Annotated in this window: 45 protein-coding genes and 10 pseudogenes (1 of these 55 running past the window's edge); 1 reads left to right on the top strand and 54 read right to left on the bottom strand. The window is 45.8% G+C overall.

Annotated elements, in window-relative coordinates:
* The 49 genes and pseudogenes from DXA97_RS22145 to DXA97_RS09505 form a co-directional block, all read right to left on the bottom strand.
* Window positions 1-3,281, bottom strand: partial view of a class I SAM-dependent methyltransferase gene (locus DXA97_RS22145; protein WP_347561547.1) — the 5' portion only. The gene continues 334 nt to the left of window position 1, outside the view; 3,281 of the gene's 3,615 nt are visible here — the first part of the coding sequence; it begins with the start codon at window positions 3,279-3,281; its stop codon lies off the left edge, out of view.
* A 14-nt stretch (window positions 3,282-3,295) separates the two neighbouring features.
* A complete protein-coding gene (locus tag DXA97_RS09725) occupies window positions 3,296-3,664 on the bottom strand; it encodes a hypothetical protein (protein ID WP_005340528.1) in 369 nt (122 codons plus the stop codon).
* A complete protein-coding gene (locus tag DXA97_RS09720; protein ID WP_106765261.1) occupies window positions 3,661-3,879 on the bottom strand; it encodes a DpnD/PcfM family protein in 219 nt (72 codons plus the stop codon). Before DXA97_RS09720 ends, DXA97_RS09725 begins: the two co-directional genes overlap by 4 nt.
* A 27-nt stretch (window positions 3,880-3,906) precedes the next feature.
* A pseudogene (locus DXA97_RS09715) lies at window positions 3,907-4,802 on the bottom strand (hypothetical protein).
* A gap of 50 nt (window positions 4,803-4,852) precedes the next feature.
* Complete coding sequence (locus tag DXA97_RS09710) at window positions 4,853-6,784, bottom strand: NlpC/P60 family protein (protein WP_347561546.1); 1,932 nt, start codon at window positions 6,782-6,784, stop codon at window positions 4,853-4,855.
* A gap of 84 nt (window positions 6,785-6,868) precedes the next feature.
* The gene (locus DXA97_RS09705; RefSeq protein WP_106765265.1) at window positions 6,869-9,250 is read right to left on the bottom strand and encodes a VirB4-like conjugal transfer ATPase, CD1110 family; all 2,382 of its coding nucleotides are present in this window, start codon (window positions 9,248-9,250) and stop codon (window positions 6,869-6,871) included.
* 92 nt (window positions 9,251-9,342) lie between these two features.
* Window positions 9,343-9,855, bottom strand: a complete 513-nt coding sequence (locus DXA97_RS09700) for a PrgI family protein (protein WP_106765267.1) — start codon at window positions 9,853-9,855, stop codon at window positions 9,343-9,345.
* Between the two features lie 12 nt (window positions 9,856-9,867).
* Window positions 9,868-10,278 (bottom strand): DUF4313 domain-containing protein, encoded by a 411-nt coding sequence (locus DXA97_RS09695; RefSeq protein WP_118719814.1) that lies wholly within the window; start codon window positions 10,276-10,278, stop codon window positions 9,868-9,870.
* A gap of 12 nt (window positions 10,279-10,290) precedes the next feature.
* Window positions 10,291-11,133, bottom strand: coding sequence for a hypothetical protein (locus DXA97_RS09690; RefSeq protein ID WP_008120647.1), 843 nt, complete (start codon window positions 11,131-11,133; stop codon window positions 10,291-10,293).
* 54 nt (window positions 11,134-11,187) lie between these two features.
* The gene (locus DXA97_RS09685; protein WP_040894197.1) at window positions 11,188-11,568 is read right to left on the bottom strand and encodes a hypothetical protein; all 381 of its coding nucleotides are present in this window, start codon (window positions 11,566-11,568) and stop codon (window positions 11,188-11,190) included.
* 266 nt (window positions 11,569-11,834) lie between these two features.
* On the bottom strand, window positions 11,835-12,374 hold the full coding sequence (locus DXA97_RS09680; RefSeq protein ID WP_227701393.1) for a helix-turn-helix domain-containing protein: 540 nt from the start codon (window positions 12,372-12,374) through the stop codon (window positions 11,835-11,837).
* A gap of 123 nt (window positions 12,375-12,497) precedes the next feature.
* Window positions 12,498-14,693 (bottom strand): VirD4-like conjugal transfer protein, CD1115 family, encoded by a 2,196-nt coding sequence (locus tag DXA97_RS09675; protein WP_077326140.1) that lies wholly within the window; start codon window positions 14,691-14,693, stop codon window positions 12,498-12,500.
* Window positions 14,694-14,699: 6 nt separating this feature from the next.
* On the bottom strand, window positions 14,700-15,818 hold the full coding sequence (locus DXA97_RS09670; protein WP_004611534.1) for a PcfB family protein: 1,119 nt from the start codon (window positions 15,816-15,818) through the stop codon (window positions 14,700-14,702).
* A complete protein-coding gene (locus DXA97_RS09665; RefSeq protein ID WP_077326142.1) occupies window positions 15,818-16,222 on the bottom strand; it encodes a hypothetical protein in 405 nt (134 codons plus the stop codon). The genes DXA97_RS09670 and DXA97_RS09665 overlap by 1 nt, the downstream gene beginning before the upstream one ends.
* A gap of 9 nt (window positions 16,223-16,231) precedes the next feature.
* Entirely contained in the window at window positions 16,232-17,416 is a 1,185-nt protein-coding gene (locus tag DXA97_RS09660) for a hypothetical protein (protein ID WP_118719812.1), read from the bottom strand.
* A gap of 29 nt (window positions 17,417-17,445) precedes the next feature.
* A complete protein-coding gene (locus tag DXA97_RS09655) occupies window positions 17,446-18,888 on the bottom strand; it encodes a relaxase/mobilization nuclease domain-containing protein (RefSeq protein ID WP_330417506.1) in 1,443 nt (480 codons plus the stop codon).
* Complete coding sequence (gene mobC / locus DXA97_RS09650) at window positions 18,875-19,207, bottom strand: plasmid mobilization relaxosome protein MobC (protein ID WP_055262787.1); 333 nt, start codon at window positions 19,205-19,207, stop codon at window positions 18,875-18,877. Before mobC ends, DXA97_RS09655 begins: the two co-directional genes overlap by 14 nt.
* A 4-nt stretch (window positions 19,208-19,211) precedes the next feature.
* Window positions 19,212-19,733, bottom strand: coding sequence for a multidrug transporter (locus tag DXA97_RS09645; protein WP_117947323.1), 522 nt, complete (start codon window positions 19,731-19,733; stop codon window positions 19,212-19,214).
* A gap of 393 nt (window positions 19,734-20,126) precedes the next feature.
* Window positions 20,127-21,103: pseudogene (locus DXA97_RS09635) on the bottom strand (DUF3991 and TOPRIM domain-containing protein).
* 4 nt (window positions 21,104-21,107) lie between these two features.
* Window positions 21,108-21,647 carry a JAB domain-containing protein gene (locus tag DXA97_RS09630; protein ID WP_117947321.1) on the bottom strand — a complete coding sequence of 180 codons (540 nt, stop codon included), beginning with the start codon at window positions 21,645-21,647 and terminating at the stop codon, window positions 21,108-21,110.
* 109 nt (window positions 21,648-21,756) lie between these two features.
* On the bottom strand, window positions 21,757-22,752 hold the full coding sequence (locus DXA97_RS09625; RefSeq protein ID WP_117947320.1) for a DUF5688 family protein: 996 nt from the start codon (window positions 22,750-22,752) through the stop codon (window positions 21,757-21,759).
* A 73-nt stretch (window positions 22,753-22,825) separates the two neighbouring features.
* Entirely contained in the window at window positions 22,826-25,558 is a 2,733-nt protein-coding gene (locus DXA97_RS20860) for a SpaA isopeptide-forming pilin-related protein (protein ID WP_243107611.1), read from the bottom strand.
* A 35-nt stretch (window positions 25,559-25,593) separates the two neighbouring features.
* Window positions 25,594-27,600, bottom strand: a complete 2,007-nt coding sequence (locus tag DXA97_RS20855; RefSeq protein WP_243107610.1) for a prealbumin-like fold domain-containing protein — start codon at window positions 27,598-27,600, stop codon at window positions 25,594-25,596.
* Window positions 27,597-28,202: a thioester domain-containing protein gene (locus DXA97_RS20850; protein ID WP_243107609.1), complete on the bottom strand. Its 606-nt coding sequence runs from the start codon at window positions 28,200-28,202 to the stop codon at window positions 27,597-27,599. Before DXA97_RS20850 ends, DXA97_RS20855 begins: the two co-directional genes overlap by 4 nt.
* 91 nt (window positions 28,203-28,293) lie before the next feature.
* Window positions 28,294-29,082 carry a hypothetical protein gene (locus tag DXA97_RS09615; protein WP_118629987.1) on the bottom strand — a complete coding sequence of 263 codons (789 nt, stop codon included), beginning with the start codon at window positions 29,080-29,082 and terminating at the stop codon, window positions 28,294-28,296.
* Window positions 29,083-29,317: 235 nt separating this feature from the next.
* Window positions 29,318-29,491: a hypothetical protein gene (locus tag DXA97_RS09610; protein ID WP_182436856.1), complete on the bottom strand. Its 174-nt coding sequence runs from the start codon at window positions 29,489-29,491 to the stop codon at window positions 29,318-29,320.
* Window positions 29,492-29,496: 5 nt separating this feature from the next.
* On the bottom strand, window positions 29,497-29,946 hold the full coding sequence (locus DXA97_RS09605; protein ID WP_118629954.1) for an ATP-binding protein: 450 nt from the start codon (window positions 29,944-29,946) through the stop codon (window positions 29,497-29,499).
* 8 nt (window positions 29,947-29,954) lie between these two features.
* Entirely contained in the window at window positions 29,955-30,875 is a 921-nt protein-coding gene (locus DXA97_RS09600; RefSeq protein ID WP_118629989.1) for a ParM/StbA family protein, read from the bottom strand.
* 51 nt (window positions 30,876-30,926) lie between these two features.
* Window positions 30,927-31,181, bottom strand: a complete 255-nt coding sequence (locus DXA97_RS09595) for a hypothetical protein (protein WP_004611518.1) — start codon at window positions 31,179-31,181, stop codon at window positions 30,927-30,929.
* Entirely contained in the window at window positions 31,168-31,317 is a 150-nt protein-coding gene (locus DXA97_RS09590; RefSeq protein WP_227081570.1) for a hypothetical protein, read from the bottom strand. The genes DXA97_RS09595 and DXA97_RS09590 overlap by 14 nt, the downstream gene beginning before the upstream one ends.
* A 270-nt stretch (window positions 31,318-31,587) precedes the next feature.
* Window positions 31,588-31,710: a hypothetical protein gene (locus DXA97_RS21560; protein ID WP_004611516.1), complete on the bottom strand. Its 123-nt coding sequence runs from the start codon at window positions 31,708-31,710 to the stop codon at window positions 31,588-31,590.
* Window positions 31,711-31,863: 153 nt separating this feature from the next.
* A complete protein-coding gene (locus DXA97_RS09585; protein ID WP_181983922.1) occupies window positions 31,864-32,148 on the bottom strand; it encodes a DUF6462 family protein in 285 nt (94 codons plus the stop codon).
* A 3-nt stretch (window positions 32,149-32,151) separates the two neighbouring features.
* Window positions 32,152-32,610, bottom strand: coding sequence for a DUF6462 family protein (locus DXA97_RS09580; RefSeq protein WP_004611514.1), 459 nt, complete (start codon window positions 32,608-32,610; stop codon window positions 32,152-32,154).
* A gap of 8 nt (window positions 32,611-32,618) precedes the next feature.
* Window positions 32,619-32,840 (bottom strand): DUF6462 family protein, encoded by a 222-nt coding sequence (locus tag DXA97_RS09575; RefSeq protein ID WP_005340583.1) that lies wholly within the window; start codon window positions 32,838-32,840, stop codon window positions 32,619-32,621.
* Window positions 32,841-33,079: 239 nt separating this feature from the next.
* Entirely contained in the window at window positions 33,080-34,699 is a 1,620-nt protein-coding gene (gene lysS, locus DXA97_RS09570; protein WP_118719810.1) for a lysine--tRNA ligase, read from the bottom strand.
* Window positions 34,700-34,772: 73 nt separating this feature from the next.
* Window positions 34,773-35,256 (bottom strand): annotated as a pseudogene (gene greA, locus DXA97_RS09565) (transcription elongation factor GreA).
* Window positions 35,257-35,552: 296 nt separating this feature from the next.
* Window positions 35,553-36,521 (bottom strand): tRNA dihydrouridine synthase DusB, encoded by a 969-nt coding sequence (gene dusB, locus DXA97_RS09560; protein ID WP_118719808.1) that lies wholly within the window; start codon window positions 36,519-36,521, stop codon window positions 35,553-35,555.
* Window positions 36,518-36,676: a hypothetical protein gene (locus tag DXA97_RS20155; protein WP_182436858.1), complete on the bottom strand. Its 159-nt coding sequence runs from the start codon at window positions 36,674-36,676 to the stop codon at window positions 36,518-36,520. The genes dusB and DXA97_RS20155 overlap by 4 nt, the downstream gene beginning before the upstream one ends.
* A 3-nt stretch (window positions 36,677-36,679) precedes the next feature.
* Window positions 36,680-37,014: pseudogene (locus tag DXA97_RS09555) on the bottom strand (DUF6145 family protein); the annotation flags it as partial.
* Window positions 37,015-37,182: 168 nt separating this feature from the next.
* Entirely contained in the window at window positions 37,183-38,157 is a 975-nt protein-coding gene (gene pfkA / locus DXA97_RS09550; protein WP_118719806.1) for a 6-phosphofructokinase, read from the bottom strand.
* Window positions 38,158-38,299: 142 nt separating this feature from the next.
* On the bottom strand, window positions 38,300-41,767 hold the full coding sequence (locus DXA97_RS09545; protein ID WP_118719855.1) for a DNA polymerase III subunit alpha: 3,468 nt from the start codon (window positions 41,765-41,767) through the stop codon (window positions 38,300-38,302).
* A gap of 185 nt (window positions 41,768-41,952) precedes the next feature.
* Complete coding sequence (locus DXA97_RS09540) at window positions 41,953-42,210, bottom strand: HPr family phosphocarrier protein (protein WP_118543791.1); 258 nt, start codon at window positions 42,208-42,210, stop codon at window positions 41,953-41,955.
* A gap of 83 nt (window positions 42,211-42,293) precedes the next feature.
* Window positions 42,294-43,248 (bottom strand): annotated as a pseudogene (whiA, locus tag DXA97_RS09535) (DNA-binding protein WhiA).
* 12 nt (window positions 43,249-43,260) lie between these two features.
* Window positions 43,261-44,117, bottom strand: a pseudogene (gene rapZ / locus DXA97_RS09530) (RNase adapter RapZ).
* A 12-nt stretch (window positions 44,118-44,129) separates the two neighbouring features.
* Complete coding sequence (gene murB, locus DXA97_RS09525; RefSeq protein WP_118719804.1) at window positions 44,130-45,038, bottom strand: UDP-N-acetylmuramate dehydrogenase; 909 nt, start codon at window positions 45,036-45,038, stop codon at window positions 44,130-44,132.
* Window positions 45,039-45,137: 99 nt separating this feature from the next.
* Window positions 45,138-46,060 (bottom strand): annotated as a pseudogene (gene hprK, locus DXA97_RS09520) (HPr(Ser) kinase/phosphatase).
* Between the two features lie 125 nt (window positions 46,061-46,185).
* A pseudogene (gene uvrC, locus DXA97_RS09515) lies at window positions 46,186-48,095 on the bottom strand (excinuclease ABC subunit UvrC).
* A gap of 84 nt (window positions 48,096-48,179) precedes the next feature.
* Entirely contained in the window at window positions 48,180-48,725 is a 546-nt protein-coding gene (locus tag DXA97_RS09510) for a DUF1653 domain-containing protein (protein ID WP_118719802.1), read from the bottom strand.
* Window positions 48,726-48,751: 26 nt separating this feature from the next.
* Window positions 48,752-50,356 carry a putative glycoside hydrolase gene (locus DXA97_RS09505; RefSeq protein ID WP_118719800.1) on the bottom strand — a complete coding sequence of 535 codons (1,605 nt, stop codon included), beginning with the start codon at window positions 50,354-50,356 and terminating at the stop codon, window positions 48,752-48,754.
* Window positions 50,357-50,587: 231 nt separating this feature from the next.
* Here DXA97_RS09505 and DXA97_RS09500 point away from each other — a divergent pair.
* Window positions 50,588-52,065 (top strand): annotated as a pseudogene (locus tag DXA97_RS09500) (DUF1846 domain-containing protein).
* Between the two features lie 81 nt (window positions 52,066-52,146).
* Here DXA97_RS09500 and DXA97_RS09495 read toward each other — a convergent pair.
* The 5 genes and pseudogenes from DXA97_RS09495 to infB form a co-directional block, all read right to left on the bottom strand.
* Window positions 52,147-53,100: a bifunctional riboflavin kinase/FAD synthetase gene (locus DXA97_RS09495; protein WP_118719798.1), complete on the bottom strand. Its 954-nt coding sequence runs from the start codon at window positions 53,098-53,100 to the stop codon at window positions 52,147-52,149.
* Window positions 53,101-53,102: 2 nt separating this feature from the next.
* A pseudogene (truB, locus tag DXA97_RS09490) lies at window positions 53,103-54,097 on the bottom strand (tRNA pseudouridine(55) synthase TruB).
* Entirely contained in the window at window positions 54,097-55,065 is a 969-nt protein-coding gene (locus tag DXA97_RS09485; RefSeq protein ID WP_118719794.1) for a bifunctional oligoribonuclease/PAP phosphatase NrnA, read from the bottom strand. The pseudogene truB and the gene DXA97_RS09485 overlap by 1 nt, the downstream one beginning before the upstream one ends.
* Window positions 55,066-55,080: 15 nt before the next feature.
* Entirely contained in the window at window positions 55,081-55,446 is a 366-nt protein-coding gene (gene rbfA / locus DXA97_RS09480) for a 30S ribosome-binding factor RbfA (protein ID WP_118531946.1), read from the bottom strand.
* 132 nt (window positions 55,447-55,578) lie between these two features.
* The coding region (gene infB / locus DXA97_RS09475; RefSeq protein ID WP_118719787.1) for a translation initiation factor IF-2 at window positions 55,579-57,671 on the bottom strand (2,093 nt) is incomplete at its 5' end.

Here is a 57,671-nt window from a genome sequence, read left to right as displayed (position 1 = left end):
GCCAGATACTTTCGGATAGTAGGATTTGCCTTATCAAGTGTTCCCTTTGTGGTAATCACCGCAACCATGCCTCCCGGTCTTACCTGGTCAAGTGCTTTTGCCAGAAAATAATCGTGGATACGGAAGTTATACTTGTTGTACTTTGGATCAAATACCTTGTAATCACCAAATGGCACATTTCCGACAACCACATCAAAGAAGTTATCCGGATATGTGGTATTCTCAAATCCTGTGATACTGATATTGGCATTCTGATAAAGCTGCTTTGCAATTCTTCCTGAAATGCTGTCAAGCTCCACCCCATACAGCTTACTTCTCTGCATAGGTGCCGGCATACTTCCAAAAAAGTTACCGATACCCATAGATGGCTCTAATACATTGCCGCCTCTGAAACCAAACTGGACAAGTGCCGAGTTCATGCACATGGCAATCTCCGGTGAAGTATAAAAGGCATTGTTTACTGTTGCCCTTGCAGCACTGTATTCCTCATCGGATAAAAGTTCTTTCAGCTCTGCATATTCTTTGCTCCAGCCTGCGTTTTCCTCGTCAAATGCCTGTGACAGTCCGCCCCATCCGACAAACTTCGACAGAACTTTCTGCTCCTCCGGTGTGGCAAGCCTGTTTTCTGATTCTATCTGCTTTAAAGTGCGGATTGCATCCATATTCCACTGATATCTGGTCTTGGCACCGCCTTTTTCCATTTCCCAGAGATTGTAGTGGAAGTTGTGTTTTTTCTGTACTGCATCATCTGAAACCACATGTCCATTCTCATCAATCTTGGTTTCCCAGCCATTCGCTATTGCTCTTTCCCTGGTTTCAAGACGGTTGGCTTTTACACTATCCTCGATATCAAAGAATCTCTTATAGACCGGATTCATCTTATCCCTGTCAGCCTTCTGTTTTGTCTCCTGATAATACTTCTTCTGGTCTTCTCCACAGTAAAATGGCTGTTTTACCATATAGGATAAAATCTCGTATAACTCACGCCAGTCGAGTGCACCTTCCTTACGCACACCATTCCTGTTCTTATAGCTGATCTTCACATAACCGCTTCTGATTGAGTACTCCACAAGACCATACTTATTGTTGGAATATGCCTTTCTTTCTGCATTATCTGTCCCTAATGCAATATCCCTGATAAGGTCAAGTTTATTGGGCATAAATGCAAAATCAGACTGCACCACATCCATAAGGAATGCCCTAAACGGAGTGTAGCAGCTGCAATCTGTTACAAGAATCTCCGCCACATCACGCAGGTCTTCATCAAGCTCTGCAATACGCTTGGCATAATCAATCGGTGTAATATACTGAAGCTCTGATGGATCTTTTTCAGTTGTTTCAGCTTCTATCTCTGCACCATATTCTGCCTGTGTTACCATGCGGTCTTCATCGGCAGTGTCATGTGGTGTCATGCCTTTTGCACTTACATAATCTCTGTTAGAAGCATAGCTCTCCGGCTCATCCGGTATTGCATAATCATCAATCTCTGCTTCTGCCTCCTCCGGTTCCACTTCCCGGTATTCGGCATCAATGACCTCATCATCCTCACGGAGTCCGTCCATCGCAAGCTCATCAATACGAGGTGTCTCAGGCTGGTATTCCCCTGTAAGAATAAGTACACCAAGCTCTTTTTCGATATCTTTCCACGAAACATATCCTTCAACCTCTCCATCCTCATCTCGCCATTGAAAACGCAGTCCATTCCCATGAAATGTGTCATATCCGTGCAGTCCTAGTCCGTCAACCGGCCAGCCTGCACCTCCCTGACCATACTCTGCTTTGATACGCTTTGCCCTGGTTCCTGCATCAATCTCTGTTTCAAAAATCTTGCATACCCTGCCCTTGCCACCGATAAAACCTGTACCTCTCATAAGCACCTGTTTGATATACTCACCTGGTACTATTGCAGACTTTTTTGGATTCAGGTAATTATATTTACCTGCTAATGCAGCTTTTCTGTCCTGCTCGAACTGACGCATAAACTGATTATTGTTTTCGTCCTCAGTATGAATGGTGCCAATGCTTGCCTGCCCGTTCTGGTCGAAAAAAAAGGAAGCCTGTGTATATTCGGCTTCCTTACTAACACCCAATGAATTGATTTCATCAAGTTCCCTATTCAGTTCTGTATCCTCAGATTCTAGTGGAATCGCATCACTATCTGATGGAGTACCACTTCCTCTGCCTGCATCTTCGCCTGCTCCCTTATCTTCCACATCTCCATTGTCGATGACGGATTCTGTGGCTTGTGCTTCGCCAGATACTGCATCTCTAACTGGTCGTACAGCTGGTTCGCTTCCTCCTCTACCGCTGACATCTTCTCGTACATCTTCCCGAATCTCATCAGCGTCTTGTATCTTGCCGGCTCGTTCTCCTGAAGATAACTCATCGCCATCCTTCCGTATTTGCCCAGCTTCGTGAGATCCTCCGTCTCGTCCGGCATCTCTATCTGCGGGTAAAGCAGTCCGTCCACTTCCTTGTAAGCCATTTCTTCTAACATATCCAATTCTCCTTTCGCTCTCGATTGCCTTTAAGTTACGACTAAATTCTCTAAGAACACTACAGGAGACATCGCATACAATGGAACCAAGACGGTAAATGATCTCTTCGTCTTTGATATTTACGATCTGACTAAAATCCTGTTCTTGCACAGATAAGTCAAATCCGCATCTCGTCCCTACAGCATACATGACACTTGTATATACAAGCTGCTCCATGTCCATTTCCTGCTGTAAGCCATTGCGTTTCTTACTTTCTTCCTTTATCACACTACCTGATAGCTGCATAAGCTCGGTCATTCGGTCTCCGAACTCTTCTTTTATTATAAGCCAAACATCTGTTCCTGTAAACTGTTTTAATATATTTTTTAGAGACTCCCTGTCGCTGTTATCGTACTGCTCAATCTGACCTTCTGACACAAGAAAATCCACATAATCCTTAAGATTTTCTCCCTCAAGGTCCCATGTCAGTTTGACATTCTTCCCTCCGGTATCACTGATATCAAAGATATATCTCATGCGTGGATTCAGTGCCCTTGATGGGAAGATAGCACAGCCTTTCGCACCACGCTTTACATATCTTCCCACCTTTTTCCAGGTATCATAATCTGCCATGAGTGTGCTTTTTTCCGGAGGTCTCTGAGCTGTTACCATAACGATATTGTCAAATTCATAGCGGTATAACTGACCTGCAACCTTTAACACATCCTTCCAGTTCTTTTCTGATCTTGTGATGTTACCAATTTCAGAATCGTATATCGCTTTGACCTTCATATCAACGCCCATACCTTTGTCCTCCTCTACTTAAACATCTCTGCAAACAATCCCTTAAATAGCTTTAACTCATCCTTATCCAGCTCGATTGCAAATTCATTGTCGATTGCCTGTTTTTCGCATTTATCCTTTTTCTTTGCAATCTTACGCACCACACGAAGAATCACATAGCACTCCTTGGACTTTGCAATGCTCTGTTTAAAGGTCAGCTCATCCTCATCGACTGACTTCTGTGTCTGATAGATAATCTCTTTTAACTTATCATTGATACCATCTACTTCCTCAAGGGAAATAATAACGGATGCCTTAGAAGCACCCGATCTGTCCCACTCCTTATGAAGTTCCTTTACTAAAAACTCCATGTTCTTAATTACTGTTGTTGAATCACTTTTCATCTTGCTTTTCCTCCGTTTTCTTTTAATGAATAAGGGAGCTGACCTTCGCTGATAGGCGCAAAATCAACTCCCTTCATGTCCTCTGCTCCAAGGACTATCTGCTCTGCATAATACATATCCATTGCCTTATTGATGGCATCGTCAAGCGACTCTGCCTTTACTTTCTGTACTCGTGAAAGCACTTCTTTTATCTCAACATCAAATTCCTGTTCCATATGATATCGCCTCCTGTAAAAATCTCATCACCGGCTCTTTTCTTCCTTTACCTGTCTTTCCTTAAAGCCTTCATCGTACTTTCCATCTTCCAGCCTGTCGTAAAAACAGTCCTCTTCAATCGTTCCAAAATCCTCATACATCTGGTGAAGGAAGTCATTCTGCAGCTTCTTCGGTACATCATCATCCTTTGACATATCCTGATAAAAATAGAACTTCTGCTTTAGCTTTGCCCTGTAATCATAGATATCCTCTATCTTTTCCGGTGTGCCATACTCCCTCTTGCATGCCTTGAAATTTGTAGTTGAAAGTGTGGAACCTAGATAAATGCCATGCTCCCACGATACCCCGATTGTGGTATTGTCCTTTGTAGGCTTCTCATCCTTCGGATAACGCTTATACTCTGTCGCACCAAGGGCGATTGTAAGAGAACCTGACTTCATATCCATCACCACAAGATTTCTTGGTGATAATGCTTCAAGCACCATGTAATCATGGTCATTGAAGTTATGAAATGTCTGTCCCCTTTCAAATGAGCGGTTCTCCATTTCATAATGCAGGTTAAAATCATCCACCCAGCCTTATCGGTCATTCCAATCTCCTTAAGCTTTGCAACACATTCATAAGAACTGGCTTCTTTATCAAACCGAAATTCTTTGGAATCGTTATAAAATCCCTGAAGAAAGTGTCCCAGCTGAATATCATCCAGACAGAATCTCGCAGATACCGTTACATTTGCTGCCCTGTAATACTCTGTGAAGTTATCTGGTTTACCAAGCGTCCTTCCAAGCTGCAACAAATTGTCTGCAAGCTCTGACATGTCATCAACTGCTATAAAACTCTTATAATCATCCAGAGTCATCAGCATATTTGTCTCTGTTCCCCTGTCGTTTTCTGTTACCAGTATCATATCTTTTAAATCCATTCTTACCTCCAGTCTCAGAGAGGGACTATGCCCTCTCTGCAAATTTCCTGTTATGGTCTTCCTATCACAACTATCTTCCCTGTGCTTGCCACATCCCTGTAAACAACGCCAAGACTTTCATTAAGTGCCTCTACCACCTTGCCATTTCCGACGTATACTGCCACATGGCTGATGTTCTTATATCTTCCATTACTTGTAAAACTGTAAAAGATAAGGTCTCCCGGCTGTAACTCATCAAAGGAAACAGTCTTTCCGGCTTCATCCAGTCCCTGTGCCTCCGCTGCCGCTGTGGTTGCACCACCGTAACTAATATCCACACCTGCATCCTTCCATGAATAATAGGCTAAGGAACTGCAGTCATAATAGTTACCGCTGTCTCTTAAATCCTGACTATAAGGGAAGCCAACTCTGTGTAGTGCATAGGAGCAGACTGTTTTCTGCCTGCTGTCTGTAATTCCACTAAGGATGGCATTGATTTCATCCTCAGTCATGGAGCTTACTCCCGGACTTCCGCCTCCGCCACCACTTCCGCTTCCGGCATATCCAAGCTGTCCCATAAACTCCGGACTCATGATCTGCTCAAGCATTTCCACCTGATCAGAATTAAATCCATAGACCGAAATCATATCTCTGTACGATTTCAGTGTGACATTCACATACAGAACCGACTTCGTAACAGTAGTTACATTACCGTCTGCATCCGTTTCTTCCACATCCTTTGTTCCTGTGCTTGTGGTGTATGAACACATATCATTTACAACTGCCTGCAGCCAGCCTTTTGAAGTCTCATTCATGACTGTTGCAGTATCTCCGACACCATGCTTGACCATATAGACTGCCATGATGTCATAGTAATTGCTTGGGGTTTCTTCCATACCTTCATAATCCACATAGACAAGCTCTCCAAGGTCATATCCGGTATGCTCATTCACTTTCGTATTCACATCCCGGTTAAACTCCTGCACATAAGCACTCGTTACTATCTGCACGGTATCTCCTGATTCAAGTGGTGGCAGAAATAAAGCAAATGGAGAATTGTAAAGGATTGCTATCACCGCTATAACCGGAACCGCAATCATGGCAACTACAAGTACAAGTAACAACAGCACCAATCCAATAATCGGTGCAGCTGCCTTTACCCAGGTAATCACTTTTCGCACAATCAGATCCTTTACCAGCTTTGCCACGCTATCTGTCTGATTCTCCTGTGCTTTCATCTTATCCAGAAAGAATTTTATCTTCCTGCTCCGGTTGGTCATCTTTTCATCCTTGACCTCTATGGACACACCTGCAGCATATCCGGCTGCCATGCCGATTGCCGTGCCTACTCCCGGTGCAACTGCTGTTCCTGCCGCTGTAGCAGCTGCCTTTGTAGCAGTTTTTGTTGCAACCTTGGCAGTAGTCTTGGCTGTTTCTTTTGCTGTCTCTTTAGCTACAGTCTTTGCAGTATCTTTGGCAGCTTTCTTTGCTGTCTTTTTTGCCAGCTTCTTTCCTGCATCTACCTTCTTGATACGCTTCCTTGCCTCGGCTGCCGCCTTTTTCCTGAAAAGTGCTGCACCCTTAGAAGCAGTTCCGGTAACAGGTCGGCTCGCTTCATATGCAAGATATGCTGCCTGCGATACCTCCTGCCCGCCTTCCACCTGCTCCGTTACTGCCCCGGCTGCAAGTGCACCTGTTCTTCCTGCTATGTGAAGATTGGTGTTCTTGGTCTTGATGGAAGTGTTTGATTCTCTATAGTTTCGCTTAAATCTTGATAGTCCCCTATTCTTCGGCTCTGACTGATGAATGGTACTCTTGCGATAGGACTTCTTTTTATCATCAGATACCTTTGCACCGATAGTCTTAGGACCTCTCTCTACTGTATAGATGTTGCTGCCTTTAATCTTGGCACCCTTTGGCTCGTGGGCATGAATCTTAGCTTTCTCCTTTGTGTGAATGATCATCGGCTTGTCATCCACCTTTTTTATCTTCAATGTTCTCACCTTCTTTCACTCAAAATGCAAAACAGCCACCCAGCTTCCCGGATGGCTATGCTTTGAGGTCGCAAATTGCGACCTCTATCAACATTATTCGACATTTTTCTGCATTTCACGTTTCTTCTGTTCCGCAATCTTCTCATGAATGTTGGTATTATACAGCCTGTACAAATCTGTATCCTTACTAATCTGATTATCAAATGGAATCACCACAGAACCACACTTGATAAGTCCCATTCCCGATGCAGTATTGGTTACGAATCTTAGCTGTGCCTCTGATACCCCGATAACTTCCGCCATCTTGGAACTGTCCGTATTTGCCTGCTTCAAAAGTGCCACAAACTCAGAGTTTGCAAGCATTGTGGTTGCTGTGTAATTCTGCAACAGATCGACGACATTCTGCGTGATACCTGTACAAAGACCTCCCTGCTTTCTTACTTTCTTCCAGAGCTGCTGCAGATATTTTGCAGAATACTCAGAATTAAGTAAGACGTGGAACTCATCAATATAGAGCCATGTTGCCTTGCCTCTCTTGCCATTCTCAACAATCCTGTTCTGAATAGACTCCATCATGACAAGCATTGTGATAGGACTAAGCTCTGTACCTAAGTCCCTGATGCCATATACTGTGAATCTGTTATCCACATCCACATTTGTCTGGTGATTGAAGATGTTAAGTGAACCATTTACGAAAAGCTCTAGTGACAATGCAATGTCCTTTGCCTCGTCCTCCGGCTGTGCCATAAGGATATCGTAAAAGTCACTCATTACAGGGATATACTTCTCTTTGCTCCTTGCAATGTCGATATACAGTTTTCTCACACAGCGGTCGATGATTGACTTCTGTCTTGAATTTAAACTATCCCCGATACACTGCTCACAAAGTCCAAGCATAAACTCGCCCTTCTCTCTAACCATTCCCTTGGAATCATTCGGATCAAGGCTCCATACATCCATCTCCAGCGGATTCACATAGTTATCCGTGTAGGTAGACATATTTACCACTGTTCCACCATAAGTATCAGCTATATCAAAGTACTCGTTCATTGGATCTATGACGATTATCTCATCATCTCCCGACAAGAATACGCTGCCCATCTCCATCTTGCAGAAGAAGGATTTACCGGAACCCGGCACACCAAATACAAAGCCATTTCCGTTGATAAGCTTCTTTCTGTTACCGATATTCACATTCTTGCTGATCTGGTTGATACCATAATAGTTGCCTGTGCTGTCATTAAGCTCCTGCACATTGAATGGCATAAGTACCGCAAGTGACTGAGTAAGAAGGGTACGCATTGTCTCCACCTGTCTTACACCAATCGGAAGTGCTGTGTTGAGAGCTTCCCTCTGCTTTAAGTAGTGTATATCAATCGTGCAGCTGTTACGCTTTCCGATGGTCTCCACAGTCTCACATACACTCTCAAGCTCCTTCTTGCTTTCTGCCATAAGAATAATGGTTACTCCCACGAAGAAAAGGCACTGGTCATTCTCACGGACGTCATCCATGATTTCCTCAATTTCTTTTTTCTCCGTTCTCTTGGCGTATGAAATTTCCGTAGAAAAATCGTTATTCTTATTACGAACTCTCTGCTGTTTGATAATATCCGACTCAATACCAAGGTATTTTTTCTGAAGCACCTTTGTTGTCAGATCCTTTGGAACAGGCACCACATCAATACTCGTGATAGAATGAACCGGAAGGGAAGTAATCTCATTGATGAATCTGTCTGACAAACTGCTCGGATACTTTTTGATAAAAAGTGCCTTGCAGAATTTACTCTCATCCTCAAAATGGTCCGGGAAATATTTCACCATCCCATTGCACAGGTCATTTCTAAAATCTGCCCCGACCTTCTTTGCCTTTTTGATATCAAAATCAAAGCTGCCCTCATCTCCAAGATGATAATAGTCATAAAGCACTTTCAGCCTCTCATTTCCATTAAGAGGCACAATCTCCGCACCAAGCTCAATGAAAGCCTTGTGTATCGTTGCCTCAAGGGTTGCAAACTGTGCCTTCGCCTCCTCAAAGTTCTTTCTCTCAATCGTGATTGTCAGGTATCTCTCCTGCTCAATCCCCTGTCTGCCCTCAATAATCTTCTCTTCAATGATGTCATTGTAAATTCTTCTGTAATTATTGAAACCATCATTTTTCTCAGCAATCAGAACCTTGTCACGGAGTTCATCCATGTTTTTGTTCTTATTGTTGATCGTAATCTTATAATTACAGTCCAGCGAATTTAAGAACTTGCAGTATCTCTCGAAAATACCGATCTGCTCATCCTCGGTTGCTGTCGTGTAATTGATGTCCTGAAAGCGGTAGCATTTGGAATACTTATTTTTGCTTACTTCAAAAATGCCGTTTTCAGCCACCGCCATAATCTCTATGGTTTCCTGAATGGATTTAGGTGTCTTATACAAAGGCTCACTCGCCTTCTTTAATAACTTAAATCCGTCTGTAAATAAACCCATGTCTCTAACCTCGCTTTCTTATAATGAAAGCCCGCCGGGAACTTCACCCTGCGGGCTGTGTTCCCGACCTTTCGGTCAGATACTATTCGTTTCTAATGCATTGCCTTATATGCTGCAATGCCTGCTACTGCCGCCACAATGACTGCAACAAGTCCAAACAGCATGTTTCTCGTCTTTTTCTTCATTGCTTCAAACTCCTCCTGCTTCTTTACAGCCGAATCAGCTGTTACAGTCTCCGGTTCAGCCTTTCTGCCTTTCTTCTTTACCTGTTCATTCTGCTCTACTTCTAACTGCTTTATTGCAGGCTCTCCTTCTGTTGATACATAGGTAAGTGCCTTGTTTCCAAACATAAAATGCAGTTTCTTTCCCATATACTCGTAGAAATTCATCCCGTTAAAGGAATAGAATCCGCCAAGTGCAATCGGTGCCACACAGGGAATTGCCACATAAGCAGAACCCGTAAGACCGATATACTTGTAAAGAAGAAGGACGATACCGCCACCGACTACTACGCTTGCAATAGAAAATATAAGCTGCCTTGCAGTAAGTCCCATCGCAACCGATTCCTGATAGCGGTCAATATCCTTGTTTACTTCGATTACCATTGTCCCTGCCTCCTATCTTGATAAATCCTTTGTCTCCGGCTTTCTTGTCATTCCAATATTCGCCTCATACTTATCCATTCCATCCGGACACAGTTCTCTAAGCTTATCTACATTGAACAGATAAAGCGGATATTCGCAGAAACCACTCCTTTGCGTGAATCCTGTAAACTCTCCAAGGTCGTTATATGTAATAAACTTTTCAATATCCGGCATGTCATTCACATTCAGATATCCGCAGTAATTTGGTGCTGCAACCGGCAAATTCACAGTCACATCCCCAAAAGGCTCCTCATATCCATCTTCATTACACATAAGACCGATAAACATTGCCCTGTTATTCATATACTGCTGGATATCAAATGTCACCTGCGTTTCTCCGGTAATGCTTGAACTATAAGTAACCTGTTTCTTTTCATTATCCATTTCTGCCTCCTTCTATAATCCAAATGCCTTGCTTGTAAGTGTCTGTGCACCCTTCACACTTCCAACAGTCATTGCTATCGTAAATGTCATTTCACACAAATAAATAAGCGTCTGTGCCCAGTCAGCGTAACTTCCTGTAAATGCTGGAAGTCCTGCATTGATAAATGCATTACATACCACAATTGCAAGTGCCATCGTTACTGCCTCGAATACACACGAAAGAAAATATTTGCAGTAGGTAGCCATTGTATGACTGACCATTCTGTTTCCTGCCATTGTGGAGCATGCAATCGCACCAAGCGGCACAATAATCAGTATCTTTAAGAACCTGAAATACACTGTGTAGATGATAAAGAATCCACAGATAATAATGATGATTGCAAGCAAAGCTGTAAGTATCAGCATTACCAGACTTTCACCAAATCCGAGTCCTTTAATGATATCTGCCTGTGTACTGTCAATGGCAAGCTGCGTCGTTGTCCCGGCAGATATAAGTCCTACCAGATTTCCTATGGAAGTAAAAAATGCTTTCATAATCGTGACATTATTTGCAACAAACCATTCTGCAAGTCCCAGTCGGATAAGCATACGCAGGATTGATTCAAACCTCATCTCATCTTTTACATCTATGCTTTCCGAGCAGAAACCGATAACAAAGAACAGCACAACGAGGGAAGAGCCGACCGCTACAAAGACCGGCTCTATCCCCTCAATGACTGCCCAGGGACCTCCGCCCTTGAAACTGACCGGTGACTGTCCAAGCATTGCAAAGACCAGGGATATCTGATTGTTCCAAAACCCAAACACTGCCTCAAGAAGTGCAAGGATCTTGTCTCCAAGCTTAAAAATATCCATACTTGTTATTCACCTCTTTCCTTTTACTAAAAGGGGAAATGCATTTCCCCAATCTTAGAAGCCTAAGAATGTCAGTACTGTTGAAATACCAGCCATCATGACACCTGCTACAATTCCTTTCAGTGCAGAGTTCATGGTAGATGAATCCTGCTGCTGGTAGGCTTGTGCGAACTCCATAACATTCTTTGCAAGAATGATGACACCAACCGCACCAATGACTGCAATGATAAGTGTCTTTAAATTCTCAAGCGGCTGTGTTACTGCGGAAGTACCTGTACCTGCTGCAAAACAGGTAGTGCTCATAAGCATCACTCCCATAAGTGCTCCGGATAATGCCGGAACGAATCTCTTTTTTAAGTGAATGAATCTACTCTTCATGCCTTTCTCCTCCATCTGATTGTTGTTTGTTGTTGAAATAACCTGTTCTTTTCTCATGTTGTTTAATCTCCTTTTTTGAAGTGACAGAAGCGGAAAAAGCCAGAAAGGAATACACATATTCCAATCCGGCTAGCTTTCCGAACGGAATATATGCATTCCTTTCTGTCCTGTTGATAGTTACTCTATGATAATCAGGCAATGCCTGTTGTACTGGTTAATCGGGCTTTCCCCGATGCGTTTTTGCTGTGACCATCTCCTTTCAAGGTATGAAAAAAAGCACCTTAACCATATGGCTAAAGTGCTAATTTACTCTCAAATTTGCTTTATTCTAAAAGCATTCCATCAATTATTGCAAACTTTGTCTTAAATATAGATCTATTCTGGCAATATCGTAATATGACATCCTGTACATAAGGTCTTGTACAATAACTGTCTACCACAATCTGTTTATCTTCCTCTTTCTCTATCCTCTTAAATATGCCTTTTGCATTCCAATCCGTCTTTACAGCATCTACTAAATCATTACTCATCTCAAGATGTGATAAAATCGTGGAATTCAACTCGGTTTCTTTAATTTCAGATATTTGTCCATAGTCATTAAGTTGCTTCAATTCTCTCTTAATTGCCTCCGTGTAACTTGTCATATTATTATCTCCTATCAATAAGTATTCAGGTGTTACATCTAGTGCCTTTGCTAGTTGTAAAAGATTATACGCACTTGGCTCTTCATTGAGTCTACCTTGTTCATAACGTCGTATACTCTGAACAGATATATTTGTTATCTTACCCAGCTCTTCCTGTGTATAGTTTCGTATATTACGCAACTCTTTTAATCTATCTGCAAAAGTCTTTTCCGTATTCATCCTGTACCTCCAATATAAAATAATTTCTGTCTTTTGTAACTGCTCACATGTTAGTAGTCCAATAAGCTGAAGCATACTATGTGAGCAAATTATATCATATACTCTGTAATATATCTAAAAACATTACTGCTTCTTTCGATATGAACTCATCTTCTCCACAGTAACCTCCGGATAAAAGTAAGTAAGAATCGTTGCCTTCGGAACTCCTGCCGCAAGTGCCTTCTTCACTTCCTCTTTCTGCTCCGGTGTATATGACCAGTGCAGCATTCGGTTTGTGATTGTATCCTCCCACTTAGGCTTTTCCCTCTCAGGATTCCTTACAGGCTTAGTACCAGCACTTCCATTAGAAGAGTTAGCACATTCTGTAGTATCAGACTTCTGTGACTCATCGACATACTCAAGCTCATTTGCCTGCTCCCTGTCAATCTTTGCTTTCTGCTCTGCCTCATCCTGCATGGAGAATCTTCTGCTTAACTCCGCATCACCAAGCATCATAAACTGCTCATAGGTAAGAGAATCTATATACACATTCTCGCCCTTATCCCTCAGCTTTTCATAATACTTAACTGCCTTGTCTGAAAGAATCTCAAATGGCGGACCGATAAGATTATCTGCTCCTCTTATCTGATGAACATAAGGCTCTCCCTTGCCATCTGCTGTCTGGTTAAACATCGAATGATTGAACGGTATGAACTTATTGTCCATGATAGGATCAAAACCACGGATAAAGATAATACATTTCTTATTATCCAGCTTTCTGACTTCATCGGGTGTAAACAATTCTCTGCCTAATACATCATAGTTTCTTGAAGAGCTTCCCTGTCTGCCCTTTGTTTCTCCACTTGACTTCTTATCAATCGTACCTTTTCCAAGCAGCTCTGACACATACTTATGCGTACTCTGCTCGTTTCCACCGAGATAGATGAACGTATCGCAGTTGCCGGGAATTGTCTCCCAGGTATCTTTAAAAAGTGCTTTTAACTGGGCAAAGTTCTGAATAATGATAATACTTGAAATCTCACGGCTTCGCATTGTCGATAACAGTGAACAGAAGTCATCTGGCAATGCGACATTCGCAAATTCATCTAACATAAATGTCACATGGATTGGCAGCCTTCCACCACAATTAAAGTCTGCCTGATAGTACAATTCCTGAAATATCTGCGTGTATAACATACCGATAATAAAGTTATAGGATTTGTCACTATCCGGGATTACACAAAAGAGTGCTGTCTTTGTCTCCCCATCTCCGTTTACACCAATACCGATATCGGACAGATTAAGCTCATCTTTGGAGAGTAATCGTAAAACCTGCTTATTTTCAAGAAATGCAAGTCTTGAGTTGGCACTGATGATAATGGAACGGACGGTATCTCCTGCACCTCGCATACATTTGTTGTACTGCTTTACTGCCGGATGATTAGCTCCGAGTGGGGAACTCTCCTCTAAGAACTTCATTCGCACATCCAGTTTCGACGCCTTTCCCTGCTCTGTCACTTCTGCTTCTCCAAGAAGCTTCAGTACTGTCTCAAAGTTTCTCTTTGCCGGCTGTACTTCAAGCCACACATAATAAAAGATTGACTGTAAAAATAATCCTTCTGCTTTCTCCCAGAATGGATCACTTGGAGTGGAACCCTTTGGTGTGGTATTACTGATAAGATTGGTAATCAGCTTTACAACATCTGTTTCCTCTCTGATATAGGAAAACGGATTATAGCAGTCCGACTTATCCATCTCAAGCAGATTGATGACCTTCACATTGTATCCGTTATTCTTTAACATCTGCCCGCAACTTCTAAGAATCTCACCTTTTGGATCAGTACAGATAAAAGAACAGTTATGTGGCATCTGCATCAGATTCGGCTTTACTTCATAAAATGTTTTTCCTGCTCCGGAACCACCACAGATAAGTATATTTCCATTGAGCTTGAGTCTCCTAAAATCCAGCGACATCTTCACATTTTGGCTGAGTATCCGGTTGAAATTCTCATCCTTATCTGCAAGTATCTTGTTGACCTGCTTCGGATTTTCAAATCTTGCCGTACCAAATTCCTTACCGGGCATATAGTTTCTCTGACTGGTGTAATACATGACAATAGCCATCGCATAGATACCTAATGCAATGGCTACTGCTTTTACTGTATTGGAATTGTAATAGTTGGCAAAGGGAACAGCACATACTTCATTGAATCTGTCCATAAATTCATTAAAGGCAATCCCTTCTGCCCACGCACCATTTATCAGATAACCAAGATACCCGGCTAACACTGCACCCACAAGGATGAATATCAGTGACGGCTTTTTCTTTGTTGTCTGCATAGGCTGCTACCTCGCTTTCTTCGTGGTAACAGTTTTCTTCTGTGTGGTCTTTTTCTGCTGCTTCTGTACTTTCTCGTAACGCTCCCTGACAGATGACTCCACCTTGTCGTAGTGAGTATAAAGCTCGGTTCCTTTCTGGGTTGTCACCACACGATTCTGCTCATCGTAAAGCTTATAATCCTTGGTGGAATCAAGGAAAGTAAGCATTGTCTTTCCACCATGAATCTCCATGATGTTTTCCTTACGGAGCCATACATATCTTGCCTCTTCTCCCCATGTGCCGGGAACTCTGGTCTTAACAGCATGGTCATTCTCTTCGATAATCAGCTTCTTGCTGATAGTCACATCTGATAAGTTCGCATTCTTTGATGCTGCAACTGCCCTCATTCTCTCAGCAAGGTCCTGATAGCCTCTAACACGATTGATAAATGCATCCTTGTCCATCATGACTGTATGGGTGCCATCCTCATTTTTCTTTCCAAGCACACCGATTGTCTCTAGCTGTTTGATAACACTTTCAGCCTGCTCACCATTGATACTGAAATTCTCCTTGACCTGATCCACACTGATAGCTTTCTTTTCCATTGCAAACATTCCGACCTTTTCGATCAGTCCGTCAATAGCGGTATTAACCCTATCCCCTTCTATCGTGTGGCTTTTCTCGTTTCCCTGCTGTTTCTTCAAAAAATCCATCAGCTTGCCAAGGGATTTTTCATCTCCATTCTTCAGATAATCGTCAAATGTGGCAATCTTACCAAACTTGAGCTTCTGTATCATCATATTCACACGGGGAACTGCCTCTGTATGAAAGATTACCTCACTCAGTCCATCTTTCCTGTTACAGTCTGGAAGTACCGAATACAGGATTCCATACTTCTTTGCCATCTTTTCAACCTTTTTCATATCTTCGGTATTAAACTGTAACACCTGTAAATCGCCACCTTTTAAGATCAGCTTTCTCATGGATGTCTTGCCAAGTGACTTTTCATAATCAAGCATCCCTTTTAAGAAATCTATTGCCTTCTGCATGGCAGCAATGCCGCCGCTTCCTACCTTCATGGCAATCTCAATGCCATCATAAGCTACACGGATGATCTGCACCGCTTCCTGAATCTCTTCTGCCATTATCGCACCTCCACTTTCTCTCTAACTGTTGTTTTAAGCGTTTCTGTCTCTGTAGTACGGATTTCCTCGGCTGATACATCAATACCATAAGTAGTCAAAATATCTGCCAGATGATTGATTGCTTTCTCCTCCTCGATACGATACATTTCAAGTGCCACAAGCAGGTTTTCCACCTGTTCCACCCATGCAGGCTTCATATCATATTTAGACCTGTATGTGACCATAATCTCGTCCGACTCAGCCTTATCCGCTGAATGTGCCAAAGCTTCAATAAGAGAAATCGTGTCTTCCTTGCTGCCGCTTCTGAATGCGAACTGGACAACAAAGTTTTTCTCTTCCTCTGTAAATTGATGCTCCACACCATTCATCTCTGTTACTGCTTCATTTACTACTGCTAAATTCATAAGTTCCTCCTAATCTGCCATGCTGTTTTCAAGCACAGCAATCTCAATGATCTCCTTCATCTTTTCCGCTGAAATGTTGTTGTTTATAAGCTCTACAAGCTGTGACTCAGTAAGTCCCTTTTCTATTGCACTCTTAATCTGCACAAGCTGCGCCGGAACAAGGTCTCCCGATGCAACCAGCTTTACAATGTCTGCTCTTGACTTTTTCTTAAATGACAGTCTTGCAAAAAGACTTGCCACTCCGCTGTTGCTGCTCTTTCTCACACTTCGCTCAATCGGAAGTCTCTGCACCACATTTCCAGTACCATCAACTACCGGAATCTGATAATAGACCGGAATTCCATTTGCCACAGCCTGCATATTCTGAGGAACTGCAACTGTATCAACCATCTTTTTATCTGCCTGTGATACGGACTGGCTTTCCTGCGGCTCTGCCTTACTTTCTGCCTCTTTCTTATTCTCTGTGGCAACACTTATGATCTTATCTTCCAATGACTCTATTCTGTCTCCCATACGCTTCATCTCCTTATCCTTTTTCTCAATATCATCCCTAAGTCTTGCAATTGTACTGCTTGCCTTATTCAGTTCATTCTGCTGACTGTTGATAAGAGCGTCCTTATCCTGGTTCTCCTTGACCAGACGCTCCCTGACTTCCTCGTCATCTTTGGAAGTTTCTATTTCAGAAAGCTTCTTATTCAGGGCATCATACCTTTCATTCTGATGATTGATCTTTGCAACCACTTCATCCATCTGAGCTACAAGACTTTTCACATACTCTAAATCCTGTGGCATCTGCTCTTTGGCTTTATTAAGCTTTTCTAATACCACATCAAACATCCTGCGCATGTTTACTGCTGTATCATCTTTTTGGACTACCTCTCTGATTGCATCAATCGGCACACCTTTTTCATAGTAATCCAATGCTGTCTGCATCTTAGGTGCTGCCATCCTGCTATCTTTCAGCAGCGTTAACAACTCTTCTGATACACCCTTATGCAGACATTTTGATAACACCTTCATCTGCTCAATGTCATAACTTTTGTTAAGATACAGATCGATTTCATCATCAGTCAGTCCATATTCATAATCGCTTTTGACAAGAGCAATAACCTCACTGTCCATATGCTTATTACGAAGAATCTGTATCTTTCTCTCAATCGCCATTTCACTTAATGGCTCTCTTTTTTCTTCCATATATGCCTCCTAACCACTAAAAAAACAGCCTAACGTACCGGCTGTTCTTTTCTGTCTCTTATCGTTTCTTTGTCATACTGCTTCTCTTCTGCCGAAGCTGATACCGTAAGTTCCTTCCATATTGATCTTCCAAGATTAAGTTCCTTTGATACCGCCCGTTCTGCCTTACAGTCCTGTGCATACTTGCTCTCATATTTTTTTCTAAGACTCTCGACCTCTTCCACACTGTATCCCTGTGCCAGAAGCTCAGTGTTAAGCCTTTCCCATGCATTGTGCTCATCTTCAAAGAAGGTATCCCCACTCTGATAACACGATTCCGCATCATCAAGCCCCCGGATCTGTTCAGCCTTGTCAAAAATATCTTTGAATCTTTCCTTAGCCTTATAGGTCTTACTCTTTTCCTTTGATGCTTCTTTTTTCTTATCCATCAGATTATCAAGTACCGATACAAGTTCTTCCGCACTCTCAATCTTATGCCTTACCAGAAATAGATACTGCTCCTGCAGCTTATGCATCTTTCGGATATCATCCTTATACTTCCATCCCTGACTATATGGCTTCTTTTTCAGCTTTCCAATCCGGTAAAGCTTTGCATAATATCTTTTCTGCAAGCCTGACATCTTCGCCCTGCGGTATCTTTTGACATAGCACTTTACTATCGCTGCCTGTTTTTCCTCATTCTGTGACTGGTAAAAAGATAAATCTTCCTTAGCAATACGCTCCACAATAGCTTCCTGTGAATAATTCTCGCCAAGAGTCTTACATCTTCTGAATCTTGTCATCCCCTGTGGTCTGACTGCCAGATACTTTCCCTGCTTGACCTCATATCCTTTTTCCGACAGCAGTTCCAGAAATCCTCTCAAATCATTTGCCTGTAAAATGCAGGCATCCAAATCTCTTTTTATCATATCTGCCCACACAAAGCTGCCTTCACGATATTCGCTCCAATCCTTATAATTCTCGTGCTGTTTCTCTTTGCTGCCATCCTCCACATCTATAATGGAAAGACCATACTCCTGACACAGCTTATTGGTAATCGGCTGGATATACTTTGCCCAGTCACCTTTCTCGTAGCGATACTTTTTCCCATCCACAAAGCTTACACTGTTAAATACAATGTGTGAATGAACATGGTCTGTATTATCATGAACCACAAATACCGCTTCATAGGCATCGCCAAGATATTCTGCTACAAACTTCTGTGTTATCTCAAAAGCCCTGTCCGGTTCCACCTCATCCTCTTTGAAGGAAAGAATGATGTGATACCCCTGTCGCTTGTCTGTTTTTCCAAACTGCTTCTTTGTATCAATCATCTGTTCAAAAGCCATATCTGCCTGACAGTTAACAGCTCCCACAAGTCTTCCTCTCTGAGTTTTCTCAGGATTCATCACATAATCCAGTGCCCGTTTCAAATGCCTTGCATGAAAAGAATTCCCGCTGTCCTTCATGTGAAGTATCTTACTGATTGCCAATCTTTACCACCGCCTCGCTGACAGACTGATTCAGCTTTTTCATATATGCCACAAGCTGTTCCTTATCTTTCTTGGAATACAGCTGTGCATTGCTGTTAAATACAATCTGATTGATGTTAATGCCGATTCGGTTTATCTCATTGATAAGCTCTTTAAGAAGTTTCCTTACTTCCGGATAATCATTTGGTTTCTGACTGATTAGAAGCCTGATATATTCGGCTTCATTCATTCCATTTGCCTTTGCCTTATCAGAAAGTACCTTCGCTTCCTGTGGCATAAGTCTTAGTGTTTTCCTTATACAATGAACTTTATCCGCCATAGAATCACCTTCCTCTCTTACCCGTACTGTATTCTCTTACTCCTTCTGCTACTGTTACAGCAGCTTTTTCCAGTTCTTTATTACCCAGCTGGGCAATAACCCTGTCTGCAAGCTCTGTAGCAACTTCTATAAGTTCCTTACCATAACAGGTTTTATCAAACAATCTGTCCAGTCTCTTTTCATCTGCTTTCAGACTTTCATACTTGCTCTGATACTCGTTATAGTCGTTAAAATCCTTTGGATCACTCCTGTGTGCTTCCGCATCAAGTATCAGTTCATAGTTCCATTCACAGACAATATCTATAACATCATCTATCGGGTATGGTTCAATTTCACCATTCTCCTCAGCTACATCCTGCCTGTACATCTTCCCATCTGAATCTATGCCAATGGCATAATCATGTCCTTCCATATAGTTAAGCAGAATTGCAGCATCTTCTATCGAAGGGTTTAGTAAGATATCAAATGTGTCTGCCCAGGCAATAAGTTCCTCTGGTTCTGCGATTATTGTAAGTTCTTTATCCATTGCTTTCCTGCACCTCCCTTATCCGTGTTTTGTATATCTCTTCCACCCACACGCCTGTCTGAATCTCTTAGGTTTACGGCTAGATACGCATTAGAGACATCTCTGTCCTAATGCCATCTAGTTAGGGAGAAAATCTCCCTAAAACCCTCTGTTTATGGAAGTGGGGGCGCTTTTTGCCCCCACTTTGCTACTTTGGGGGCGCTTTCTGCCCCCACTTTGTTATTTTGGGGGCGCTTTCTGCCCCCACTTTTATACTGACTTTCATCCGGATTTTGTCGTGTCCGAATTGCGGGGGCGCTTTTCGCCCCCACTTTGACATTTTGGGGGCGCTTTCTGCCCCCACTTTGCTGTTTTGGGGGCGCTTTCTGCCCCCACACATCAAAATCCGGTTTCTCATGCCCTGACTGGTTCATCTGCTCTCTGATTCATCTGGTTCAGATTAAGCTTTGCAGCCACAAGCCACTCGTTGTAATCCTTATATCCGGCTGGAGGCGGACAGTCTTCTACCTCATATCCAAGCTCATAATACTTTCTCATAAGTTCAGCTGCTGCTTTTCTCCCCGGCTCATCTCCATCAAGCAGAACCGGATGGAAGTTATCTGCGGATGTTCCCGAAGAAATGTTTCAAGTGGTGCATCTGCAAGCATCCCAAGTGCCAGCTTATTTGATTCATAATCCGTGAAGATATCCACATAACTCATAAGGTCGATTGCAGCCTCAAATACTACAAGCTCTGTACTGTTAACATTTACCACATTAAATCCATAGTTCTTATCATTGCCTGTGACATCACACTTGAATGGCTTGCCCTGCTTATCAAACACTCCACGCATACTTGCAAATCTTGTCACTCCATTTTTATCATTTCCTTTGAAAACAACATTGTGGTAATGCCTGCTCTCATAAATCAGTCCATCTTTTAAAAACAGATCTATGACAGTCCTGCTGATTTCTCTCTCCTGATTCAGATATGAAATAAGATAGGAATTATCTCCCGCCGGTTCCGGTAGGACAAATGGCTTTCTCTCCTCTGCCTGCTTCTGCGATACCTGATGAACAAGTGGCTGCTTTACAGGATTCTCGATCCTTCTATATCCTGCAAAATCTAAAAGCCAGAACACAGCCTCTTTTACACTCATTCCACAAAACACCCGCAAGAAATCTACCTGTGAGCCGCCATTGTTGCCTTTGTCAAATTGCCTTGACCATCTGTACCAATGGCTTCTGTTATAGATACGGATGGAATCCATCTCCTTTAAAGTGTGGTATTTGCCAATCCTCTTTACTGTATACCCAAGGCTTTCAGCAACTGCACACAGGTCAACACTCTTTGCTATGGCAAGCTCTTCATCCGTAAATCTTCCATCCATGCTTTCACCTTGCCTTTCCCTGCTCTGCTACAAGCGGTGACTTGATATCAAGTGTCCGGTAATCTGTGCTCAGGGTAATCTTAGGATTATCAATCATGCCTTTTTCCCTGAAACTGAAAAATTCACGATTGTCTCCACCGACTATGATATGGTCAATGAGCGGTATTCCCATCAGTTCACACAGCTTGTTCATGCGGTCTGTCATCATCGTGTCTGCCTTGCTTGGGAATACATTTCCGGATGGATGACAATGGATTAACATCATGCTTGCGGCATTGCTTAAGATACTTGATTTAAACAGTTCTCTCGGATGTGCCATTGCCTCATTTAAAGAGCCAACACTTGCAAAATGCACATTGATAGGTTTTAAATCTGACCTTAGATTGACCACACACACTACTTCCCTGTCAAACTGGCACATACAGTCTCCCATGACAGCAGCTATATCCGCCGGATTATTAAAGGTGTGCTCCAAATAAATCGGAGCATCCTTTACAAGTCTTACCGAAACCACATCAAGCTTGAAGTCATTCTTCTTTGGCATCAGACACCGCCTCCTCTCCAGACTCGACACGGATAACAAAGTCACCTTTCTGGCTGTTTATGAGAGCAATGAGTTCTTCCATTGTAAGTTCCTGCTCCATAGCTGCCTCCTATCTGGACTTTTCCTTCGCGTCATATACAAGGGGAGGTTCTGCAACGATACCATCAAGTCTCTTGTTTGGTGTATCAGTTGCAAGGGTGAGTTTTCTTAAATCCTTATCATAGTGATATACCTGATTGGAAAGTCTCTCGTCCAAAGACACCTCCTGCATATTTACCTCGACTACCATCTGTGCAAGCATCTCAGGGCTTCCCATATCTGAAGATACTGCAATAACCTCATGCACGCTCGAAGGGAGAATATAAAGGTCACTCTCTAAACTCTCTGCCAGCTCATGAAGCTCATTCTCATAAAGCATGGACGCTGCACCATTGATACCCTTTTCATTGGAAATCACCCACATCGTCTGCTCCGGTGGAATCTCAGCTATCATCATCTCTGCGATCTCCTGTGGCATCCCATCCCTTGCGAACATTTCTCTCATAATGTCATTCATGCTACGAACGACAGGTGGGAAGAGTCTTCTTGTGTTTTCCGCTGCACACTTAAAGAGCTGTTCCTCGCTCATTCCAAGTCTTTTCGCAAATTCATTTGTAATTTTTGAACTCTGCACCGCATCCTTATCGGCACTGATTATTACCTTATACACAATAGAAAGATCCTGAAACTCCCTGTGAGGCACCTGTTCCAAAAATGTTTTATTCTGCTCTGTATTGATGAGCTGGAATACAATCTTCTCGTTAGCATCCTTCATAATGCTGTCCACATCAACAACCGGAGCCTGCTCATATGCCCTTTCCATAAAGTCACATGCAGCCATAAGTGTTTCCTCAAGATCCCCACAGTCCTGATACTTCTTATACATGTCATTGATATAAATCGTAGGCGAAATGTTCCTGCCTTCTTCTCTTAAGATGATGCCATCAAGAGTCACATTCACCTTTTCCACGGGTTCTGCCACAAGCTCCATTCCTTTGAACTTCTCAGGCATATAATCCATAAACTTTTCTTTTACTACTTCCTTAAAAATCTCGTAATTCATCATATTACGGTTCCTCCTTAATCTAAAAAAGCGGGGAACATAAGTTACTGGCTTACATTCCCCGCAAGGTTAATTTTTACTGTTTATTCTTTTTCTTTCTTCCACGAAGTCCGACTCCGACACCAGTAATAAGTGCAAGTGCACCGATTCCAAGATAAAGAAGCGGATTTGCATTGTCACCTGTCTGTGGAAGCTTAGGCTCTGTCGGTACATTGACAAGCTTAAGTGTTGTTACAACAACTTCCGGTGCATTGTCATCATATCGAAGAGTTACATCGTGAGCTGTTTCATCAAGGATATATCCATCAGCTGCTTTTGTCTCAACTACTGTATAATGGATATCTTCCTTAAATGAACCATCCTCATTGTAAGTACAGATAGGAAGCTCCTTGCTCTCTGCATGACCATTCTTGTCAGTAGTGAGTGTATCAAGCACCTTTCCGTCCTTATCCCTTACTTCAAATACAACACCCTCGATTGGCTTTCCGGTTACTTTGTCAGTTTTCTCAATGACAATCTTACCGACTGCCTGTTCATCTTTCATGGATACCTTCTGGATTTCTGCTGTCTCCTTTACTTCAAAGGTTACATCACTTGCCACCTTATATCCATATGGTGCAGATTCCTCTCTGAGTGTGTACTTTCCGACAGGAAGTCTCTCAATCATATGCGTCTTTCCTGCCTCTGATGTCCAGCTCTCAACAAGCTTTCCATCAGCATCAATAACTGAAATCTTTGCTCCAGGCAATTCTTTCTTGCCTGTGATATCAGTCTTTGAAATTTCTACCTTGATCGGTGCATTTTCAAATGCTGCCTCAAACTCGATAACCTTTACCTTATCTCCCTGATATGAAGCATCCACATCAAATGTCTTATCTGACTTCACATAGCCCTTTGGTGCCTCAAGTTCTTTGACATAATACTGTCCAAGTGGAAGGTCAGAGGTAAATGTTACTTTGCCATCCTTTCCAGTAACACCTCTCTCAATCTGTGTATCTGCTTTGACAATAACCTTTCCATCCTTATTTACGATATCTTCTTTCGCAAATAAACCAAATACAGCACCTTCAAGCTCTTTCTTTGTCTCTGAATCCGTCTTGGTTACAGTAATCTGCACTTTCTGACGCTCATTTGTCACATCCATTCCTGCAAATACAACCTTTGTATTCTGATCGATATAGGAAAGATCTGCCTCAATCGGTGTCTCATCTAATACAAATCCATCAATGGTCTTTGTCTCAACAAGATAATACTTGCCAAGTGGAAGGTCATCAATTCTAGCGATACCCTTATCATTTGTCACGATGGTTGCCACCTTGTCTCCTGCCTTGTGATATACAGTGTTAAGTCCGTCAGCACTTACGATATCCTCTTTTGCATATACATCAAAAGTTACTCCTGCAAGGCTGTCCTTGAAGAAATTGAAGATAAAGTCATACCAGTAACCCTTCATAAGAGTAGTATCTGTTACAAATTCGCCGTCCTTATTGATGACGATGGAACCTGTAGGAACTTCATCCTTCATCTCTACATGCTGCACTTTGCCCGTGTCCTCTACTGTAAACTGGATATCTGCTGCCTTGAGATATCCGTAAGGAGCAAATTCCTCACGAAGAGTGTAAGTCTCTCCAACTACAAGTCTCTTGATTACATGTGCTTCCTTAGCATCAGATGTCCATGTGTCTACCACATTTCCATCCTTATCAAGTACAGTAAGTGTTGCACCTGTAAGCTCTGCACCGCTTGTGATATCTGTCTTTGTAAACTCAAAGGTTGTAGGAGTGTTCTTATACTCGCTGTTATATACAGCAGTCTTAACATCCTGTCCCTGATATTTTGTATCAAAGTTTACTGCTTCCTCACTTGTCACATATCCGGCAGGCTTTACAAGCTCCCTTGCAACATATTTTGCAAATGGATAATCCTTAACAAAAGCAATCTTTCCATTCTCATCAGATGTTGCCTTCTCAAGAAGTGTACCTTTCTCGATAATAACCCTGCCATCAGCATTCCTTATATCCTCATCTGCATAAAGACCAAATACTGCACCTGCAATCGGTGTATTATCTTCTGCATCAAGCTTGGTCACTGACATATCAAGCTTCTGTCTGTCATCTGAGAAAGTAAGGCTTTCCTTGATAACAGGTGTCTTATCATCCACATATGTGAATGTGACTTTCTGCTCATTTGGATTTAACACATATCCGTCAGGAGCTGTTACTTCAACAACTCTGTACTGACCAAGAGGAAGATTCTTGGCTACTGCCTTTCCATCTTTTCCTGTTGTAAGAGTTGCCACAAGGTCGCCCTTGCTGTAATACTTTGTACGGTTGCCATCTGCATCCTTCTGGTTGTCTGCTGTGTAAATATCCTCGGCAGCATAAACTTTGAATTTTGCTCCGGCAAGTGAGCCTTCCTTATAAACAAACTCTTTCTCATATGAGCTTGCAAGAAGTCCACCCTTAAATCCGTCAAGTACCTCTCCCTTCTTTTCTACAGTCAGCTCTCCGACTGCAGGGGCATCGGAATATTCCACTGTGATGATGGCATCATTGGTATCTCCATCTGTCTCAAATGCTGTATCTGTATCAACTGAAATGTTGATATAGTTATCATTCACCACATATCCGAATGGTGCTTTTACCTCTTCAATGCGGTAGTTTCCGATTTTGAGTGCTTCCGGTAAGATTAAGTCTCCATCCTCATCAGTAAAGAATGAAGTATGCTTAACCTTTGACGGATAAGTTGTGTACTGGGTTACATATTCGTTCTTATCAATATTGAAGATCTTAAACTCTGCATTTGGCACAAGCACTGTCTGCTTTGTATCGGAATCCTTCTTGATTACACGAGCTTTGCAGTAAACTCCCTGTCAAGGAATACTCTCCATGTCTGAGGCTTGTCAGGATGATTCTCGCTGATTTTTACCTCAAATGGCTTGATTGTCTTCATGTTATGCGGTGTCTTTGACTCAACTACCACATAGGTTCCATAAGGAATTGCAATGGAAACTGCATGTCCCTTGTCATCGGATGTGATTGTTGTTGCTCCGTTTTCCCCGATTACTACCGGAGTTGCCTTGTCATAGTCATAACTTCCATCTGCCTTTACGGATAAAGAAGATTTTAAGTATGCTGTGAACTCTGCACCTGCAAGCAGTCCTGCTTCAGTATCATCGCCATTGTCAGATACCTTGATAAGCTGGAATGGCTGCTTGATGACCTGCTCTGCTGAGGTTGTGCTTCTTGATACCTCTGCTACAAGGTCTCCCTCATAGTCACATACTACATCGTGCTCCTCTTCGTCTAAGAGATACCCCTCTGATGGAGTGATTTCTTTCACATAATAGTTTCCAAGGTAAAGGTTATTGACCTCTGCTTCGCCATTCTTATCTGTTGTAAGTGTTGCTACAAGGTCACCTGCTTTGAATACAGCTCCTGTTGCTCCGTCCGGATGCACGATATCGTTTCTTGCATAAAGACCATAAACTGCACCTTCAAGGCTTGCATCTCCCTGGGCAACTGCCTTGCCTGATTCCTTGTCTACCTTGTAGATATGAATCTTTGCTGTAGTTCTGTCATTTACAAATGTGTGGCTGAATGATGCCTTTGCCTGTGTTTCAGGTAATACATTGAAATTGAAGCTGTAAACATCTTTACTGTTTCTGATATACGCATATGGTGCCTGTGTCTCTGAGATATAATATCCGTTAGAGATTGGCAGATCCACGCTGTAGCTCGCCTTTCCGTCCTCACCTGTAGTTACTGTTTCAAGAGCTGTACCCTTTGTCACAATAACCTGTCCGGCATAGTTTTTGATGTCATTTCCGGCATAAAGTGTGTACTTGCCGCCATCAAGAGGGTTCTCTGTGTCAGAGTCCTTCTTTACGACAGATACATCCGCTTTCTGTCTTGTATTCTCAATCGTAGCTGATTCATACTGTACTGTCACAGTCTGGTCCTTATACTCAACTGCTACTGTCTGAGGTGTGGTATTGATTGTATACCCGTCAATGCTCTTAATCTCAGTAACCACATAAGTTCCAAGATGAAGGTCAGATAATACCACCTGTCCGTCAGTTCCTGTTGTAAGGCTTTCTGCTACAACATCGCCAGCACTATACACCTTTGTACCATCTGCCTTGTAGATATCTGCTCCTGCTGTCACCTTAAATGTTGCTCCCGGAAGCTTCTTTTTCTCATAAATAAAGTTACTTCCATTCCATGAGCTGAGCACTTCACCTTCCTTGTAGATTGTGATTGCTCCAAGCTGCTCCTTATCTGTTGCAGAGATTCCGGTTGTCTGTCCCGCTCTTACAGTAAGAGTATGAACCTTACCGGAAAGAACATAGCCCTTTGGTGCTGTAATCTCTTTTACATAATAAATGCCTGCGACAAGTGCAGCTGACTTTGCATATCCGTTTCCATCTGTTGTCATGGTCTGTACTCTGTTTGTGCATCCGCTGTCAGAATAAATTCCATAGACTGCACCGGAAAGCTTCACTCCGCTTGACTCATCTGTCTTTGTAAGCTCACCATATCCGATGTTCTCTGTCTTGACCTTGATATAGGCTTTGACAGGATCTGCTGTCGGTCTTTCAGAAATAAACTCCTGATATCCGCTCTTTCCTGTAAGCCAGAATACACAGCTTGATGTTGTCTCAACCTTGCCAGCATTGGATGTGAATGTTCCTGTTGTAGCTGTGGTATTCACGCTCGTTGAAGAGATTGTAATACTGTTGCCATTCTTATCAACAGAATATCCACTGATGCCAAAATCAAAGTCTGATAAGACACCATTGCTGTCAGATAATGTTGTTTCAAATCTCTGACTTCCCTCATTCCACTTCAACTCATAAGTTGGTGCCTCACTGGTTCTGCGTGATGCAAAACTTGGAGCGTTGCATTGTAGGAACTGCTGATATTGTCTCTGAGCCTCTCATAATAGCTGTATGAAGAATCAGGACTTGGTGCTGTGTTACAGAGCTTTCTTGCTGCCGAATCACCACTTCCGGTTCCAAAGATATCTGCTACAATAACCCATACCATTGCCTGAGTTGCGATATACTCATCGCACTGACTGTTGCTTGGTGCCGCCTTTTGTGTACTGTTAAACCCATAATAAAGGCAGTAACTTAAAAGCTTTCTCTGCTGTGCTGACATTGATGTGCTCGCATCATCGTAGCTGTTCATAAGCTGACCGCCATCTGCTCTTAATCCGAAATTCATACAATATGCAGAATTTCCGTCAAGAATTGAATACAGAATCTTGCCATGATTATATCCAGGCTTCAGCTCACTTACTTCTCCGGAATTTTTGACTGACGCATTCCAGAACGCAATATTTGCCTGCGGACTGGCTGCAAATGCTGTTGTTCCATTCGTAAAGAGTGTTCCAACCATTGTGAGCATAGCCATAAATCCTGCCATAAAACGCTTTAGTTTCTGTTTCATGTGCTCTTTCCTCCTTAATTTTCGCATAAAAAGAGAAAGACATAAGTTTATGGCTTACATCTTTCTTCCTTCTGCTTCTATTCGTTTTTATTTATCTGTGACATCGAAACTCGTAATAGTCTGTGCCGCCTGTCGTGTAAACTCCATCATAACTGATGTAGAATACCGGATCTGTTTCCAAAAGTAACATACTTGCAATATATTCTGCGATTGCATCCTCAGATGATAACCGCTGTCCATCAATGGTACTTGCTTTGTTGAGGTCTGTCTCTACAAACACACTATAATAAGAGCCTTCCATACCATCGTAAGGATAATACTCATTGTACTCTTCCTGCGTGATACTGCCGTCATTCAAATGATTCTGTAAATTCTGCTGTGTGGTAATCATCCCTCCTGCCTGACACTTTGCTGTTGCAAGTGACACAACATTCTGTGGACTGTACGCCACGGATGCCGGCTTTGGATTGCTCACATTGTCTTTCGGACTGTCTGTAGTCTGACCACCATTACCTGCATTACTCTGATTTCCACCAGCTTCCTTATTACCACTTGCAGGAGCTTTCTGTTCCGGCTCGTCATTCTGCTCTGACTTTTCTTTCTGCTTTGAAGCAGTTTCATTATCAGCAGACTGGTTATCTTCCTTATCAGTCTTCTCTTCTGAATCTTTAACCTCGGCAATATCTTTCTCTGTCTCTTCACTTCCAGCTTCGGTTGTGACCTCTGTGACAGCTTCCGTTGCCATTGCTACTTCTTCAGTTGGCTTTACGCTTTCCGTCTGTTTCTCTGTCTGATTATCAGCCTTTTCCTTACCACCATTACAGGCAGCCATTGAAAAGACCAGTACTGCGGATAATAAGATAATACTTATCTTCTTCATAGTAATCACCCATCCCTTCTCCGCAAGAGGGACGGGCTATGTGTTCCGTGCCATCCACCCTTGCGGTGAACTATTTATCTGTAATGCACGGGACACATAGGACTGTCCCGTATTCTGTGCATCTTAAACTCCTTTCATTATACCAGCTCTCTTATTTTAAAGAAATACTGCATAAGTCTTCTGTTTTTCTTATAATTTAAGAATAAACCCTTTACCTGCATACGCTCACCTCCTCTCAGAATGTACCCATTCTTACGAATGAAAGAAATATCCTTGCCACCATAGCGAATAGAAGAAGAATTATTCTGGCAAGTCCTAAGACCAGCTTCAATGCTCCAAGAATTATCCTTAATATCCACTTGAGGATCTCTAAAATCACTGTTCCTACGACTTCCATAACTCTTCTCATAATAATCAGTCTCCTTTCGACATCCATCCCATTGCAAGTCCTGCAACATCTGCATCATCCATAACATCTTCTGTAGGTTCTTGTGCTTCACTATTGGCTGCCTGCATTAGTACCGGCTGACCAACATTCATCCCGGATATCACTCCGCCTAACAACTTTATTACCTCTTTTCTAGCCTCATTTGTTGCTGCTTCAATGACCTCTTCCTTAATGTCATCAATATCTTCTGACCGGATATATTCAGCCCGCTCTTTTTCCTTCTTCTTGATAACAAAGGTTTCTTTTCCATAATTATCAATGTAGAACTGAATCGCATCTATGATGAACTGATTCTTAGATTTGAAAATCTTCGGATCAAGGTTCTGAATCACATCATTGATTTTCACATGCTGTGGATTGCTCATGTTAAGGCGGACAGAAGTTTTTACTTCATATTCAAGTCTTCTTCCCATCATCTGCCTCCTTATGATAAACGCCTAGTGCTTTTAAGTCCCATCGTGGCAAGCTGCTCATATCCTCTTGCATTTGCCTTTACATCAAGGTTATAGGAAATGTTCTTTGCATCGTGACTGCCAAAATTCTTCATCACAACTGCCCCTCCACCGACAAATACAATCGGTGTAGTCTTTAAGTTATACCCAAACTCACGGATTGAGTTATATACCTTATCAACAAAATCCTCTATCTCTGCCTTAATAATGGCAAAGTATTCATCATCAATATCTGACCTGCCATATCGCATGATGTTCTGTATCTCTGACTCGTCTACCTCTCCGTTAAGCTGTCTTACACACTGTTCATTGATAGAACGCATACAGGTAATAAGACCTTTTGGTATCGTCACACACTTTGATTCATCCGGTGACTTGTTGATTACCGGCATAATGTCGATTGTCCAGCTACCGATATCTACTATCAGCGTTTTCTTTGCCATTGTAGGTATCTTGTCCACTACTGCTGCATAACACTGAGGAAATATTGCCACATCATCAATTTCAATATAATACGGCTCATTCTCATATTTGAAGCTTACACGCTTATTCTTTGTCAGGTACTTGATAAAGTCATTCTTCTCAGCTCCAAACCTTGTAAGTGGAAGTCCTACAGCAAGGAATACCTTTGCCTCTGCAAGACCTCTTCTTTTAAGTTCCTTAGCAACTGCTGCAAGAGTGAGAAGATAAAAGCTGTCATCTTCGACCTTTGTATCCTTTACTTCCTGCCTCACAGTTCCAACCTTATAGAACTTTCCTTCATACTCAAGTACATCGCCGAAAAGTGCCGGAGTTGTTGTAATCTCCTTAACACCTGTGACAAATACCTGAGAGATTGTTTTCATCATTGACCAACCATGATCAATGCCGATTACTTCTAACTTGTTATTCATATGTTTTGCACATCCTTTCTTCTTAAACAGCCACTTGAACATCTTAACCACCTACTTTCCTATCAGCTTTCGCATACAAGGAAAACAATAACCATTCCCCTGATAATATGGACATCCGACACATTCCGTCGGAAGTTTCTGTTCTTTTTTCTTAGATGGTTTACAACATGTTCCATTGGCACATCTGTTGTTATGTCCCCAGAAGAATCTACAATGCATACAATCTTTTAATTCTCTTTCAAGCTTTTCTTCTGGAGATACAAACCTGCGTTTCTTATGCTTATCTCTTTTTTCAACTGTTCCCACCAGAGCTCTCCTCCCTTCCAAGGAGTGATTGCTCTCTTATCTGTTCCATTGTCCTGTCCGACTCTCCTGCCGTCCTAGCTAACGAATACAATACGATAAGAACAATAATTATTAATGCTATGCTAAATCCCATCATCACTTTATCCTCCTTCAAATTAGTTGCCATATAGACAAAATTTGAATTTGGAAGTGATATAGTCTACATGGCTATGCTTAATGCTAAGCATGTAGGTACACGCCAGTCTTCTAGACTCCTATATCGCCCCGTGTACAAAGAGGTGTTCTCACCTCCGGGAGTTACAGACGAGCCACAAAATGTGTTTCACGACGCCCTTCTGAATTATCAGAAGCACTATCTCTTCTTTTAGCCTTTTGAAGATAAGGACGAACTTCTCGCCCTCTGTGGTTAATTATCCTTACGCAACATGCCGATTCCTTTTACCAGATTTCCATCCAGCTTCTCGCCCTTCATCTTTCGATCCATCAGACTACTAATATGATAGCTGTGACTTTCATCCTCCAGGTACATGCCCCGTAATTTTACTACCTACAGAAATTCTGTAGTGCAAACTACTTTGCAAATCTGTAACTGATTATTCAATTGTTATGTCCAATCTCTCTTGGACAATTGATATTCTACAATGCACTTTAATTTTACGGAAGTGACACCACTGGTGTATTTTTACGAATTTTCACCAGTTTTTGGTGTATTTGTCATTTCCTTTAATTTGTCCCATGTATGCTTAGGCAGTTCTCTTGCCGGCTCTCTGAATCGTTCAAGATATTTTTCAAATAATTCCGTATTGATTAATGCTGAATTACCGACTTTATAGACTGCTCCTGCCTCTCTCGCAATTACTATGATTCTCGATTTACTTATCCCATAAATAATCGCTCCTTCCTCTGCATTGACAAATTTTTTCATAAAATCCTTTGTATCTGAATAGCACTTATATGAGTAACTCATTCATCAGTCTCCTTTCACATTTGGCAATGGATGTTTCATTTCTGTTGGCGGTTCTCTGAATTGCTCCATATATTCATCAAACACCTCCAGATTAATCAGAATAGTATTTCCTTTTGCTTCGCCTATCTTATATACAGCTCCAGCTGCTCTAGCCATTTCGATAAATCTATGATGTCCTATGCTGTAAGTCATTGAACCCTCTCCGATTCTCACAAACTTCTTTTCCACAATTTTATTTGAACTAGGAACTCTTGCAGAATGTTTCATAAATTTCATCAACCTTTCCTTATGTACTAATATAATCTTTGCAAGCTGATATCTTGCTCCAGCAGCCAACGCTATATCCATTGCCTCATCTTGTGTTACATCTAATAAAGCCATTACCTCATCAATACGAATAAATCTTGGTTTTACAGTTTCTTTTCTATAGGCACAAACTGAACCACTCAATGTATTTACCATAACATCACCTACTTATAAAACTCAGAATCTGTAATATGAAAAGTTTCAAGATACTTATCCAATATTTCTGTATTAACAAGTACAAGCTGACCAATTTTATAACAAGCCTTGGCATCCTTAGCCACTTCTTGAAATTTTGTCATTCCCATACTGTACATCTTTGCACCATCTGAATATCTTACAAACTTTTTTGCATCCTCATATCTATCTTTCTTCTTTGATTCATTCATTGCTGTGCTCCTTTCACTTTGACTTCATAACAAATGACGTATTTTCTCCATAACGCAAAAAAGAGGACATCTTCTAAATTTCTTTAGAAAATGTCCTCTTAGTAGTTCATATTTGATTGAATCTTTTTCTTTTCAGATTGTGTACTCTTTCATACTGATGTAAATGACTATGCCAAAATACGTCTTTTAATGCGTCCTTTGACGTACTCAAATGCCTCAACCCCGCATAAACACTAGGTTTATTTATCCAAGCTCTTCATTGTAGGGAATAATAATACGTCACGGATGGCCGGGCTGTCAGTCAGAAGCATAACCAGACGGTCAATACCGTAGCCGATACCGCCTGTCGGAGGCATACCGATCTCCAGTGCGTTCAGGAAATCTTCATCGGTGTGCTGTGCTTCGTCATCGCCTGCTGCCGCATTTGCATCCTGCTGTGCAAAACGCTCTCTCTGGTCGATCGGATCGTTCAGCTCGGAGTACGCGTTACACATCTCCCAGGTGTTGATGAACAGCTCGAAACGCTCTACCTTGTTCGGGTCAGACGGTTTCTTCTTGGTGAGCGGGGAGATTGCCAGCGGGTGATCCATGATGAAGGTCGGCTGGATCAGTTCTTTCTCGCAGTACTCCTCGAAGAACAGGTTGATGATATCGCCCTTGGTGTGACGTGCCTCGTATTCGATGTGATGCTCGTCTGCCAGTCTCTTTGCTTCCTCATCGGTCTCAACTGCGTCAAAGTCGATGCCTGCATATTTCTTGATCGCATCGTTCATGGTCAGGCGTGCAAATGGCTTGCCGAAATCGATCTCGGTTCCGTTGTAGGTGAACTTGGTGCTTCCGCAAACCTTCTCAGCCAGATAACGGAACATGCTCTCGGTCAGCTCCATCATGCCTTCATAGTCAGTATATGCCTGATACAGCTCCATCAGGGTGAATTCCGGATTATGACGAGTGTCTACACCCTCGTTGCGGTATACACGACCAATCTCGAAGACTCTCTCAAGGCCGCCTACGATCAGTCTCTTTAAGTACAGTTCCAGGGAAATACGAAGTTTTACATCCTCGTTGAGAGCATTGTAATGAGTCTCAAACGGACGTGCTGCTGCACCACCGGCATTGGATACCAGAGTCGGGGTCTCAACTTCCATGAAGTCTCTTCCTGCAAGGAAGTTACGGATCTCTTTGATGATCTGGGAACGTTTGATGAAGGTGTTCTTCACATCCTCATTCATGATCAGGTCTACGTATCTCTGGCGGTAACGCATATCGGTATCGGTGATTCCGTGGTATTTCTCCGGAAGGATCTGCAGGCTCTTGCTTAACAGAGTCATCTTCTCTGCGTGAATGGAAATCTCACCGGTCTTGGTGCGGAATGCATAGCCTTCTACACCGAAAATATCGCCGATATCGGATTTCTTGAAATCTGCATAGGATTCTTCACCAATGGCATCTTTTGCCACGTATACCTGAATGGTTCCCTGTAAATCGCGGATGTTGCAGAAAGAAGCTTTACCCATGACACGTTTAAACATCATACGTCCGGCAATGGATACATGGATCGGCTGTGCGTCCATGATTGCTCTTCTTTCGTTATAATCTGCATTCAATGCTTCTTTTGCCTGTGCTTCGTCCATTCCTTCTGCGCTGAACGGTGCTCTTCCAGCCAGGATTTTCGCTTCGTGTTCATCGTAAAGCTTTTTCACTTCAACAGAATGATGCGTCTGGTTGTACTTTGTGATCTGGAACGGATCCTTGCCTGCTGCCTGAAGGTCTGCCAGTTTCTCACGGCGAACTTTCAAAAGCTGGTTGGTATCCGGCTCTTTTGCATTCTGCTGCTTTGCGTTCTGCTGCTCTGCCATCTTTTCCCTTACTCCTTTGTTTCTTCTATAAATAAATGATGTTGGGCAAAAAAGCATTTGCCCCATGGTATGATTAGGATACTCTCTGGATTTCCAGAACCTTGTACTGAAGTACGCCAGCCTGGGTCTCTACGTCTACCACGTCACCAACGCTCTTGCCAATCAGCTGCGCCTACCGGAGACTCGTTGGAGATCTTGTTCTGAAGGCTGTTTGCCTCGGTGGAACCTACGATTTTGAATTCCATCTCCTCATCAAAGTCTACGTCGTATACTTTTACTTTACATCCAACGCTTACTTTGTCTAAGTCGATCTCGTCCTCGTCTACAACCTCTGCGTTCTTTAACAGCTTCTCCAGCTCTTCGATACGCAGCTCGATGTCTCTCTGCTCGTCTTTTGCTGCATCGTACTCAGCGTTCTCGGATAAGTCGCCCTGCTCTCTTGCCTCTTTGATTTTCTGGGCGATCTCCTGTCTGCGGTTGATCTTTAAGTCCTGTAACTCATCTTCATACTTTTTTAAACCTGCATAGGTTAAAATGTGTTTCTTAGCATCTGCCATGTTGCTCATTTCCTTCCTTTTTACGTTGCCGGTAACTGCTGGCAACAAAATAAAATCCCCTCAAATCATTACTGCGTTCTGTCAGCGCCGGTCTTGTATTTTTAGCACAATTCCGCCTGCAGTAACAGGATTTTTCTTTGGTCATACATTCTGAATATTATACTTGAAAGCACTTTTCTTGTCAAGCACGGTATCGCGCCGGATTTCGCGGAATTTTGCCAGATTTTTGTTGCGCTGCATATCGAAAAAATAGTACGAACGCCCCACTGGTTCAAAACAATTTCGGCTCTAAATCGTTATCCCAGCATTCCGTACCGCCCCAGCAGTTCCACCAGCTGCTCCTCGGTTTCCAGCATGTTGCACTCCCGGCGGATCGTTGCAGAATGCGGAAGCCCGGCTGTGTACCAGGCGATGTGTTTGCGCATCTCCTTCATGCCGATGTACTCGCCTTTCAGTGCGACATGCATGCGGGTGTGGCGCAGGATCATCTCCCCGACCTCCACCGGTCCCGGAGCAGGAAGCACTTCCCCGGTTTCGAGGTAATGATTGATCCGGTGAAAGATCCATGGGTTTCCCCTGGCTCCACGGCCGACCATAAGGCCGTCGCAGCCGGTTTCGTCTAACATCCGCTTTGCATCCTGCGGCTCGAAGATATCGCCGTTTCCGATGACCGGGATCTTCACGGCTTCTTTTACCTGCCGGATGATGTCCCAGTCTGCCTTGCCGGAATAGTACTGTTCCCTTGTTCTTCCGTGCACGGCCACCGCAGAGATGCCGCAGCTTTCTGCGATCTTCGCGATCTCCACGGCATTGACATGGTCATCGTCGAAACCTTTGCGGAACTTGACGGTAACCGGCTTGTGTACCTTTTTCACCAGAGAGGACAGCAGTTCTTCTACCAGCTTTGGATTTTTCATGAGTGCGGAGCCTTCGCCGTTTCCCACAATCTTCGGCACCGGGCAGCCCATGTTTAAATCAATGATGTCGTAAGGCCCGTCCTCGATCTGATGCGCAATATCGCTGACGATCTCCGGGTCGGAGCCAAACAGCTGGATGGATACCGGCCGTTCTCCCTCTCCGATCGCCATCAGGTCCTTTGTATTCCGGTTCTTATAGAGAATGGCTTTTGCACTGACCATCTCCGTCACCAGAAGGCCACAGCCCTGCTCCCTGCAAAGCTGGCGGAATGACATATCGGTCACTCCGGCCATTGGCGCCAGGATCAGGTTATTCTCCAGTTCTACATTTCCAATGCGCAGTCTCATTCTTCCGGGCCCTCACCTGTATCATCCAGATCGGCCGGGTAGATTCCTGCTGTTTCCGGATCCGCCTCTGTTCCATAAGCTTCCTCTGTCTTAGAAGAATCTGCGCCAAAACCCGCTTTGAATGCTTCGGTGTCAATTCCGTAGTTCTCTGCCACTTCCTCCGCATCTTCCCCGAGATAAAATACCTTAAAGTACAGCTCCAGGGCCTTTAAAAATTCCTGTCCCTCCTGGCGGTACTGCTTGATCTTTAAATCGGCTCCGATTTCATCGCAGTAGCGTCGTACTCGGAAATGGTATGCTTAAACTCCAGGGTACCGTCCGGCTCGAATTCCATGGTTAAAATACCGCCGCATTCCTCAGTAAACCAGACACACATCACGTGAAGCTGTTTCTTGACTGCCTCCGGGAGACTGTCAAACTCTTCATTAAAATAATACTTTTTTTCGTAGCTGTTAGAACCACAAAGAACGATATTTCCGTCCTGTCCTGTCATCTGTTGTTTTCCTCCTGAATCTGTTTTGCTGCCGCATTTTCAACGACAGGTCACACGCATGCATGCCCGTCCATATGCTCCTGCTGCAGATTGTCAAAAAAATTTCATATTCCTATACACGAAACACGCCCGGCGCAATATGCCGCCGGGCGGATCAATTTCATATTCTTATTTAGCCAGCATCTTCGCGATCTCGAACTGCTCCTCGGAGATGTCTTTCTTCATCTGGAGTGCTTCCTGAATATCGAAATCTACGAACTCGCCATGCTTGTAAGCAACCAGGCGGTTGCTCTTTCCTTCGCACAGAAGCTCTGCTGCCCTTGCACCCATAATAGACGCATAGACACGGTCCTTACAGGTCGGGGTGCCGCCACGCTGCATGTGACCCAGAATGGTTGCACGGGTCTCGATGCCGGTAGCTGCCTCAATGCGGCGTGCCATGGAAGTGGAATGTCCGATGCCCTCTGCATTGATGATGATGTTATGCTTTTTACCGCGCTTGCGATTCTCGATGATGCGGTCGATGAGGGCCTGTTCGTTGCCGTCGTAACGCTCCGGCAGCAAAATGTCCTCTGCGCCGTTTGCGATGCCGCACCACAATGCGATGTAGCCGGCATTACGTCCCATTACCTCAATGATACTGCAGCGCTCATGGGAAGTTGAGGTATCGCGCACTTTATCGATTGCCTCCATCGCGGTGTTGACTGCGGTATCGAAACCAATGGTGTAGTCCGTGCAGGCAATATCTAAATCGATGGTACCCGGAACACCGATGGTGTTTACTCCGAGTGCTGCCAGCTTTCCGGCTCCGCGGAAGGAACCGTCACCACCGATGACTACGATTCCGTCAATGCCATGCTTGCGGCAGATCTCTGCTCCGGCCTGCTGGCCTTCCGGAGTTACGAACTCCATACATCTTGCTGTATACAGGATAGTACCGCCACGGAAAATGATATTGGACACATCGGTACTGCTCATGTCTACGATTTCTTCCTGCAAAAGTCCTGCGTAACCTCGCATGATGCCCTTTACCTTCATGCCTTTGCTGATCGCAGTACGAACCACCGCACGAATGGCTGCGTTCATGCCCGGAGCATCACCTCCGCTTGTCAGGACACCGATTGTCTTTACTTGCTTTGCCATAGTTGTCTCCTCCTGTTACCCTTCAGTTTTAGCACTGCTGCCCTTTTTGTTTTGCCAGGCAGCAGAACCTCTCCATTCCGATTTTTCTATTTTAATCCAAATGCACTTTTTTTCATACAAAGTGTATTCTAAATCATTTTCCCTATCTTTTCAATCCCTTTTCCACAACTTTGACATTCTTTTCACCAATAATTTTCATGAGCTCAGAAAGAACTGTCTCCGATGCTGCCACATGCCAGTTGGCCGGAAGGATCTTTTTTGCCCGCTCTTTTTCCAGGTAAATGATCACCGTATCGTTTCCGTCAGAGCCGCGCAGGACTGCGCTGACGGAAGGCCACAGCGCATCATACTGGGCTTTGTCCGTAAATTTCAGCCACAGATCCTTTGGCACCTGGTCAAACGGAATCACCTGCTCACAGATCAGCCGGCCCACCGGATCATCCCCGATGGAGGTTCTTCCGCTGATAAAGACCTTTGCATCTTCATTCAGCATATTGCGCTTGCTCTCGTAATCACGCGGGAAGACAATAACCTCCACTGAACCAACCATATCTTCGACAGTCACAAAGGCCATCTGCTGGCCATTCTTGGTAAGCTTCACCGTTTTTGCCGTGATCATGCCGCCAATGGTTACGCGGACACCATCTTCCACAACGGCTCTTCCACTCTCTTCGTCGACCATAAAATCGGTCGTCTTCGCGGTAATACTATTTTTCCAGGTTTCCAGATATTCATCCATCGGATGGCCGCTGATGTAAATGCCAAGGATTTCCTTCTCAAATGCGAGAAGCTCTTCTTTTGGGAATTCCGGCACATCCGGCATGGTGATCTGGTACTGCTGCTTTTCTTCCTCTGCCGCAAAATCGAAAAGACTGAGCTGACCCTCCAGTACATTTTTACGGTCTTTGGTTTTCTGGTCCAGAAGCTCCGGCGCGATCATGGTTTTCTGCCTGCGGTTACCAGGCAGCGAATCCATGGCTCCGGACTTGATGAAGTTCTCCAGGGTCCGCTTGTTGACCTCTCGTCCGCCCATGCGCTCCACGAAATCGTCGATGGAGGTAAAAAGTCCGTTGTTTTTGCGTTCTTTTATGATCTCATCCACCACATTGCGGCCGACGCTCTTAATCGCCGACAGGCCATAGCGGATGGCATCGCCGGAAACCGAGAAACCACTCTGCCCCTCATTGATATCCGGAGGCAGGATGCGGATACCAAGCTGGCGGCAGGTCAGGATGTACTCAGAAACCTTCGTGACATTATCCATGACCGATGTCATCAGTGCCGCAAAAAACTCCTTCGGATAATAATATTTCAGATACGCGGTCTGATACGCCACCACTGCGTAGCAGGCGGCGTGTGACTTATTAAAGGCGTATTTTGCGAAATCGATCATCTCATCGTAAATATGGTTCGCGGTTTTCTCATCGATACCGTTTGCGATACAGCCCTTTACATTTTCCTCCGGGTTGCCGTACACAAAGTTCTGGCGTTCTTTTTCCATGACTGCAGTCTTCTTCTTGGACATGGCACGGCGCACCAGGTCGCTACGGCCCATGGTATAGCCAGCCAGGTCACGTACGATCTGCATAACCTGCTCCTGGTACACAATACACCCATACGTCGGTCCCAGAATGTGCTCCAGCTGCGGGCATTCATAGGTGATGGAATCTTTGTCGTTCTTTCCTTTTAAATAGCGCGGGATAAAGTCCATCGGGCCCGGACGGTACAGGGAAATGCCTGCGATAATGTCCTCCAGGTTTTCCGGGCGCAGCTCCTTCATGAAGCTCTTCATTCCAGAACTTTCCAGCTGAAAGATGCCATCGCACTTTCCGGTGCCAATGGAAGCCAGGACCTGTTTATCGTTGTAATCGATCTTTTCCATCTCCAGATGGACGCCGTAGTTTTCCTCCGCCTGGCGGACCGCATTCTGAATGACAGTCAGGGTACGAAGACCCAGGAAATCCATTTTTAACAGCCCCAGCTCTTCCAGGGTTGTCATCGTAAACTGCGTGGTGATGGTTCCGTCGGACGCACGGGAAAGCGGTACAAATTCATCCATCGCACGCTGGCCGATCACGACACCAGCCGCATGCATGGAGGTGTGTCTCGGAAGTCCCTCCAGACGCTTTGCCATGTCAATGAGATAGTGTACCTCATCATCATTCTGGTATGCTTCCCGCAGGTCCGGGCTCTGTTTTAACGCCTTGTCAAGCGTCATGCCAAGATCACCCGGGATCATCTTGGCAATGGCATCACAACGTGCGTAAGGAAGGTCCAGGACACGTCCCACATCCCTCACAACACCCTTTGCTGCCAGGGTACCAAAGGTTACGATCTGCACCACCTGGTCTTTGCCGTATTTTTCCACAACATAGTCAATGACTTCCTGACGCCGTTCAAAACAGAAATCGATATCGATATCCGGCATGGACACGCGCTCCGGGTTTAAGAAACGCTCAAACAGGAGATCATAGCGCACCGGATCGATATTGGTAATCTCCAGACAGTAGGAAACAATACTGCCCGCCGCAGACCCTCGTCCGGGTCCTACCATGATATCATGGGACCGTGCAAAGTGAATGAAGTCCCATACGATCAGGAAATAATCGACATAGCCCATGTTGTGGATAACGCCAAGCTCATAGGAAAGACGTTTCTGCAGGGTCCCGTCATCATCCGGGTAACGCTTTGCCATACCGTCCTGGCACAGCTTGTTTAAGTAGCTCCAGGAATCATAGCCCTCCGGCACCTCATATTTTGGCAGCTTTGTCACACCAAATTCAATCTCTACGTTGCATCGCTCAGCGATCTTATGGGTGTTATCGATGGCCTCCTGCGCATACGGGAACAGCGCCCGCATCTCTTCCTCCGATTTTACATAATACTGGCCGCCCTCGTAACGCATGCGGTTCTCATCAGACACCTTTTTTCCAGTCTGGATGCACAAAAGAATATCGTGTGCTGCCGCATCCTCTGCCAGGATATAGTGGATATCGTTGGTTGCCACCAGGTCCATGGAAAGTTCGCGGCTCATGCGCATAAGCCCCTGGTTTACGGTCTTCTGCGTGGGGATCCCGTGGTCCTGCAGCTCCAGAAAGAAATTTCCTTTTCCGAAAATTTCCTCATAATGTCTTGCAGAACGGCAGGCCTCCTCATACATGCCGTGGGCCAGATAACGCTGGACCTCGCCCGCCAGACAGGCGCTTAACGCAATAACACCCTCATGGTACGTCTCCAGCACCTCGTAATCCACACGCGGTTTATAATAAAAGCCATCCACAAATCCTTTGGAGACGATCTTCATCAGGTTGTGGTAGCCGGTATCGTTCTCCGCAAGAAGGACCAGATGGTAATAGCGGTCCTCGCCATTTGTATTCTCCCGGTCAAAGCGGGAGCCCGGTGCCACATACACCTCGCAGCCGATGATCGGCTTGATTCCCACTTCCCTTGCCGCGCGGTAAAAATCGATGACGCCGTACATAACGCCATGGTCCGTGATGGCCATGCTGTCCATGCCAAGCTCCTTTGCCCGCGCCGCCAGCTCTTTGATCTTACAGGATCCATCCAGAAGACTGTATTCTGTATGGACGTGTAAATGTGTAAATGCCACGTTTTCCTCCTTTTTTGTAACTGTTTTATTATGTGAAATATGCTGAACTGTCCTTTCGGTCCATACCCACATCTTTTCGCGCAGGCATGGTATATCGAAAAACAGGGCGGAAATGATTTCATTTCCACCCTGCCATTTTCGCATCTTTGTATCAATTATCTCTTGGGGAAACGATCGAAAGGATCTTATTTTTCGCCCTTTAAGTACTTTTCAATGTTATCAAGTGCTTCTTTTTCGTCTTCTCCGTCAGCAGAAACGGTAATCTCCTCACCAGCACCCATGCCAAGTGTCATCATCCCCATAATGCTCTTTGCGTTCACACGGGCATTATTATTCTCTACATAGATCTGACTGTCAAACTGGCTCGCAATCTGTACCAGCATTGCAACTGGTCTTGCCTCAAGTCCGGATGAAAGTCCAATGGTGATCGTTTTCTTTAACATAATTATCCTCCTCGTTTTCGGACACAATCAAACTTCTTTCGTTTTTTGTTATGCCCCTGTGTCCGGCCGCAATACTGTGAACTTTACTCTGGCCGTTCCTGTCTTAGAACTTCTGCCATGTTTCCCAGTTTTCTGAGACGATGGTTCACACCTGATTTACCGACCGGTGGGTCCAGAGCCTCTCCCAGCTCTTTTAATGTAGCCTCCGGTCTGGCCAGCCTTAACTCTGCGATTTCCCTTAAGGTTTCCGGCAGACTGTTAAGCCCTGCCGTGTCCCTGATGTAAATGATATCTTCCATCTGCTTGACTGCCGCCGATACCGTTTTATTGATATTGGCTGTCTCACAGTTTACCTGCCGGTTCACACTTCCGCGCATCTCCTTGAGAATGCGGATGTTCTCCAGCTCCATAAGCGCAACTGGTGCTTCCATAACATTCAGGATGTCAACGATCTGGCTGCCCTCTTTGATATAGACCACGAAATATTTTTTCCGCTGCACGATCTTAGCTTCGATTCCCATGGAAAAGATAAGACCCTGGATCTGCTTTGCCTTTGCTTCAGTCGCACAGGCAATCTCAAAATGGTAAAATTTTTCTGGATCGCTGATGGAACCTGCTGCCAGAAACGCTCCCCGTATAAACGCGCGTTTGCAGCAGCTCTGCATAAGAACCACATTCTGGGCCAGAGACAGGTTTTCCTCAATCTCCCCGTATGTCGATCAGCTTGACTGCCTGAAGCACCCGCATGGCATCCTCATGGTGAGTCACTGCCACGGTGCAGGTCCTGTTTTTGTGGTTTCCGATGCCCTGCCGTATGGAGACATCAATTCTTATATTAAATGTTTTTTTCAATAATGTAAAGTACTTTCTTGCAACTGCCACATTTTCCGTATGAATCTTTACCCGGTAACGGTTATTCTCCGAGATCTGGATGCGGCCACAGAGACTTAAGATCGCGGCGATCTCCGCGATCTGGCAATGTCTGGCCGGTGACAACTGTCTGGAAAGCTCTTCCTTCACTTTTGAAGAAAATGACATAATTTACTCCTGCTACTTTTCAATGTCCCGGTGTTCAATCTTCAGTCCGTATTCCTCAAAGCCGCTCAGATGCTGGTACAGGGCGTTCGCAACCGTAACGGAACGATGCTTTCCACCGGTACAGCCAATGGCAACAACAAGCTGGTTTTTCCCCTCCTGCACATAATTGGGAATCAGAAAATCCAGCATTTCATAGAGCATGGAAAGGAAACGGTCTGCCGTACCACCCTGACGCACATAAGCCTGCACCTCTGCCTCCTGGCCGGTGTGGCTGCGCAGTGCTTCCACATAATACGGATTCGGAAGAAAGCGCACGTCAAAAACCAGATCCGCATCATTCGGGATCCCATACTTAAACCCAAATGACAAGACCGTGATAAACAGATTCTGGTACCGATGATCCTGCACAAAGATCTTTTCGAGCTCCTTGCGCAGCTCCCGGGTCAGAAGACTGCTCGTATCCAGGATCACATCGGCCTGACGCTTGATAAAGCCAAGCTTTTCCCGTTCCAGGCAGATGCCACTGTCGACCCGGCCCTTTCCGGCAAGCGGATGCGATCTTCTCGTTTCTTTATAGCGCTTCACCAGTGTGGTATCGCTGCTGTCCAGAAACAGGATTTCATACGGGACCTGCTGCTGTTTCCAGTTTTCCAGAACCTGCTCCAGCTGCGGCAGCTCTTCGCCGCTACGGATATCGATGCCAAGCGCCACTCGCTCATGGGCTGCAGGTTTTTGCATGACAAGCTCCACAAACGCTTCCATCAGGGGATCGGCAGATTATCTACACAATAAAAGCCTAGATCCTCCAGCATTTTTAAAGCCGATGTTTTTCCGGCTCCCGACATTCCCGTCACGATTACCAGTCTCATCTGTACTCTCCTTTAAAATTCTCCCAGCAGCTTCACTTCCAGCTCCAGCTCCACACCAAACTGCTCCTTTACCTTCTCCTGCACCTGTCTGCAGAGAGAAAGGATATCCGCAGATGTGGCATGATCCCGGTTAATAACAAAACCGCAGTGCTTTTCTGACACCTGGGCACCGCCCACCGTAAATCCGCGAAGCCCTGCGTCCTGGATCAGCTTTCCTGCAAAATGTCCCTCCGGGCGCTTAAAGGTACTCCCCGCACTCGGATATTCCAAAGGCTGCTTTTCCCGGCGCTTCGCCGCTAGGTCATCCATCACGGCACAGATCTCATCCGGGCTGCCCTGCTGCAGCGCAAGCACTGCCTCCAGCACAATGTAACCCTTTTTCTGGATGCAGCTGGTCCGGTAACCCAGCTCCAGTTTTTCTGCCGGAAGCGTTAAAACGTCTCCCTCCGGTGTCAGAACGGTCACCTCTTTTAAAACCTGGCAGAGTTCTCCGCCGTAGGCACCTGCGTTCATGACCACGGCACCACCGATGGTTCCCGGAATCCCGGCTGCAAATTCAAAGCCGGTCAGGGAAGCAGACAGGGCCTGTCTTGCCACATAAGAGAGCAGCGCACCTGCACCTGCCCGCACGAAATTTTCTTCCACTGTAACCTGGCCAAATGGTTTTCCAAAGGAGACCAGTACGCCGCGGTATCCCAGATCTCCCACCAGCAAATTGCTGCCGTTTCCGAGAATAGAATATGGAAGCTGTTCCTCCTTACAGATGGCAAGCACCTGCTTTAATTCTTCCGCGCTGGCCGGTTCGATGTAAATATCTGCCGGTCCGCCGGTGCGGAAGGTAGTATGGCGGCTCATGGGCTCATCTGTTAAACATGTGCCCGCTGTCACCGCCTGTTTCAGTCTTTCTGCTGCCTGTTTCATGTTGTTCCTTCTGCCTTTATTTTTTTGATCACTTTTCATACTCACAAGGGCTGCTGTTTTCGCAAGCGTCCCCGGCAGCCCGCATAGATGCTTTTCTTTCTACTTGTTACCCAGATTTGCCTGTACACGGTTGTAAAGCTCCTGGCTGCGTTGTAGCCCATCTTCTTCTGACGGTAATTGACCGCAGCGGACTCAACGATGATCGCCAGGTTTCTGCCCGGACGGATTGGAATATTATGGCACACTACCTGGTTGCCTAAGAATTCCGTATAGCGGTCCTCCAGTCCCAGCCGGTCGTACTCTTTGTCCTTATCCCAGTCCTCCAGCTTGATGACCATGTCGATATTCTGGGTATCCTTGACGCTTTCAACACCGTACAGGGATTTAACATCGATGATGCCGATACCACGAAGCTCGATGAAATGCTTGGTGATATCCGGCGCACTTCCTACCAGGGTCGCGTCGCTGACCTTGCGGATCTCCACCACATCGTCAGATACCAGACGGTGGCCGCGCTTGATCAGCTCCAGAGCCGCCTCACTCTTACCGATGCCACTCTCGCCCATGATCAGGACACCTTCACCAAATACATCAACCAAAACACCATGAATGCTGATGCACGGAGCCAGCTTTACCTTCAGCCAGCGGATCACCTCTGCCATAAGATCGGAAGTGCTCTTATCCGATACCATGAGCGGCACCTGGTAATGCAGGCAAAGATCCTGCATGTCTTCATCCGGTTCCTGCCCACGGCTGTATACCACGCACGGGATCTCACTTGATAAGAGCTTGTCGTAACGCTCCACCCGCACTTCCCTCGGGAGGGTATTGATATAAGCCTGCTCCACATATCCGATGATCTGGACACGCTCCCGGTCAAAATGGTCGAAAAAGCCGGTCAGCTGCAGTGCCGGACGGTTTACATCCGGATGGCTTAAAACCACCTTGTCTGTATCAATATCCGGAAGTACATTTCTCATTTTCATTTTATCGATCAGTTCTGTAATCGTTACACCGTACATATTGCCCCGCTCCTTTATCTTTTTTATACCTGTTTTCAGAATAGTTTTATCATATCATATTTTCCGCAACTTGTCATTACCGTCCAAGTCCGGTGTTTATGCAGTAAAACTACAGCGTTACTGTTTTACACGTTTCCGGTTTCCTCTACGACCTCCACCGGCACATCCTCCTTCTTTTTCCGGAAAAAACGGTAAACACTCTCTGCCGCAGCACGGTTCATGCCAGGCACCTGGGCAAGTTCTTCCTCACTGGCGGCCTGCACCGCCTCGATGGACTGGAAATGCTTCATCAGCGCCTTGCGTCTGGTATCGCCGATTCCCGGAATATCATCTAAGATCGAGCGTACCTGGCTCTTGCTGCGCAGGCTGCGGTGATACTCGATTGCAAAGCGGTGTGCCTCATCCTGGATACGGGTAATAAGCCGGAAGCCTTCCGAATGCCGGTCAATGGGAATCTCCACATTCTGGTAATAGAGTCCGCGGGTGCGGTGATTGTCATCCTTTACCATGCCACAGACCGGAATGGAAAGTCCAAGCTCCGAAAGCACCTCCTCCGCAATATTGACCTGTCCCCGGCCGCCATCCATCATCAGAAGGTCTGGGAAGCGGGTAAAGCTTCCGAACTGCTTCTCCACACCGCGTTCCTTCAGCTGGGATAATTCCTCCAGACCGTGGGTAAAGCGCCGCATCAGCACCTCACGCATGGAAGCGTAATCGTTTGGCCCGATAACAGTCTTAATGCGGAATTTGCGGTAATCGCTGCGCTTGGGCTTGCCGTCCTCATAGACGACCATGGAACCAACCGATTCATATCCAGAAATATTGGAGATATCGAATGCCTCCATCCGGCGCACCCCGGAAAGACCAAGCCAGGAAGCCACCTCGTTCATAGCTCCCGTAGTGCGCATCTCCTCCCTCTGGTTCCGCTCAAAATCCTGCCGCAGCACCATGGAAGCATTTTTCCGGGCCAGCTCGACCAGCCGCTCCTTTTCTCCCTTTTTCGGCACCACAATGCGGACCTTCTGTCCTTTTCTGGTGCTGAGCCACTGCCCGATCACCTCCGTGTCCTCCAGCTCCTGCTGCACCCACAGTTCTTTTGGCAAAACGGGGTTCCGGCATAAAACTGCTTCACAAAGCTGGTCAGGATCTGGCTGCTTTCCTTTTCAGCACCAATACGGATGCCAAAATGCTCCCGCCCGATCAGCTTGCCTTCCCGCACAAAGAAGACCTGCACCACTGCGTCTGTGTCATTCATCGCCAGCGCGATGATATCGCGGTCCTCCATACTGCTGCTGGTAATCTTCTGCTTCTGGGCTACCTTTTTGACACTGGCCAAGAGATCCCGGTATTCCGCCGCCTTTTCGTATTCCATCTTTTCAGCTGCATCCATCATCTGATGCTCCAGCTGCTTTAAGAGATTGTCATAATGTCCGTTTAAGAACTCCAGCACCTGCCGGATATGTTCTGCGTATGCCTCTTTGCTGATATAACCCTGACACGGCGCGTCGCACTGCTTAATGTGATAATTTAAGCAGGGCCGGTCTTTACCGATGTCACGTGGCAGAAAACGGTTGCAGGTGCGCACCTTATAAAGCTTGTGGATCAGATCGATCGTATCTTTTACCGCTCCGGCACTGGTGTATGGACCAAAATACCGGCTCTTGTCCTTTTTCATGGTCCGCGCAAACTGCACCCGCGGAAAATCTTCTCCCACCGTCACACGGATGTATGGATAGGCCTTATCATCCTTTAACATGGTATTGTAGCGGGGCTGGTGTTCCTTGATCAGGTTGCATTCCAGCACCAGGGCCTCTAACTCCGAATCCGTCACAATGTACTCAAACCGGGCAATGCGGGAGACCATCTGCTGGATCTTGGCCGTTTTTCCGCGGCTGCTCTGAAAATACTGGCGCACCCGGTTCTTTAAGCTGATGGCCTTACCCACATAGATGATCTCATCCTTTGCATCGTGCATGATGTAGACGCCCGGCTGGGACGGAAGCTTTTTCAGTTCCTCTTCAATATCAAATAACATCGTTTTCTGTCTTCCCTTTCTCGTGCACTGTCTGTCAAAATTTCCAGGGATTCTGCTGAAGCTTCGACTGTCCCTGCAAAAATTTTAGCGCAGCCTGCTGCCATCATACCGCTTCTGCATGGTGAGGAAACGGCGCACCGCGTAAAGCTGCTCCTGCAATGATCCACGCTCTGGCTTCATGTCAAGCACCAGATACATGCTGTCCAGTTCCTGCTGGGTGATGCGGTTTTCCAGCTGCTTTAAGCATTCCATACGCAGGTCAAAATCCTCCGTGTCCAGAAACTGGATAAATGCCGGATCCGGAGCGCGGTCGGCATAGTGCTGCGTAATTTTCTGGTCTGATTCGAATGGTGCCATGTCCAGCGATGCTTCTGGTAACTCCGGGCTCTGTCCGGAAAATTCTACCCGTTCAAACCGCCACTTCTGGCTCACTTCCGGGTATTTCTCGTGATCTACCTCACTGGTAAACATATCGTAGGGCCGCACATACACCCCGTAGTCCCCGTAAAGCGCCTGGTAAACTACCATGCGTTCTCCAGTCTCTGAGTGCTTTGCCACCGCCACGATCTGGTACAGTTTATTTTTAAAATGCCGGTAAAATTCACCCGGTCTTACGATTCGCTCTGTCATAGTTGATTCCTGCCTTTTTTCTTTATTTACACGGTTGGCGGAAGTGTTGTCCCAGTCTCCGGCGGAGTTCCCGGCTCCTCTACGGTTTCCAGCGCTTCCGAAAGAGCTTGGGCCGCCGGGAAATCCCCGACAGCCAGCTTTTCTCCTTTTTTGCCAGAAGAAGCATTCCCAACTGCACCGGCCTTTCCAGCAGAAGCAGAATTTTCCCTTTGTGTTTCGCCTCCACTCTGTGCTCCGTCTCCGCTCCGTTCTTCCGCTCCAGTTTGCGCACTAGCATCAGGCGGCACCGTCAGGGCATCATGCCCGGCTTCTTCCGGAGCATAGGTTGTCTCCGGAAGCCCGGCTCTGGAAGCTTCGATTGCTTTCTGTTCCTCTTCTGCCGCCTCCGGCGTTAAGAGTCCGTCCCAGTCGTAGGTGCAGGCTGCATCCCACAAAAGCCACTCGTTGTAGCCGCAGTCATAGACTGCCCGGATCTGGTCACGCACCTGCTCCCCGCCATATGGGATATGATTTTTCAGCCAGCTGGCCGTAAAATCCTGAAGCCACGGACGGACCTCTGCCACATGCTCTCCATTTAATCCGGCAAAGTATAATTCCTTTCTGGACTCGGTCAGCGCCGCACAGATAGTATCATACGGACGTATATCCGGGTGATCGATCCCATAGTTCCCATCTGAATAATGGGACGGATAGATCATAGGGCTGATATAATCCAGATGCTTCGCCATCTCCCCGTAGATCTGTCCGACGGAATCCGCATTCACATCACTGTTGATGATCGCGCCAAACACATCGGCCGACACAAACAGACCCTCTGCACTCAGCTTTTCATACTCGTATTCCATAAACTCTAGAATGATATCCGTCCGGCTGCGCCCCTTTGTGTCTTCCTCATCAAAGACGGCATCACGCATGCCTTTTTCCGTGCAGAAGCGCACATAGTCAAACTGGATCTCATCGAATCCCAGCTTTTTCGCTTCCAGTGCAACCTCCGTCAGATAATCCCAGGCTTCCTGTTTGTAAGGATTGACCCAAGCGTGGTCATCGCGGTCTTTAAACACGGTTCCATCGGACTTTTTCACACACCAGTCCGGCTGTGCCTCAGAAAGCCACGCATCGCGGAATGCCGGGATCCGCGCAATGGTATAAATGTTGTGTTCTTTCAGCTTCTGCATCAGCCCGGCCATATCTTCAATATAAACCTTCGTCGAACCAAGCTGGTTTATGAGCGGAGACTCCGTCTCGCACACTACGCGGCCAAAGTCATCCTTAAAATCAATGACCAGCGCATTGGCCTCGGTCTTATCAAACTCCTGAAGCAGATTATCCACCATGGCCGGAGTTCCTGCCACATAAGCAGAAATATAAATGCCCTTTGCCTTTATAGCATCCCGGTGCGGTCTGGATTCAATTTCAATTTCTGATATTAATTTTTGTTCTTCGGCTTCTGCATTCTGCCCTGCTCTGTCTGCTGCTGCATCCGCTTCCGTCTGATCCTGCGCATCGTTCCCCACCACGATCGGATCAGGTGCCGTGGCAATTTTCTCAGCATTATGGCGAAAGCTGCATCCCGTGATTACAAAAATAAACAGTAACAGACCGGCCAGAAGCCATCTTCGTTTTTCTTTCATGCGCGTAATTCCTCTCCTGCATTCTAATTCTGTACGGAATTTTCAGTTTCGTTAGACATCAGTGAGATGCCAGTGGCACACCCATTGATTCAGGAAATTTCTATCGCGTACAGTAGCGTAAACCCACAGTATAAGCCGATTATAACACACATTCTATTTTTTTGACAAATCCAGGTGCAAAACTGAATTAGATATGGTACAATAGCACGCATGGAAAGGGGTATTATTACTATGAAAATTGGATTTGACAATCAAAAGTACTTAAAGATGCAGTCCGAACACATCCGCGAGCGGATCAGCCAGTTCGGAGACAAGTTATATCTGGAGTTTGGCGGCAAGCTGTTTGACGACTACCATGCTTCCCGCGTCCTGCCGGGCTTTGCGCCGGACAGTAAGCTGAAAATGCTTCTGCAGTTAGCGGACCAGGCCGAGATCGTCATCGCGATCAATGCCGCAGATATTGAGAAAAACAAGATTCGCCACGACCTTGGCATCACCTACGATGCAGATGTTCTCCGTCTGATCCAGGAATACCGCGACAAGGGTCTGTATGTCGGCAGCGTTGTTATCACCCGCTACACCGGACAGCCTTCCGCAGATGTCTTTAAGACAAAGCTTGAGCATCTTGGCATCAAAGTATACCGTCATTATCCGATCGACGGATACCCGAACAACATCGCCCACATCGTAAGCGACGAGGGCTATGGAAAGAACGACTATATCGAAACCACCAAGCCGCTTGTCATCATCACCGCACCGGGACCTGGAAGCGGAAAAATGGCTACCTGCCTCTCCCAGCTCTACCATGAGAACAAGCGCGGCATCAAGGCTGGCTACGCAAAATTCGAGACCTTCCCGATCTGGAACATCCCGTTAAAGCATCCGGTCAACCTGGCATATGAGGCTGCTACCGCAGACTTAAACGATGTCAACATGATCGATCCGTTCCACTTAGAGGCTTACGGCGTGACTACCGTGAACTACAACCGTGACGTCGAGATCTACCCGGTTCTGGCTGCCATGTTCGAGGGCATCTACGGCTACTGCCCGTACAAATCCCCGACTGACATGGGCGTCAATATGGCCGGAAACTGCATCATCGATGATGAAGCATGCCAGGAGCATCCCGCCAGGAAATCATCCGCCGTTACTACCAGGCATTAAACCGCGTGGCAAAAGACAAGGGCAGCAAGGACGAGGTTTACAAGATTGAGCTCCTTATGAAGCAGGCTAAGATCACAACCGACATGAGAAGTGTCGTTCCGGTTGCTGTAAACCTTGCCAAAGAGACCAACGCACCGACTGCAGCCATGGAGCTTCCGGACGGAAAGATCGTCACCGGAAAAACCACTGCCCTGCTTGGAGCTTCCGCAGCAGTCCTGTTAAACGCAGTCAAAGAACTCGGCGGCATTTCCGACGACATCCACTTAATCTCCCCGACCTTCATTGAGCCGATCCAGGGATTAAAGACCGGATACCTTGGAAGCAAAAACCCACGTCTGCACACCGATGAGGTACTGATTGCCCTCTCCATGTGCGCCGCAACCGATCCGAACGCAAAGCTTGCATTAGAGCAGCTTCCGAAATTAAGAGGATGCGAGCTTCACACCTCTGTTATGCTCTCCTCTGTTGATACCAACACCTTCAAGAAGCTGGGCCTGAACCTGACTTCTGAACCGATCTACGAAAACAACCGGCTGTATCACTAATAGCCTAATTTTCTGGTTTACTATTATCTCACGAAAAAGGAGGCATTCCCATAAACAGGGAATGCCTCCTTTTCCGCTCTATTATGCTTTTGTCCCAAACATTTCCGGATGCGCTGCCACATACGCGGCCGCATATTCTTTATCTTTCCCGATCCGCTCTTTGAGTGCCTCCAGGGAGTCAAACTTCTGCTCCGGCCGCTCAAAATTTAAAAGCTGGACCTGAATGTTTTTTCCGTACAGATTTTCATCCAGTCCCATAACATAGGTTTCTACCCCGACCGGATTTTCTCCCTGGATCGTAGGTTTTCTGCCGATGTTGCTGACCCCGCCATAAAACGTTCCGTCGATCAGTACGCGGGAAACATACACGCCAAACGGCGGCAGATGCTTCTCTGGCGGCGGAAGGATATTGGCAGTCGGAAATCCCAGGACATCGCCGCCGATGTGGTTTCCATGTACCACGGTTCCGTGGATCGCATAAGGCTCACCTAAAAGCTCATTGGCTTTCTCGATGTTGCCGCGGTCCAGTTCTTCCCGGACATAGGTACTGCTGATATCCCGGTGCTCGTCCTGCTTTTTCTCGATGATGATCGTCTCGAACCCGTATTCCGGCCCCATCTTGCGAAGGAGCTCTGCGTTTCCGGCTCCTTTATAGCCAAAGCTGCAGTCCGGGCCGGCAACCACTGCCTTTGCGTGCATCTGGCCAGCCAGCACATCCGTGACAAAGCGTTCCGGCGACATGGCAGCCACCTCCCGGTTGAAGGGATACTCCACCAGATAGTCCATACCCATGGCTTGCATGTTGTTGCGGCGTTCCTCGTTGGTGGTAATAACCGTCGCCCGCTTTCCTTCCACAACACCAAGCGGTGCCATGTCAAAGGTAAAGACTGCTGTCTTCCATCCGCGGCTTGCTTTTAAGTGCAGCATTTCTTTTAACAACTTCTGGTGTCCCTGATGCCGCCCGTCAAATTTTCCAATGGTTACCACGGTTGGTTCCTCGATACAAAACTCCCTGGTCCCGGTAATTACCTTCATAACTAGTTTCCCCCAAGAAATATTTTCTGTGGCTGATAACGCCGTTTTTCTTCGCTGTAGCGGTAAATGCCGATGAAATGATGCTCACTGTCGTAGACCCGGACACCATCGAAGCGATCTGCAGCCGATGCAGCCAAATTATGTTCGCTTTCAGAGCAGGCAGATAATTCTGCGTCCAAATTTCCTCCGCTCACAGATTTATCCGGCATTTCATGCTTCATCTCCTCTGCCAGCTCCGCCGTAAACGGATTCCCGTTATGTACCAGCTTGTCCCCTTCTCCCGGTTTTGTCACCAGCGCTGGAAGTCCCAGGAATACGCCTTCTACCGGGACCACGTATTCTTCTACGCGTCCTTCATCCCGAAGTTTCTCAATCTGGGACAGGGTCAGGCTGTCTTCCAGCTTAAAGCGGTCCACGCGGGTGCGGAGCAAAGATTCCATGCAGCCGCCGCAGCCCAGTTTTCTTCCAATATCGTAGCACAGGGTACGGATGTAGGTTCCTTTGGAACAGGTCACGGAAAATGTCACACGCGGCAGATCCACCTGCCCGATCTGGATATCCAGAATCTGAACCGGTCTTGGCTGACGCTCCACTTCCTTGCCCTGACGGGCCAGCTCGTAAAGCTTTTTCCCGTTGACCTTTAAGGCAGAGTACATCGGCGGGATCTGCATATAGTCACCAAGAAAGCTGTAGATTGCCTCCCGCACGGCTTCTTCGGTTACCTCGACCGGATACTCTGCCAGAACTGTTCCTGTAGTGTCCTGGGTATCGGTCTCCTGTCCCAGAAGCAGCACAGCGCGGTAGGTCTTGGTCTTATCGGTCAGCATATCGCACAGTCTGGTGCCCTTGCCTAAACAGACCGGAAGTACCCCTTCCGCTGCCGGGTCCAAAGTACCAGTGTGCCCAATCTTTTTCATGCGCAGGATGCCACGAGCTTCGCTACCACATCGTGGGAGGTAAAGCCCTTTTCCTTGTATACATTGATGATTCCGTCCACTAGGCGTTGTACTCCTTTATCTGCTTTTCAATCAGTGCGGAAAGGTTGTTGATGACATCGTGCACGCTTCCGCTCATCGTACAGCCGGCTGCCCGGACATGTCCGCCGCCTCCAAAGAAGGAAGCCACCTTGCTGACGTTCACAAAGTTGTTGGAGCGCATGCTTACCTTGTATACATGGTTCTCCGTCTCATGAAGGAAGATGGCCACCTCTACACCGTCCGTTACCCGAAGCTGGTCGACAATGCCATCCAGGTCGGATGCTTCCACGCCGTAGAAATCCATGTCCTGCTTGCGCACAACACTGAAAATGCATTTGCCGTCTAAAAACAGCACACTCTCCAGCACAGCGCGTCCCATAATCTGGTTCTGCACATAGGTCTTTTTATAAAAGCTGCCGTCGATGATCTGAGAGAAGTTAATCCCTTTTTCCATCATCACTCCGGCTACTTCCATGGTCTTTGCGGTGGTATTGCTGTTTTTAAACACGTTGGTATCGTGGATGATGCCGGTATAGATGCACTCTGCCACCTCTTTGCTGATCTTTTCTTCGTCCAGAAAATCATACAAAAATTCACAGGTTGCACTGGCACTGGCATTTACAAAGTTGCTTGCAGCATAGCCTTTGTTGGTAATGTGGTGATCGATGCAGATGCTGGTCTTTGCAGTATCCAGATACACCACGTTGTTTCCGAGGCGTTCCCGGTCTCCGCTGTCTAAGCAGATGCAAAGCTCATACTGTTTTCCGGTATTGGAATCGGAACTGATCCGCTCAAACTGCTTTAAATAAGAAAACTTCACCGGAGGAGTCTCCAGATAGACATCCACCGTCTTTTCCGGATACTGCTCCGTAATATAGTTGCACACAGCAAGGCAGGAGCCCACACAGTCTCCGTCCGGTCTCACATGACCGGCAATGGCGATCGTGCCTGCGGCTTCCACCATTTCCATCAGTTTGCGTTCCTGCATTTACTGTCACTCCTTTCAGTCTTTCAAGTCTTTGGTGACCTCGTCGATCAGTCTGGACATGTTCACGCCATACTCGATGGACTGGTCCAGAACAAAGGTGATCTCCGGGGTATTTCTTAAGTTGACACGGTGTGCCAGCTCTCTGCGGATGTAGCCGACCGCACTCTTTAAGCCAGTCAAGGCATCCTTCGCGCGCTCCTCGTCGCCAAGTACGCTGATGTACGCCTTGCAATATTTTAAATCCGGCGTAACCTCTACTGCCACAACAGAAGTCATGGCACCATTTACACGCGGATCTTTGATCTCGGTGCGGATGATCTCACTGAGTTCTCTCTGCACTTCCATGTTGATTCTTGTATTTTTGATGCTGTTTTTACGCATTATTTTTCTTCCTCTCTAAATACTCTTAAAGGAAGCACCGGGCAAAACTGCCAGTGCTTCCTTCCTTAAGTTTCGGGGATCCATGACTGCCTGACATACAGTCGCAGTCACGAAATTTTAAATCCTAAAATCCTAGCGCGGTACCTCTACCATGGTATATGCCTCTACCATATCGTCTTCCTTGATATCATTGAACTTCTCGAATACAAGACCGCACTCGTAACCGGTTGCAACTTCCTTGACATCGTCCTTGAAACGCTTTAAGGAAGCAAGCGCACCGTCGAAGATCTGCTCGCCATCACGGGTAATGCGGCAGGAGCATCCTCTCTGGAACTTACCATCCATGACATAAGCACCTGCAATGGTACCAACGCCGGATGCCTTGAAGGTCTGGCGGACAACTGCGTGACCGATGACCTGCTCCTCGTATACCGGATCAAGCATACCCTTCATAGCGGCCTCGACATCCTCGATTGCCTGGTAGATGACGCGGTACAGACGCAGGTCTACCTTCTCGCGGTCTGCAATGGACTTCGCGGTAGCATCCGGACGTACGTTAAATCCGATGATGATCGCGTTGGAAGCGGATGCCAGGGATACATCGGACTCGTTGATCGCACCAACGCCGCCATGGATGACTTTGACCACAACTTCCTCGTTGGACAGTTTTACAAGACTCTGTTTTACTGCCTCTACGGAACCCTGTACATCTGCTTTTACGATGATCGGCAGTTCCTTCACATTACCGGCCTTGATCTGGCTGAACAGATCATCCAGGGAAATCTTAGCCTTGGTGTCTGCCAGTAATTTATTCTTGCTCTCAGAGATGAAGGTCTCTGCGTAGCTTCTTGCCTCTTTCTCGTTCTCGGTTGCCATCAGCACGTCGCCTGCACCCGGAACATCATTTAAGCCGAGGATCTCAACCGGCATGGACGGACCAGCTTCTTTGACTCTGCGGCCCTTATCGTCCATCATTGCACGGACTTTACCATAGCACGGACCTGCAGTTACGTTATCGCCCACACGCAGGGTACCTTTCTGTACCAGAATGGTAGCAACCGGTCCTTTGCCCTTATCCAGCTCAGCCTCGATGACAAGACCTCTTGCGCGGCGGTTCGGGTTTGCCTTTAACTCTTTTACCTCTGCAGTCAGAAGGATCATCTCCAGAAGTTCCGGAATACCTTCCTTGGTGTGTGCAGATACCGGTACGAATACGGTATTTCCGCCCCAGTCCTCCGGAATCAGCTCATACTCAGCCAGCTCCTGCTTTACGCGGTCTACGTTTGCAGACGGCTTATCAATCTTGTTGATGGCAACAATGATGTCAACGCCTGCAGCTTTTGCATGGTTAATTGCCTCAACGGTCTGCGGCATAACGCCATCGTCTGCTGCTACAACCAGGATCGCGATATCGGTAGACTGAGCACCACGCATACGCATTGCGGTGAATGCTTCATGTCCCGGGGTATCCAGGAAGGTGATCTGCTGTCCACGTACATCTACCGTGTAAGCACCGATGTGCTGGGTGATGCCGCCTGCCTCGCGGGAGGTAACGTTGGTCTGACGGATCGCATCAAGCAGGGAAGTTTTACCATGGTCAACGTGTCCCATAACGCAGACTACCGGCGGTCTGGAAACCATATCTTCCTCGTTCTCCTCGTCCTCTTTTAAGAGCTCAGCGATGACATCGACCTTCTCCTCTTTCTCGCAGAGAACATCGTACTCTACTGCGATCTCCTCAGCCTGCTCGAAATCAATCTCGGAGTTTAAGGTTACGATCTTGCCCTGTAAGAACAGCTTCTTAACGATTGCAGACGGCTGCAGCTTCATCTTGTCAGCCAGCTCCTTGATGGTCAGAACATCAGGAATGGTAATTACCTTTACGGTCTCCTCTACCTTCTCCTCAACCGGCTTCTGCGGCATGATGAACGGATGCTTGGAAACCTTGCCATTCTTGTTTCTTGGTCCGTCTTCCATCATTCTGGTCTTATCGTATTTATCTTTCTTGTGTGCATTGTTGGTCTGCTGACGGTTGTTGGTCGGCTTGGTCTGGATCGGGGTATCATAGTTCTTGGAGCCGCCGTCTCTCTGACCCGGTCTTCCTGCACCGCCCTGACGGTTTCCGCCAAAGCCACCCTGGCGGTTATCGCGGTTTCCACCGAAGCCGCCGCCCTGGCGGTTGTCTCTGTTGCCACCGAAGCCGCCGCCCTGACGGTTGTCTCTGT

It is taken from the genome of Clostridium sp. OF09-36, assembly GCF_003481985.1.
In the GTDB taxonomy this organism is placed as follows: Bacteria; Bacillota; Clostridia; order Lachnospirales; family Lachnospiraceae; genus Brotaphodocola.
Note: the sequence above shows the minus strand (reverse complement) of the source record. Positions and strands in the feature narration are given on the sequence as shown.

Coding starts and splice junctions, on each gene's coding strand:
- pfkA (WP_118719806.1), bottom strand. CDS start 38,157: ATGGCAAAGCAAGTAAAGACAATCGGTGTCCTGACAAGCGGAGGTGAT.
- DXA97_RS09540 (WP_118543791.1), bottom strand. CDS start 42,210: ATGTTAAAGAAAACGATCACCATTGGACTTTCATCCGGACTTGAGGCA.
- DXA97_RS09610 (WP_182436856.1), bottom strand. CDS start 29,491: ATGAGAAGAGTTATGGAAGTCGTAGGAACAGTGATTTTAGAGATCCTC.
- DXA97_RS09580 (WP_004611514.1), bottom strand. CDS start 32,610: ATGGTAAATACATTGAGTGGTTCAGTTTGTGCCTATAGAAAAGAAACT.
- DXA97_RS09600 (WP_118629989.1), bottom strand. CDS start 30,875: ATGAATAACAAGTTAGAAGTAATCGGCATTGATCATGGTTGGTCAATG.
- DXA97_RS09505 (WP_118719800.1), bottom strand. CDS start 50,356: ATGAAAGAAAAACGAAGATGGCTTCTGGCCGGTCTGTTACTGTTTATT.
- lysS (WP_118719810.1), bottom strand. CDS start 34,699: ATGGCAGAGCAGCAGAACGCAAAGCAGCAGAATGCAAAAGAGCCGGAT.
- DXA97_RS09690 (WP_008120647.1), bottom strand. CDS start 11,133: ATGGATATTTTTAAGCTTGGAGACAAGATCCTTGCACTTCTTGAGGCA.
- DXA97_RS09705 (WP_106765265.1), bottom strand. CDS start 9,250: ATGGGTTTATTTACAGACGGATTTAAGTTATTAAAGAAGGCGAGTGAG.
- DXA97_RS21560 (WP_004611516.1), bottom strand. CDS start 31,710: ATGTACCTGGAGGATGAAAGTCACAGCTATCATATTAGTAGTCTGATG.
- murB (WP_118719804.1), bottom strand. CDS start 45,038: ATGAAACAGGCAGCAGAAAGACTGAAACAGGCGGTGACAGCGGGCACA.
- dusB (WP_118719808.1), bottom strand. CDS start 36,521: ATGAGACTGCGCATTGGAAATGTAGAACTGGAGAATAACCTGATCCTG.
- DXA97_RS09670 (WP_004611534.1), bottom strand. CDS start 15,818: ATGGCAGAAGAGATTCAGGAAGCGGTGCAGATCATCCGTGTAGCTTAT.
- rbfA (WP_118531946.1), bottom strand. CDS start 55,446: ATGCGTAAAAACAGCATCAAAAATACAAGAATCAACATGGAAGTGCAG.
- DXA97_RS09720 (WP_106765261.1), bottom strand. CDS start 3,879: ATGGAACAGGAATTTGATGTTGAGATAAAAGAAGTGCTTTCACGAGTA.
- mobC (WP_055262787.1), bottom strand. CDS start 19,207: ATGGCGGATAAAGTTCATTGTATAAGGAAAACACTAAGACTTATGCCA.
- DXA97_RS09485 (WP_118719794.1), bottom strand. CDS start 55,065: ATGCAGGAACGCAAACTGATGGAAATGGTGGAAGCCGCAGGCACGATC.
- DXA97_RS09695 (WP_118719814.1), bottom strand. CDS start 10,278: ATGGATAATGAAAAGAAACAGGTTACTTATAGTTCAAGCATTACCGGA.
- DXA97_RS09660 (WP_118719812.1), bottom strand. CDS start 17,416: ATGGAAGAAAAAAGAGAGCCATTAAGTGAAATGGCGATTGAGAGAAAG.
- DXA97_RS09725 (WP_005340528.1), bottom strand. CDS start 3,664: ATGAAAAGTGATTCAACAACAGTAATTAAGAACATGGAGTTTTTAGTA.
- DXA97_RS09575 (WP_005340583.1), bottom strand. CDS start 32,840: ATGAATGAATCAAAGAAGAAAGATAGATATGAGGATGCAAAAAAGTTT.
- DXA97_RS09685 (WP_040894197.1), bottom strand. CDS start 11,568: ATGAGAAAAGAACAGGTTATTTCAACAACAAACAACAATCAGATGGAG.
- DXA97_RS09680 (WP_227701393.1), bottom strand. CDS start 12,374: ATGAATACGGAAAAGACTTTTGCAGATAGATTAAAAGAGTTGCGTAAT.
- DXA97_RS09630 (WP_117947321.1), bottom strand. CDS start 21,647: ATGCCAAAGAAGAATGACTTCAAGCTTGATGTGGTTTCGGTAAGACTT.
- DXA97_RS09665 (WP_077326142.1), bottom strand. CDS start 16,222: ATGAATTTAGCAGTAGTAAATGAAGCAGTAACAGAGATGAATGGTGTG.
- DXA97_RS09625 (WP_117947320.1), bottom strand. CDS start 22,752: ATGATGAATTACGAGATTTTTAAGGAAGTAGTAAAAGAAAAGTTTATG.
- DXA97_RS09645 (WP_117947323.1), bottom strand. CDS start 19,733: ATGGATAAAGAACTTACAATAATCGCAGAACCAGAGGAACTTATTGCC.
- DXA97_RS09510 (WP_118719802.1), bottom strand. CDS start 48,725: ATGACAGAGCGAATCGTAAGACCGGGTGAATTTTACCGGCATTTTAAA.
- DXA97_RS09615 (WP_118629987.1), bottom strand. CDS start 29,082: ATGAAGAAGATAAGTATTATCTTATTATCCGCAGTACTGGTCTTTTCA.
- DXA97_RS09605 (WP_118629954.1), bottom strand. CDS start 29,946: ATGATGGGAAGAAGACTTGAATATGAAGTAAAAACTTCTGTCCGCCTT.
- DXA97_RS09590 (WP_227081570.1), bottom strand. CDS start 31,317: ATGATGGGATTTAGCATAGCATTAATAATTATTGTTCTTATCGTATTG.
- DXA97_RS09675 (WP_077326140.1), bottom strand. CDS start 14,693: ATGCAGACAACAAAGAAAAAGCCGTCACTGATATTCATCCTTGTGGGT.
- DXA97_RS09700 (WP_106765267.1), bottom strand. CDS start 9,855: ATGGTAATCGAAGTAAACAAGGATATTGACCGCTATCAGGAATCGGTT.
- DXA97_RS20850 (WP_243107609.1), bottom strand. CDS start 28,202: ATGAAACAGAAACTAAAGCGTTTTATGGCAGGATTTATGGCTATGCTC.
- DXA97_RS09495 (WP_118719798.1), bottom strand. CDS start 53,100: ATGAAGGTAATTACCGGGACCAGGGAGTTTTGTATCGAGGAACCAACC.
- DXA97_RS09585 (WP_181983922.1), bottom strand. CDS start 32,148: ATGAGTTACTCATATAAGTGCTATTCAGATACAAAGGATTTTATGAAA.